Annotated in this window: 36 protein-coding genes and 1 other RNA gene (1 of these 37 only partly in view); 7 read left to right on the top strand and 30 right to left on the bottom strand. The window is 69.5% G+C overall.

Annotated elements, in window-relative coordinates; genetic code table 11:
• Both ABZS64_RS24130 and ABZS64_RS24125 read left to right on the top strand, forming a co-directional pair.
• The coding region (locus tag ABZS64_RS24130; protein WP_355833227.1) for a PQQ-binding-like beta-propeller repeat protein at window positions 1–1,419 on the top strand (1,419 nt) is incomplete at its 5' end.
• A 27-nt stretch (window positions 1,420–1,446) separates the two neighbouring features.
• Window positions 1,447–3,483 (top strand): serine/threonine-protein kinase, encoded by a 2,037-nt coding sequence (locus ABZS64_RS24125; protein WP_355833224.1) that lies wholly within the window; start codon window positions 1,447–1,449, stop codon window positions 3,481–3,483.
• A 30-nt stretch (window positions 3,484–3,513) separates the two neighbouring features.
• Here ABZS64_RS24125 and ABZS64_RS24120 read toward each other — a convergent pair whose 3' ends face one another.
• From ABZS64_RS24120 to ABZS64_RS24080, 9 genes are all read right to left on the bottom strand, one after another.
• On the bottom strand, window positions 3,514–5,829 hold the full coding sequence (locus ABZS64_RS24120; RefSeq protein ID WP_355833221.1) for a xanthine dehydrogenase family protein molybdopterin-binding subunit: 2,316 nt from the start codon (window positions 5,827–5,829) through the stop codon (window positions 3,514–3,516).
• Window positions 5,826–7,136 (bottom strand): (2Fe-2S)-binding protein, encoded by a 1,311-nt coding sequence (locus tag ABZS64_RS24115; protein ID WP_355833244.1) that lies wholly within the window; start codon window positions 7,134–7,136, stop codon window positions 5,826–5,828. The genes ABZS64_RS24120 and ABZS64_RS24115 overlap by 4 nt, the downstream gene beginning before the upstream one ends.
• A gap of 23 nt (window positions 7,137–7,159) precedes the next feature.
• Window positions 7,160–8,056: an FAD binding domain-containing protein gene (locus tag ABZS64_RS24110; protein WP_355833218.1), complete on the bottom strand. Its 897-nt coding sequence runs from the start codon at window positions 8,054–8,056 to the stop codon at window positions 7,160–7,162.
• Between the two features lie 285 nt (window positions 8,057–8,341).
• The gene (locus ABZS64_RS24105) at window positions 8,342–9,979 is read right to left on the bottom strand and encodes a beta-N-acetylhexosaminidase (RefSeq protein ID WP_355833213.1); all 1,638 of its coding nucleotides are present in this window, start codon (window positions 9,977–9,979) and stop codon (window positions 8,342–8,344) included.
• Window positions 9,980–9,982: 3 nt separating this feature from the next.
• The gene (locus tag ABZS64_RS24100) at window positions 9,983–10,858 is read right to left on the bottom strand and encodes a carbohydrate ABC transporter permease (RefSeq protein WP_355833241.1); all 876 of its coding nucleotides are present in this window, start codon (window positions 10,856–10,858) and stop codon (window positions 9,983–9,985) included.
• A complete protein-coding gene (locus tag ABZS64_RS24095; RefSeq protein ID WP_355833238.1) occupies window positions 10,819–11,733 on the bottom strand; it encodes a sugar ABC transporter permease in 915 nt (304 codons plus the stop codon). The genes ABZS64_RS24100 and ABZS64_RS24095 overlap by 40 nt, the downstream gene beginning before the upstream one ends.
• A gap of 323 nt (window positions 11,734–12,056) precedes the next feature.
• On the bottom strand, window positions 12,057–13,361 hold the full coding sequence (locus tag ABZS64_RS24090) for an extracellular solute-binding protein (protein ID WP_355833210.1): 1,305 nt from the start codon (window positions 13,359–13,361) through the stop codon (window positions 12,057–12,059).
• Window positions 13,362–13,595: 234 nt separating this feature from the next.
• The gene (locus ABZS64_RS24085) at window positions 13,596–13,883 is read right to left on the bottom strand and encodes a DUF3039 domain-containing protein (protein WP_355833207.1); all 288 of its coding nucleotides are present in this window, start codon (window positions 13,881–13,883) and stop codon (window positions 13,596–13,598) included.
• A 30-nt stretch (window positions 13,884–13,913) separates the two neighbouring features.
• The gene (locus ABZS64_RS24080; protein WP_355833204.1) at window positions 13,914–14,474 is read right to left on the bottom strand and encodes a YqgE/AlgH family protein; all 561 of its coding nucleotides are present in this window, start codon (window positions 14,472–14,474) and stop codon (window positions 13,914–13,916) included.
• Window positions 14,475–14,727: 253 nt separating this feature from the next.
• Here ABZS64_RS24080 and murA point away from each other — a divergent pair, with 253 nt between their 5' ends.
• Entirely contained in the window at window positions 14,728–16,068 is a 1,341-nt protein-coding gene (murA, locus tag ABZS64_RS24075; RefSeq protein WP_355833201.1) for a UDP-N-acetylglucosamine 1-carboxyvinyltransferase, read from the top strand.
• A gap of 137 nt (window positions 16,069–16,205) precedes the next feature.
• Here murA and ABZS64_RS24070 read toward each other — a convergent pair whose 3' ends face one another.
• The 7 genes from ABZS64_RS24070 to ABZS64_RS24040 form a co-directional block, all read right to left on the bottom strand.
• Window positions 16,206–16,487, bottom strand: a complete 282-nt coding sequence (locus ABZS64_RS24070; protein ID WP_004571953.1) for an HU family DNA-binding protein — start codon at window positions 16,485–16,487, stop codon at window positions 16,206–16,208.
• Window positions 16,488–16,799: 312 nt separating this feature from the next.
• The gene (locus ABZS64_RS24065; RefSeq protein ID WP_355833198.1) at window positions 16,800–18,233 is read right to left on the bottom strand and encodes an NAD-dependent malic enzyme; all 1,434 of its coding nucleotides are present in this window, start codon (window positions 18,231–18,233) and stop codon (window positions 16,800–16,802) included.
• A 414-nt stretch (window positions 18,234–18,647) separates the two neighbouring features.
• Window positions 18,648–20,984 (bottom strand): UvrD-helicase domain-containing protein, encoded by a 2,337-nt coding sequence (locus ABZS64_RS24060; protein WP_355833235.1) that lies wholly within the window; start codon window positions 20,982–20,984, stop codon window positions 18,648–18,650.
• 91 nt (window positions 20,985–21,075) lie between these two features.
• Complete coding sequence (locus tag ABZS64_RS24055; RefSeq protein WP_355833195.1) at window positions 21,076–21,909, bottom strand: zf-HC2 domain-containing protein; 834 nt, start codon at window positions 21,907–21,909, stop codon at window positions 21,076–21,078.
• On the bottom strand, window positions 21,906–22,493 hold the full coding sequence (locus tag ABZS64_RS24050; RefSeq protein ID WP_142217417.1) for a sigma-70 family RNA polymerase sigma factor: 588 nt from the start codon (window positions 22,491–22,493) through the stop codon (window positions 21,906–21,908). Before ABZS64_RS24050 ends, ABZS64_RS24055 begins: the two co-directional genes overlap by 4 nt.
• A 176-nt stretch (window positions 22,494–22,669) precedes the next feature.
• On the bottom strand, window positions 22,670–23,272 hold the full coding sequence (locus tag ABZS64_RS24045; RefSeq protein WP_355833192.1) for a CGNR zinc finger domain-containing protein: 603 nt from the start codon (window positions 23,270–23,272) through the stop codon (window positions 22,670–22,672).
• 107 nt (window positions 23,273–23,379) lie between these two features.
• Window positions 23,380–24,627: a serine hydrolase domain-containing protein gene (locus tag ABZS64_RS24040; RefSeq protein ID WP_355833189.1), complete on the bottom strand. Its 1,248-nt coding sequence runs from the start codon at window positions 24,625–24,627 to the stop codon at window positions 23,380–23,382.
• Between the two features lie 188 nt (window positions 24,628–24,815).
• Here ABZS64_RS24040 and ABZS64_RS24035 point away from each other — a divergent pair, with 188 nt between their 5' ends.
• Window positions 24,816–25,361: an anthrone oxygenase family protein gene (locus ABZS64_RS24035; RefSeq protein WP_355833186.1), complete on the top strand. Its 546-nt coding sequence runs from the start codon at window positions 24,816–24,818 to the stop codon at window positions 25,359–25,361.
• On the opposite strand, the gene ABZS64_RS24030 is transcribed toward ABZS64_RS24035, so the two are convergent.
• The 6 genes from ABZS64_RS24030 to ABZS64_RS24005 form a co-directional block, all read right to left on the bottom strand.
• Window positions 25,310–26,449: a uroporphyrinogen-III synthase gene (locus ABZS64_RS24030; RefSeq protein ID WP_355833183.1), complete on the bottom strand. Its 1,140-nt coding sequence runs from the start codon at window positions 26,447–26,449 to the stop codon at window positions 25,310–25,312. The two genes, ABZS64_RS24035 and ABZS64_RS24030, sit on opposite strands and share 52 nt — an antisense overlap.
• Window positions 26,450–26,544: 95 nt before the next feature.
• On the bottom strand, window positions 26,545–27,885 hold the full coding sequence (locus ABZS64_RS24025; protein WP_355833181.1) for a nitrate/nitrite transporter: 1,341 nt from the start codon (window positions 27,883–27,885) through the stop codon (window positions 26,545–26,547).
• Between the two features lie 106 nt (window positions 27,886–27,991).
• A complete protein-coding gene (locus ABZS64_RS24020; protein ID WP_355833178.1) occupies window positions 27,992–29,194 on the bottom strand; it encodes an acyltransferase in 1,203 nt (400 codons plus the stop codon).
• Window positions 29,191–31,314 carry a bifunctional polysaccharide deacetylase/glycosyltransferase family 2 protein gene (locus ABZS64_RS24015; protein WP_355833232.1) on the bottom strand — a complete coding sequence of 708 codons (2,124 nt, stop codon included), beginning with the start codon at window positions 31,312–31,314 and terminating at the stop codon, window positions 29,191–29,193. The genes ABZS64_RS24020 and ABZS64_RS24015 overlap by 4 nt, the downstream gene beginning before the upstream one ends.
• An 84-nt stretch (window positions 31,315–31,398) precedes the next feature.
• Complete coding sequence (locus ABZS64_RS24010; RefSeq protein WP_355833176.1) at window positions 31,399–31,932, bottom strand: hypothetical protein; 534 nt, start codon at window positions 31,930–31,932, stop codon at window positions 31,399–31,401.
• 289 nt (window positions 31,933–32,221) lie between these two features.
• Window positions 32,222–33,187: a LysR family transcriptional regulator gene (locus ABZS64_RS24005; protein ID WP_355833173.1), complete on the bottom strand. Its 966-nt coding sequence runs from the start codon at window positions 33,185–33,187 to the stop codon at window positions 32,222–32,224.
• An 83-nt stretch (window positions 33,188–33,270) separates the two neighbouring features.
• Between ABZS64_RS24005 and ABZS64_RS24000 the strand changes: the two genes are divergently transcribed.
• Window positions 33,271–34,551: an MFS transporter gene (locus tag ABZS64_RS24000; RefSeq protein ID WP_355833170.1), complete on the top strand. Its 1,281-nt coding sequence runs from the start codon at window positions 33,271–33,273 to the stop codon at window positions 34,549–34,551.
• 88 nt (window positions 34,552–34,639) lie between these two features.
• Entirely contained in the window at window positions 34,640–35,065 is a 426-nt protein-coding gene (locus ABZS64_RS23995; RefSeq protein ID WP_355833167.1) for a hypothetical protein, read from the top strand.
• A gap of 62 nt (window positions 35,066–35,127) precedes the next feature.
• On the opposite strand, the gene ssrA is transcribed toward ABZS64_RS23995, so the two are convergent.
• The 5 genes from ssrA to ftsE form a co-directional block, all read right to left on the bottom strand.
• Window positions 35,128–35,512: a transfer-messenger RNA gene (gene ssrA, locus ABZS64_RS23990) on the bottom strand.
• Window positions 35,513–35,603: 91 nt separating this feature from the next.
• Entirely contained in the window at window positions 35,604–36,083 is a 480-nt protein-coding gene (gene smpB, locus ABZS64_RS23985; RefSeq protein ID WP_355833166.1) for an SsrA-binding protein SmpB, read from the bottom strand.
• An 18-nt stretch (window positions 36,084–36,101) separates the two neighbouring features.
• On the bottom strand, window positions 36,102–37,250 hold the full coding sequence (locus ABZS64_RS23980) for a S41 family peptidase (protein WP_355833163.1): 1,149 nt from the start codon (window positions 37,248–37,250) through the stop codon (window positions 36,102–36,104).
• Between the two features lie 67 nt (window positions 37,251–37,317).
• Window positions 37,318–38,235, bottom strand: coding sequence for a permease-like cell division protein FtsX (gene ftsX, locus ABZS64_RS23975; protein ID WP_355833160.1), 918 nt, complete (start codon window positions 38,233–38,235; stop codon window positions 37,318–37,320).
• 9 nt (window positions 38,236–38,244) lie between these two features.
• Window positions 38,245–38,934: a cell division ATP-binding protein FtsE gene (gene ftsE, locus ABZS64_RS23970; RefSeq protein WP_215092120.1), complete on the bottom strand. Its 690-nt coding sequence runs from the start codon at window positions 38,932–38,934 to the stop codon at window positions 38,245–38,247.
• 248 nt (window positions 38,935–39,182) lie between these two features.
• Between ftsE and ABZS64_RS23965 the strand changes: the two genes are divergently transcribed.
• The gene (locus tag ABZS64_RS23965) at window positions 39,183–39,386 is read left to right on the top strand and encodes a hypothetical protein (RefSeq protein ID WP_355833156.1); all 204 of its coding nucleotides are present in this window, start codon (window positions 39,183–39,185) and stop codon (window positions 39,384–39,386) included.
• Between the two features lie 85 nt (window positions 39,387–39,471).
• On the opposite strand, the gene ABZS64_RS23960 is transcribed toward ABZS64_RS23965, so the two are convergent.
• From ABZS64_RS23960 to ABZS64_RS23950, 3 genes are all read right to left on the bottom strand, one after another.
• Window positions 39,472–40,092: a hypothetical protein gene (locus ABZS64_RS23960; RefSeq protein WP_355833153.1), complete on the bottom strand. Its 621-nt coding sequence runs from the start codon at window positions 40,090–40,092 to the stop codon at window positions 39,472–39,474.
• A gap of 394 nt (window positions 40,093–40,486) precedes the next feature.
• On the bottom strand, window positions 40,487–40,807 hold the full coding sequence (locus ABZS64_RS23955) for a hypothetical protein (protein ID WP_355833150.1): 321 nt from the start codon (window positions 40,805–40,807) through the stop codon (window positions 40,487–40,489).
• A 423-nt stretch (window positions 40,808–41,230) separates the two neighbouring features.
• Window positions 41,231–41,588, bottom strand: the end of a protein-coding gene (locus ABZS64_RS23950) for a helix-turn-helix transcriptional regulator (protein ID WP_355833148.1). Its footprint extends 893 nt past the window's final position; the window shows 358 of its 1,251 coding nt (coding positions 894–1,251); its start codon lies beyond the right edge, outside the window; its stop codon occupies window positions 41,231–41,233.

The raw sequence follows: 41,588 nt of genomic DNA, 5'->3' as shown, positions 1-41,588 counted from the left end.
GCCGACCACCTCCCGGACACCCTCCTGGGGGAAATCACCCGCCGGGCCACCGAGGTGTGGCAGCACCAGCCGTACCGCCGGCCGGCACCCGCGGACCATGCCCTCGCCCTCGCCCCGACCGTCGCTTCCACCGCCCCGTCCGGCATGACTCGTCGCAAGATGCTGGCGATCTCGAGCGGCTCGGCACTCGCGGCAGCAGCGGCGGGCGCGGGCGCGTGGTCATGGCTCAAGAGCCCCCGTGGCGGCGCCGCCTCCACGGGTGCCCAGGCGGGCCCTGTGTCCACCGGGAACGCGACATCGGCAGCTCCTTCGCCGGCGGAACCCGCCGACAAGCGTCAGATCTGGCGCAAGAACATCAAGACAAGTCCGCTCCTGCTCGCACCGATGGCGGTCAATGAGATCGTCGCGATGATGACCGACGACGGGCTGATCGGTCTCACTGCCGTGAGCGGGGAGCGGCGCTGGCTCACGGACACCGTGAAGCACCCCCGGCATGTTCGGTTCGATGGGAAAAAGATCTACGCGCTGCTGCCCGGGGGGTCTCACGGGCACCAACTGGCGCTCCACACCGTCGACTCCGCCAGCGGCCGAACCACACCCGCCGCCTCGTTCGCCAAGTGGGACAAGCCTCTACAGGAGGCGGCACTGCTGCAGGTCTCCGGCACCGCGGTCTACCTGATCGCACGGAAGGGCACACCGGCTGATTCGGCCCAGGTGAAGTCCGGCAGCTGGTGTGTCATGGCCGTCGCCCTCGGAACGGGGAAGCAGCTGTGGAGCTTCCCCATTCCCTCGTACGACATGAACAGCCCGGCCGACTTCATGCTGTCCGCCCTGGTCGGGGGCCGCCTGGTCCTCTGCCGAACGGCCAAGGACGCCAAAGCCCTCCAGGTCAGCGCCAGGAACGCGACAACAGGTTCACCGGTGTGGGAGGCGACCGTGGCCAAGGCGGACGCCGACGGCACTCCACTCAGGCCCGGCGTACTCGCCGCGGACGACAGCCATGTGTACGTCGGCGGCGACCTGGTCCAGGCGCTCCGGCTCACCGACGGCAAGGTTGGCTGGACGTTCGGCGAGGGCCGCGCCGCAGGCTCGTACGGCACGCCGGTCCTGAAAAAGGGGATGGTGTACGCGGCCGAGAAGCGCATGGGTGTTGTTGTCCTGTCCGCAGCTGACGGACATTTCCGCTGGGGAACGAAGTCGATCGAGGATCCCGACATCCAGGTTCCACCTGCCGTCGGCAATGACTACATGTTCTTCGTGGGCGAGACCGGCGGACATGCCTCCGAGATCCGCAAGCAGACAGGAACCTGGTCCTTCAAGCCCGGCGCGCCGAGCCTCTGCCTCCACGAGGGCTCCAAACGCCTGATCCTGGCGGACGGCAAGCAGGTCCGGGCCATCCGCTTCGACATCACCTACTGACCGGCCAAGAAGCATAAGGACACGTGAATGAACCCGCTCGGTCCCGGCGATCCGCTCCGACTCGGCCCCTACCGCCTCGTAGGGGTGCTCGGCGCCGGTGGCATGGGCAAGGTCTACTTCGGGCACGACAACGAAGGCAGAGCCGCGGCCATCAAGGTTCTGCTTCCCCAACTCGCCCATGACCAGAACCTGGTGCAGCGTTTCCTTCGCGAGGCCGAAGCCGCGCGTGCCGTCACCGGCCGGGGAGTCGCTCGTGTCCTCGCCGCCCAGACCGAAGGCGGCCGCCCCTGGATCGCGTCGGAGTTCCTCGCCGGGCCCACTCTGGATCAGGCTGTCGCTTCGTACGGGCCGCTTTCCGACCAAGCAGTACGCGCGCTCGCCGCATCACTCGCCCAGGCGCTGCAGAGCATCCACGCCGCCGGCCTCATCCACCGCGACCTCAAGCCGGCGAACATCGTGCTGACCTCTCAAGGTCCTCGCGTCATCGACTTCGGCATCGCCCGGCCGGAGCACGGCCTCACGCTCACAACCACCGGCCAGGTGCCGGTGACCCCGGGCTACGGCGCTCCCGAGCAGGTACTGGGTCACCGCGTCGGGCCCGCGGCGGATGTCTTCTCCCTCGGCGCCGTACTGGCGTACGCAGCGAGCGGCCGACGGGCGTACGACGGTCCTCATGTGGCCGCCGTGCAGTACGAAGTGGTGCACGGGGAGCCGGACCTGAGCCAGGTGCCGGACCAGTTGCGCCCGCTCATCGGCCCCTGCATGACGAAGGACCCCGCCTTCCGGCCGGCCCCGGAGCAGATCCGTACGGCCTTCGCACCGCCGCGGCGGGCCGAACGGATCTGGCAGCAGGGGCCTTTGGCCACTGACATCCAGCAACGGGAAACCGGGGCACGCCAGTTGGCCACCCTCCCGGGCACGGCGGTGACACCATCCCCGGATCGCCGCCGGTTCCTGACCGGGCTCGCCACCGGAGCAGCGGTGCTGGTGGCAGGAGGAGGCACCGCCGCCTGGCTGCTGAGCGGCGACGAATCGGACGGCAAACCGGGACGGACCTCATCCTCGTCGAAGGGTGGCACGGGCAGACCCGCCGGAACTCGGATGTGGGGTCCCCTTCCGGCCGCGGACCCCTGGAGCCCACCCGCACGGACCGTCGGTGACGTTCTGGTCTTCGGAGCGAAGGACGGCGGTCTCGTCGCATACGGCGCGACCGACGGCAAGAAGAAGTGGGAGGCTGTGAACATCACCCCGTCGTCCGAATTCCCCGTACTCCCCAATGGCCTGCTCCTGGCCGCGGACGCCGGCGGGAAGGTGTACGCCCTCAGTCCGTCCACCGGCAAGGAGCAGTGGACCGCGGACGTCGGCGCCGCCGTACTCCTCGCGGTGAACGAGTCGGCCTTCTTCTTCGTGACCCGGGACAAGAAGATCCGGGCGGTGGATACGACCACCCGAAGGGTTCTGTGGACCGTCGCCTCGTCATTCGAATCCGGCTATGCCACAGCTTCGAAGAGCCGCGTGGTCCTCTACTCGGACAGCGGCAAGGTCACCGCACTCGATGCCGGTTCGGGCAACAAGGTCTGGGACCGAAACGCCGTGGGTGACGTTTCCGCGGTACCGGCGATCCATGGCGACACGGTCGTGCTCGGCGGCAAGTCACTGAAGATGGTCGGGCTCAAGGACGGCAAGGACGTGTGGTCCGTCCCTTCCACGTCAGCATCAGGTCTGTTCTGGTGGGGCTCGGCCACGATCGACGGCAAGCACCTCTACGCGATCGACGGCTCGATACTCCACTGCCGTCGCCTGAGCGACGGCGCGAAGGTCTGGGCAAAGGAACTGAAGGCTCCCAACATCTCCTACTACGCCCCTCAGATCCTGGGCGACTATGTCTGCGAGGTGACGGGCAAGGACCCCAAGTCGTTCGACGCCGTGGCACTCCACAAGGCGACGGGCAAGCCCGCCTGGAGCCACGCTCAGCGCACCGTCAAGTCGCTGAAACTGACGTCGAACGGCAAGCAGCTCTTCCTGCTTCAGGCGGAGAGCGTCACGGCCGTGTCGGGAGGCTGAGGGGGCGCTGCCCGAGCAGCGCCCACGCGGTTACGCGTGGGGAGCAGCCACCGCCGCCTGAGGCCTGATCGGCAGTCTGTTGATCGGTCGTCCCGTTGCCGCCCGCACCGCCGAAGCCACCGCCGCAGGCGATGTGACCACCGGGATCGCGCTTGCCGGCTTTGCGCCGAAGGGGGCCACCACATCGCGCTCCTCGACGAGTTTCACGATGCGAATGTCCGGGGCGTCCAAGGATGTCGGGAGTGCATAGCCCGTCAGGTCCGGGTGGCGGACCAGGCCGCGGGGCGTGCGGAGGTTTTCCGTCAGGGCCGCGCCGACGCCCTGAGTGATGCCCGCTTCGATGCGGGTTGCCAGTTGGGCCGGGTTGAGGATGCGGCCCACGTCCTGGGCGACCGCCATTTCCACCACGCGGATCGAGCCGAGTTCGATGTCGACGTCGACCACCGCGCGGACGGCGCAGAAGGCCATGCCCACGAAGGCGTCGCCCTGGCCCGAGTCGTCGAGGGGCTCGGTCGGGTGGGGGCGGCACTGGGCCGTTGCCCAGAGTTCCTTGCCGTCCATCGCCTCGGTGACCGTCGTCGACAGGACACCGTCGTACGACGTGATCTTGCCGTCGGTGATCTGGAGCAGCTCCGTGGACATGCCGAACTTGTGGGCCAGGGGCTGCAGGAGCTGGGTGCGGACCATCTTCGCTGCGCGCTCCACCGCGCCGCCCGAGACCCAGGTGTGGCGGCCGTGGGCCGCCGGGCCCGCCGGGGGCTGGTCCGTGTCGACCGAGGCGACGTGGACCTCTTCGAGGCCGAGCGTCTCCTGGACGATCTGGCGGGCCAGGGTGGAGAAGCCCTGGCCGGTCTCGACGGCAGCGCAGATCACCGTGGCGACACCGTCGTGGACCTTGACCGTCGCCGTGGAGACCTCGTCGGTGCCCTCCGCACCGAGCATGTGGACCATGCCCAGCGCGTAGCCGACGCCGCGGCGGATCGCGCCCGGCTCGCCCGCGCCCTCCGGGCCGCCGGGAAGGAGCCAGGCCTCTTCCGGGGTGTCCTTGGGGAGGGTGGGGAGGGGGAAGTCCCGTACGGCCTGCAGGAGTTCGGCGACGGGCGCGGGGCAGGTGACCGTCTGGCCCGTGGGGAGGATGTCCCCCGTCGCCAGCGCGTTGCGCAGGCGCAGGTCCACGGGGTCGATGCCGAGCTTGCCCGCAAGCTTGTCCATCTGGGCCTCGTACGCCGCGCACACCTGCATCGCTCCCTCGCCGCGCACATGGCCGGAGGGAGGGTTGTTCGTACGGACCGCCCAGCCCTCGATGAAGGCGTGCGGGACGACGTACGGGCCGCAGGCGAAGGCGACCGCGGCGGCGAGGGACTCGGACGAGGCGTCGGCGTACGCGCCCGCGTCGAGGAGGAGTTGGGCCTCGACCTTGACCAGGTGGCCCTCGGCGTCCGCGTGGTGGCGGTAGCGCAGCAGGGTCGGGTGGCGGTGGGCGTGGCCGAGGAAGGACTCCTCGCGGGTCGCCGTCAGTTTGACCGGGCAGCCGGTCTTCAACGCCAGCAGGCCCAGCGGAAGTTGGAAGCCGGGGTCCTCGCGGTCGCCCGTCGCTCCAGGGACTCCGGTGACCACGACCTTCACCCGGTCCGGCTCCAGGCCGAAGCACGCGGCCGCAAGGTCGCGGTCCGTGTGGGGGTCGGTCGACGCGGCGTACAGCTCGACGCCGCCGTCGGGGCGCGGGACGGCCAGCCCGGCCTCGGCTCCGATGGGAGCCGGGTCCTGGCGGCCGATGCGGTAGAGGCCCTCGACGATCACTTCGCCCGTCGCGTCCGGGTCGCCGTAGCGCAGCGGGATGTGGCGGATGAGATTGCCGTCGGGGTGCAGGGGTTCGGCGGCGAAGGCCTTCTCGGGGTCGGTGACCGGGTCGAGTACTTCGTACTCGACTGCGATCGCCGCGGCCGCGAGGCGTGCCGTGTCGGGGTGGTCCGCAGCGACGGCCGCGATTGCCTCGCCGTGGTGGCGGACGATGTCGGAGGCGAAGACAGGACGGTCGGCGATACGCCTGCCATAGGACGAATCGCCCGGGATGTCCTTGTGTGTCACCACGGCTCGTACGCCGGGCATCTCCAGGGCCGCGGACGTGTCGATCGAGCCGATACGCGCGTGGGGGTGCGGGGAGCGCAGGATCGCCGCCCACAACAGGCCCTCGGCCCACAGGTCGGCGGCGTACGGGAACGTGCCCTCGGTCTTGGCGCGGGCGTCGGCCGGTGGGAGCGACGCGCCGAGTCCGTGGGCGGGCGGCTCGGGCTGGCCGGAGTCGACCGTCCGGGGCGTCGCAGTGGTGGCCGCGTCGTTGCTCACGCCATGCCTCCGTCGTGCGGGTGGGGCTGCACACTACCTGCACCGGGGGGCGCCTGGTGCGGGATGCGGGCTTCCTCACTCGCCTCGGCGGCGGCCGCGGCGCTCGCGGCGCGCTCGGCGACCACTTCGCGTACGGCGTCGAGGACGCCCCGGTAGCCGGAGCAGCGGCAGAGGTTGCCGCAGAGGGCCTGACGGGTCTCGAGCTCCGTGGGGGCATGGTTGCCCTCCAGGAGGTCGTGGACGGTCATGGCCATACCCGGGATACAGAAGCCACATTGGACCGCGCCGCAGCCCGCCAGGGCGCGCTGGACGTCGGAGGGCTCACCGTCGGCGGCGAGGCCCTCGACGGTGCGGACCTCGGAGCCCGCGGCGGTCGCGGCCGGGACCAGACAGGAGGCGACCAGACGGCCGTCGACCTGGACGTTGCAGGCACCGCACTCGCCTTGCGAGCAGCCGTCCTTGGCGCCTGCGAGGCCGAGGCGCTCGCGCAGCACGTAGAGCAGGGACTCGCCGATCCATGCGTCGGTGACGGGGCGGTCCGTGCCGTTGACGCGCAGCACGTAGGAGGTGGGCGGGTGTTCGTCACTGCCGGTGGAGGAACTGGGGGCCGCGGTCTCCTGCTCCGGCTCCGGCTCCGGGGCCTCCGGCGTCGCCCCTGCGGGCTTGTCGGGGGTCTGCGCGGGCCCGGGCCCCTCGTCCGCCGCGGCGGGCTCAGCGGCCGTCGCCCAGGGCGCGGTCGCACCGCCCGGCAGCGTCGCCGGGGCGTCGGGAGACGGCGCCCACGGGGCGGGGGCTCCGCCCGGCAGGGTGGCGGGCGCGGTGCCCCACTGGGACCGCAGCGCGGATGTCGTGAACTCGCCGGACTCCTCCGGCAGATCGCCGTCCGCCACCGGGATCGTCCACTGGCCGGTCAGCTCGGAGGCCGCCGGAACGGGCGCGGGTTCGGCCTCGGTGAAGGTCCACTGACCCGTGGCCTGCCGGTCGACATGCCCGGTGGGAGGGGAAGGGGACGGGGACTCGGGCTCCGGCCACTGCACCGTCGTCGGCTCGCCCGTCGGCTGGTGCACGGCCCAGCTGCCCGTCGCTCCCGGATCGGCCGCGGCGGCGGGCGGCAACGGCGTGATCAGCGGAGGTACGTAGCCGTGCCCCGGCGCTTCGAGCGGCGCGGCGTCCAGCAGGCCTTCGGGCGGCAGCTGCAGGAAGGCCGTGGCCTCGGCGTCGTACTCACCGCCGTGCGGAATCGGCTGCCAGCCGCCCTGCTCCGGCGGGAGCTCGCGAGGGAACTCGTGCGACTGTTCGTGTCGCAGTTCCTGCGGATTCTCCTCATTGCTCACGACAGCGCCCTCCCCAGTGCACGTCGGGCCAGCGCGGCGACCGTGCGCCGCAGATGCAGTACGGCGGGCGGCAGTACGGGCTGTTCCTCGCCCTGCGCGGCCGGCGCGGGATCCGGAATGCATGCAGCCGCGACGTACTCGCCGAAGGCCGCCAGGGCCTCGCTCGCGAGGCCCCTCTCGCCGTCCCAGTCGATGAGCGACGCGATCCACCGCTCGGCCTCCAGCGGCCGCAGCGGCATCGGCGCGATCGCGCCCACCGCGCAGCGCACCCCGCGCCGCGCCGGGTCGAGGACGACCGCGACGGACGCGCCTGCACGGCCCGGTCCGGTGCGGCCCGTGGCCTTGACGAAGACCTGCGGTGCATGCAGCAGCGGTACGCGTACGAAGCCGATCAGCTCGGCGGGGGCGAGCATCTCGCGGCCCGCCAGCAGGTGGGACACGGGAATCTCGCGGCGTGTGCCGCCGGGGCCCGCGATCACCAGGTCCGCCTCCAGGGCGGCCAGCACGGGCAGCGTGTCACCGGTCGGGGCCGAGGTGGCGATATTGCCGCCCAGCGTGCCCGCGTTACGGATCTGGGGCGGGCCCGCAGCGCGCGCGGACGCGGCCAGTGCGGGAATGAGGGCAGCGAAGTCGGGACGCCCCATCCGGGCGTGGGTCAGTCCGGCGCCGAGCAGCGCGTGTCCGTCCTGGTAGCGCCAGCCGCGGATCTCGCTGATGCGGCCGAGGCCGACGAGACCGGCCGGGCGGAGCTGCCCTTTGTTGACGGCGGCCATGAGGTCCGTGCCGCCCGCGACAGGCACGGCGGCGGGCATGGCGGTGAGCGCCGCCACGGCCTCGTCGAGCGAAGCCGGCAGCGTCACCGACTGCCCCGCCTGCGGTGCGTGCGTGGTCACCCAGCTGCCCCTTCCCGGTGTCCCGGCTGTCCCGCCTGTGTTGCCGTACCGTACGTGCTCACAGCCCGGACGTGGCAACTCTGGCACATCTTCCGAGCCGACCGACGAGAGGGTCCGCGAAGGGCACATCCGTCCTGGATGTACCGGCTCGCGACGTTGGTCCGAATTAGAACACCGTCGGCGCCACATGCGGATTGCCACTCGGCGACCGATGTGCGACTTATTCCTTACACGGTTCAACCGTCCCAGGGCAGTGGGCGCGGGGGATGCGACTTCCGGCCGGGCTCACACGTTTGGGGGCGCACCCTCGATCGGGCGTCCGATGCTGCCTTTCATTCCTTTGGGGGCGGGCCGCTTCTGCCACGGCAACGGGCCCCCGGGCGGCCGGTAGTCGACGCCGAGCGCGTCAAGGCGCTTGTAGTGGGCGGTCATTCGCCGTTCGAAATCCGCGAAGTCACGTTCGGCGGGAGCGGGGAGGGTGGACCAGGCGACCTCGGCGAAGGCGGCGAGCCTCGGGAAGACCTGGTAGTCGACACGGGAACGGTCCTGCATCACCTCGGTCCAGACATTGGCCTGCGTACCGAGGATGTGCGCGGCTGCCTCCGGCGACAGGACAGGGGGCACGGGCTCGAAACGGTAGACGTCCTCAAGGGTGCGTACGTATCCGATGGGCATCGGCTCGTCCGGGCCGCCGTGCTGGCGGTGGTCCAAGTACACCTGCTGCTCGGGGCACATGACGACGTCGTGTCCTGCCTCGGCGGCGGCGATACCGCCGGCGTATCCACGCCAGGAGGAGACGGCGGCGCCGGGGGCGAGGCCGCCCTCCAGGATCTCGTCCCAGCCGATGAGGCGGCGGCCGCGCTCGGCGAGCCAGGTGTCGAAGTGCCGGATGAACCAGGACTGGAGCTCGTCCTCGTCCTTCAGCCCGAGCTCCTTGATGCGTGCCTGGGCGGCCGGGGACGCCTTCCACTGGTCCTTGGGGCACTCGTCGCCGCCGATGTGGACGAAGGCCGAGGGGAAGAGGCCGAGCAGCTCCTCGAAGACGCCCTCGTAGAAGCGCAGGGTGTTGTCAGTGGGGGCGAGTACGTTCGGATTGACGCCCCAGGTGTCCCACACGGAGAGGGAGGTCGTATCGATGACGTCGGTGTTGCCGAGTTCCGGGTACGCGGCGATGGCGGCCTGCGAGTGGCCGGGGATGTCGATCTCGGGGACGACGGTGATATGCCGCTCGGCGGCGTACGCCACGATCTCGCGGATGTCGTCCTGGGTGTAGTAACCGCCGTGCGGCCGCTCGTCCCAGAGCTCCGATGCGCGATGGCCGTATTTGGTGCGTGCGCGCCAGGCTCCGACCTCGGTGAGCTTCGGGTGGCGCTTGATCTCGATGCGCCAGCCCTGGTCGTCGGTGAGGTGGACGTGGAAGACGTTGAGCTTGTGGGCGGCGAGGAGATCGAGATAGCGCAGGACGTCGTCCTTGGGCATGAAGTGCCGTGAGACGTCGAGCATGAGGCCGCGCCAGGCGAAGCGGGGGCTGTCCTCGATGGTCTGGTGGGCGATGCCGTACGCCGTCTCCGGGGCGACCGGTGCGCTGCGGAAGGCTGCCGGGCCGAGCAGCTGACGCAGCGTCTGGGCGCCCCAGAAGACGCCCGCGCCGCTGCCGCCGCGGATCTCGACGCCCCAGCTCTGGACGACGTCCAGCCGGTACGCCTCGGGCTCCAGGCTGTCGTCGACGACGAGGGTGACCGAGTTCTGGGCACGCTCCTCGCCCGGCGCCAGCGGCAGGCCGAGCGCCGCGCCGAGCGTGGAGCGCAGCCAGCGCTCGGTGGTCTCGGTGCCGGGACCCGCGTACAGCGTGGTGCCGCGGTCCGGCAGGAACCCGCAGCGGGACGGGCCATCGATGCTCGAAGGGGCCGGAATGAGATCCATCGGTCAGTCCTTCACCGCGCCGCCCAGGCCGGAGACCAGGCGTCGCTGTACGAGTACGAAGAAGACGAGCACCGGCACGGTCATCACGGTAGACGCCGCCATGATTCCGCCCCAGTCGTTCTCGTCCGGTTTGAAGAAGACCAGCAGCGCCATCGGCAGCGTCGACTGCGAGGTGTCGCTGATGATGAAGGACTTGGCGAACAGGAAGTCGTTCCATGTCGAGATGAACGAGAACACGCTCGTCGCCACAAGCCCGGGGAAGACCAACGGAAAGAGGATCTGCCACATAAACCGGGTCCGGCTCGCGCCGTCGATGTACGCCGCCTCCTCGAGCGCCTCCGGGACGGCCTTGACGAAGCCCCGCAGCATCCAGATCGCGAACGGCAACGAGAAGGCGATGTGCGGCAGGATCAGCGAGCCGAGGGTGTTCAGCTGACCGAAGTCCCGCATCAGGAAGAACAGCGGGATCGTCAGCGCCTCGATCGGCACCATCTGCGCGACGAGAAACATGATCAGCAGGGTCGTGCGGAACCGGAAACGGAACCGGGTGACCGCCGTCGCCGCCAGGAAGGCGATCAGTGCGGAGGCGACGACGACCACGCCTGCGACAAACAAACTGTTGAGGAAATACCGGCCGAATTCCTGCTGTTCGAAGACGCGGTGGAAGGAGTCGAGCGAGGGGGAAAGCGTCCAGGGGCGCGCCTCGGTCGACTGGATCTCGCCCGCCGGTTTGAGCGCGGAGAGCACCATCCAGTACAGCGGGAAGGCGACGACGACAGCGATGACGAGCGCCGATGCCTCGGCGGCCAGGCGCCAGGGGCGGTAGATGCGGGGCAGGCTCACAGCTCTTCTCCCTGGCGTCGCAGCAGTCGCAGATATACGAGGGTGACGGCAAGCAGAATCAGCAGCATCACGACGCCGATGGCAGAGCCCAGGCTGTACTGGGACGAGGCGAAGGCCTTCTGATAGGCGTACACATTGAGCACGAGATTCTGTCCTGCGATGCCTCCGCCGTTCGTCATCACGTAAATCTGCGTGAAGACCTTGAAGTCCCAGATGATCGACTGGATGGTGACCACCACGAGAATGGGGCGCAGCATCGGGGCCGTGACAGAGCGCCAGATCCGCCACTGCGAGGCGCCGTCGAGAGAGGCGGCCTCCAGGACTTCGGAGGGAATTGCCTTGATGCCCGCGTAGACGGTGACCATCACGAAGGGGAACGAGCACCAGACGACTTCGAGGAGGACGAGCGCGAAGGCGCTGTATCGCCCGTACGTCCAGGAGAAGTCGCCGAGGCCGAGTAGCCGGTTGACCGGTCCGTAATCCGGGTCGAAGAGGAACACCCAGACCGTGGAGCCGGTGATGGCGGGGGTGGCCCAGGCGCCGAGGGCGGCGAGCATCAGGGCGAGGCGGGGGACGGCCCGTACGCGCGTGAGCAGAACGGCGAGGGCGCAGCCGACGGTCAGGGTGGCGAGGACGCAGGCCGCGGCGAAGGCGAGGGTGGCGAGCAGGACCTGCCAGAACTGACTGTCGGCGAAGAGGGTCCGGTAGTTGCCGAGCCCCTGGAAGGTGGTTGGCTCGCCGCCGCTGACCTGGGCCTGGGTGTACTCCAGGAAGGAGATCAGGCCGAGCTGGTAGATGGGATAGACGAGCAGCCCGCCGAGCACGACGAGCGCGGGCGCGAGGTAGACCCACGGAGCCCAGCCCCCGCGCCGCCCCCGTGAACGCCGGGTGGCCTTCGGCCTGTTGGCCACCCCCGCCGGCGGGTGGGCCGTGGCAGCCCCGGCCTGCGTGGGGACAGCCCCGCGGGGGGCACCGGGGCCGTCGGAGGCCGCCCCGTCAGGCGCGCCCGGGCCGCCGGCCGACACCTCGGCCCCGCCGGCATGGGCAGCCGCCCCGCAGCGCGGGCCCCGGCCGTCCGACGCACCCAACTCGCCCGCAGGCGCCGGGAACCCTGCCGACGCGCCCGGGCCGTCCGGTCCGCCGACTGGTGCAGCCGAGCCGCCACGCAGGCCCGGGCCGCTGCCCGAACCGTCCGGGGCGTTCCGCCCCGTGTTCGTACCGTTCGTCATCGCGTTCAGCCCGCGGCAGCGAACGCCGCGTCCATCTTCTTGGCCGCGTCGTCCGATGCCGCCGCCACGTCCTTCTTGCCGCTCACGATCTCCTGGAACATCGTCGGCAGCACCAGCGACGCGTCGATCTGGCCCCAGCCCGGTGACGCCGGGACGAACTTCGTACCCGCGCCCAGCGTCTTGACGAAGGGACCGACGAACGGCTCCTTCTTCGCAACCTCCGACCGGACATCCGTGTACGTCGGCAGGAAGCCCATCGCGTCGAAGAGCTTGCGCTGCGTCTCCTTGCCCGCGAACTGCTTCATCAGGTCCACCGCCAGCGTGCGGTGCGAACTGCTCTTCAGTACGCCGATGTTGTTGCCGCCCGCGAAGGCCGGAGCGATCGAGCCCGCATCCCGGCCCGGCAGCGGCACGACCGCGTACTTGCCCTTCACCGAGCCCGCCTCCACCGCCTGGTGGCTGAAGTCGCCGCCGATCGCCATCGCCGCCTTGCCGGAGGCGAACGCGGTCACGGTCGCGTTGCCGCCCATCGAGGCGCACTTCGCGGCCGGGCAGTTGTCGTCGCCGAAGAGCGAGGTGTACGCCGTGATGCCCTTCTGCGCGGCCGGGCTGTTGATGGCCGCCTTGTACGAACCGCCGCTCTCCCCTGCCAGTTCGCCGCCACTGGCCCAGATGAAGGGCATCGCGCCATAGGTGTACGCGCCGCCGACCGCGAGTCCGTAGAGCTCCGGCTTCGCCTTGTGGATCTTCTTGGCGGTGGCGATCAGCTCGTCCTGGGTATTGGGGGCCGCGATCCCCAGTTCCTTGAAGACGTCAGTGCGGTAGTACAGCGCGCGGACGCCGACGAAGAGCGGCGCCCCGTAGATCTTGCCGCCGACTGTGACCGAGGTGCGCGCGGTCGGGTCGGTGTCCTTGGCCTCGGCCCAGCCGGCGAACTCCGCGCTGACGTCGGCGAGTCCGCCGTCCTTCACATACCCGGCCGTGTCGGTGTTGCCGTACTCGATCAGATCCGGTGCGCTCTTGGGGTCGTTGAACGCGGCCTTGATGCGCTGGGCGCGTGTCTCGACGGGTATGTACTCGACCTCGACCTTCGCGTCCTTGTGCGCCGCGCGGAATGCGGCGACAGCACCGTCGACGACCTGCTCCTTGGGCTTGTTGTTGACCTCCTGGAACAGCCAGACGCGCAGGGTGCCGCTCTTGTCGTCCTTCGTGGCGCTGTTGTCGGAGGTCTGGGGGGCGCAGGCGGTGGCGGTGAGGCCCGCCAGCACAAGTGCCGCGGCCGGGGCGGCAATTCGGGCGATCAGCTTCATGCGTGGTCCCCTACGAGTAGGCATTGCAACATATGCAACGCTCGTTTCGTTCTGCACAACACGCTGGAGGCTAAAGCCGCGCAAACAACCGGACAAGAGGTCTCAACCACTTTGTGACCGGCGGACGCACCCCGTGCAACGGCAAGAGGGAAGGGCAGCGGGAACGCGAACGACCCCCGGGGTGCGCATACACGCGCATCCCGGGGGCCGTCCCCAGCGGTCGGAACCGGAGGGTTACTTCTTGTCCTTGCCGCCCTTGTCCTTGTCGCCACCAGGGCCCATGGACTCGTAGATCTCCTTGCACATCGGACAGACCGGGTACTTCTTGGGGTCACGCCCCGGCACCCAGACCTTCCCGCACAGTGCCACCACCGGAGTGCCGTCGACGGCACTCGCCATGATCTTGTCCTTCTGGACGTAATGGGCGAAGCGCTCGTGGTCGCCGTCGCCGTGCGACACCTGCGGCGTCGGCTCTACGAGGGTCCCCGTGCCTGTCCCGCGCTCGGGCTCAAGAGTGCTCATAACTGCCAAGGGTACTGAACGCCACGCCGCTCAGTTCAGCGAAGGGTCGTCCGGATAGGTGGCGAACATCGCGAGTTCGTTGCGCTGCCTGCGCAGCACCGCCCGCCACAGGCTCTCCGGCCTCGGCGAGGACACATCACCCGGCTCCGACTCGACGACGTACCAGGCGCCGTCGTTCAGTTCGTCCTCCAGCTGGCCCGGGCCCCATCCGGCGTACCCCGCGAAGATCCGCAGGGATCCGAGCGCCCCGCCGAGCAGCTCCGGCGGCGCCTCCAGATCGACCAGGCCGATCGCGCCGTACACCCGCCGCCAGCCGAGCGGACCCTCGTCGCCCGGGATCACGGCGACACCGAGCGCCGAGTCGAGAGAGACCGGGCCGCCCTGGAAGACCACACCCGGATCGCCCGCGAGCGCGGCCCACGCCTCCAGGATGTCGCCGACCACCACCGGGGTCGGCCGGTTGAGCACCACACCCAGCGAGCCCTCGTCGTCATGGTCGAGCAGCAGGACCACCGCCCGGTCGAAGTTAGGATCGGCGAGGGCGGGACTGGCGACGAGCAGCCGCCCTGTGAGCGAGGACACCTCGGTCATGCGAGACATGATCCCGCATCTTCGCCCTCCGCGGGGGGCGAGCGGCACAGTGTGAGCCAGCGCAGCTCAGGGCGCGACAGGAGCTCCCGTCGCGCCAACCCGGAGCGGTGACGCTCAGCAAGCTTGCATGGACCGAGAGTGTTGTGCCGAATTCATTACGCTCGCGGAGCGTCCTTGGCCTTACGGGACAGGGGTGGAAGCCCCTTACCCTTTTCACTTGCCCCCCGTCCGACGACTCCGGAACGCGAGATTCATGACCGGCACAGACGATGTACTGCTTGTCCACGGCGGAACCCCGCTGGAGGGCGAGATCCGCGTCCGCGGCGCGAAGAACCTCGTGCCCAAGGCGATGGTCGCCGCCCTGCTCGGCAGCGAGCCGAGCCGGCTGCGCAATGTGCCCGACATCCGTGACGTGCGCGTCGTACGCGGACTGCTGCAGCTGCACGGAGTAACGGTGCGGCCCGGCGACGAGCCGGGTGAGCTGGTGCTCGACCCCTCGCACGTCGAGAGCGCCAACGTCGCTGACATCGATGCCCACGCGGGCTCCTCGCGCATCCCGATCCTCTTCTGCGGCCCGCTGCTGCACCGGCTCGGCCATGCCTTCATTCCGGGCCTGGGCGGCTGTGACATCGGCGGCCGGCCCATCGACTTCCACTTCGAGGTGCTGCGCCAGTTCGGCGCGACGATCGAGAAGCGGGCGGACGGCCAGTACCTGGAGGCCCCGCAGCGGCTGCGCGGCTGCAAGATCCGTCTGCCGTACCCCTCGGTCGGCTCGACCGAGCAGGTGCTGCTGACGGCCGTGCTGGCGGAGGGCGTCACCGAGCTGTCGAACGCGGCCGTCGAGCCGGAGATCGAGGACCTCATCTGCGTACTGCAGAAGATGGGCGCGATCATCTCGATGGACACGGACCGGACGATCCGGATCACCGGTGTCGACAAGCTGGGCGGCTACACCCACCGGGCGCTCCCGGACCGTCTGGAGGCCGCCTCCTGGGCGTCGGCGGCGCTGGCGACCGAGGGCAACATCTACGTGCGCGGCGCGCAGCAGCGCTCGATGATGACGTTCCTCAACACCTACCGGAAGGTGGGTGGCGCGTTCGAGATCGACGACGAGGGCATCCGCTTCTGGCACCCGGGTGGTGCGCTGAAGGCGATCGCGCTGGAGACGGACGTGCACCCCGGCTTCCAGACCGACTGGCAGCAGCCGCTGGTGGTGGCGCTGACGCAGGCGGCGGGCCTGTCCATCATCCACGAGACGGTGTACGAGTCGCGGCTCGGCTTCACGTCCGCGCTCAACCAGATGGGTGCGCACATCCAGCTGTACCGCGAGTGCCTGGGCGGCTCGGACTGCCGCTTCGGCCAGCGCAACTTCCTGCACTCGGCGGTCGTCTCGGGCCCGACGAAGCTCCAGGGCGCGGACCTGGTCATCCCCGACCTGCGCGGCGGCTTCTCGTACCTGATCGCGGCGCTGGCGGCGCAGGGGACGTCGAGGGTGCACGGGATCGACCTGATCAACCGTGGCTACGAGAACTTCATGGAGAAGCTCGAGAAGCTGGGTGCGAAGGTGGAGCTGCCGGGCCGCAAACTCGTCTGACGGCACTCCTGAAGGGCTTACGGGTCTGGGGGCGCAGCCCCCGGCCCAACGGCCCGTACAGGCCCTGCAAGGCCCGTACACAGCAAAAGGCGGCCACCCCTGCCGGGGTGGCCGCCCTTACTTCTGTGCCTCGGGGCTTACTTGCCCTTGGCGGCTTCCTTGAGCTTGGAGCCCGCGGAGACCTTCACGCTGTAACCGGCCGGGATCTGGATCGGGTCGCCGGTCTGCGGGTTACGAGCGGTCCGAGCGGCACGGTGGGTGCGCTCGAAGGTCAGGAAGCCGGGGATGGTGACCTTCTCATCGCCCTTGGCGACGACCTCGCCGACCGTCTCGGCGAGAGCGGCCAGCACAGCGTCGGCGTCCTTGCGGGTCACCTCGGCGCGGTCGGCCAGCGCGGCCACCAGCTCACTGCGGTTCATGTTGTTACTCCCGTGTTCTTCTTGCCTGTGAGGCGTGAGATCGAAGCCGATGCTGCCAGGGCCCTCGGACAGTCCCCGGACCCGGGTCTGCTGTCAGACCCTCGCGCCCGATTACGCATCCTGCCCCCACCAGCGGCGGGAAAGCCAATCCGGCACCCTCCGGAGTCACACGAAAAGCGCCACTGCCTCGTCGTGGTGACGTTCCGTCGACTCGGTGGAGACTCGTTGTGGAGACTCCTTGGAGCCTCGGGGCTCATGGTCCGCCACCCTAAAGCGGCAATCACGGCCCCGCGACTCGCGACGCGCCGGGTGTCAGCCCGACGTGGGGCCTGTCACAGCCGCGCCGCCCGCCTTCGCGGCGTTGCGGACGGCGCCCGCGACCGCTCCGGCGACCTTCTCATTGAACACCGACGGAATGATGTAGTTGGGGTTGAGCTCCTCCTCGGTGACGGTCTCCGCGAGGGCGGTCGCCGCCGCGAGCATCATCTCCGTGTTGACTGTGCGGGACTGCGCGTCGAGCAGACCGCGGAAGACACCCGGGAAGACCAGCACATTATTGATCTGGTTCGGGAAGTCGGAACGGCCGGTGGCCACAACTGCCGCCGTCTGGCGGGCGATTGCGGGGTCCACCTCGGGGTCCGGGTTCGCGAGCGCGAACACGATCGCCCCGTCGGCCATGGCCGCGACGTCCTCCGCGCTCAGCACGTTCGGGGCGGAGACGCCGATGAACACGTCCGCGCCGACGACCGCTTCCCTGAGGGTGCCGGTGACACCTTCGGGGTTGGTGTTGTCGGCGATCCAGCGCAGCGGCGAATCGGGGGCCGCGTCCACCAGGTCCTCGCGGCCGGCGTGCACCACGCCCTGGATGTCGGCGACGACGGCGTGCTTGACACCCGCCGCGATCAGCAGTTTCAGGATGGCCGTACCGGCCGCGCCGGCGCCGGACATGACGACTCGTACGTCTCCGACGGCCTTGCCGACCACGCGCAGCGCGTTGGTCAGCGCGGCGAGGACGACGATCGCGGTGCCGTGCTGGTCGTCGTGGAAGACGGGGATGTCGAGGGCCTCACGCAGCCGCGCCTCGATCTCGAAGCAGCGGGGCGCGGAGATGTCCTCCAGGTTGATGCCCGCGAAGCCGGGGGCGATCGCCTTGACGATCGCGACGATCTCGTCGGTGTCCTGGGTGTCCAGGCACAGCGGCCAGGCGTCGATGCCCGCGAAGCGCTTGAACAGGGCCGCCTTGCCCTCCATGACCGGCAGCGCGGCCATGGGGCCGATGTTGCCCAGGCCGAGGACGGCGGAGCCGTCGGTGACCACGGCGACGGAGTTGCGCTTGATGGTGAGGCGGCGGGCGTCCTCGGGGTTCTCGGCGATCGCCATGCAGACCCGCGCGACACCCGGGGTGTAGATCATCGAGAGATCGTCACGGTTGCGGATGGGATGCTTGGACTGCATCTCGATCTTGCCGCCGAGGTGCATCAGGAACGTACGGTCGGAGACCTTGCCGAGGATGACGCCCTCGATCTTGCGCAGCTCTTCGACGATCTCGTCGGCGTGCGCGGTGGAGGTCGCCGCGATCGTGACGTCGATCCGCAGCTTCTCGTGGCCGGAGGCGGTCACGTCCAGGCCGGTCACGGAGCCGCCGGAGGACTCCACGGCCGTGGTCAGCTGGGAGACCGCGGTTCCGCTCGCGGGCACCTCCAGCCGGACCGTCATCGAGTACGAGACGCTGGGCGCCGTTGCCATGGCCGGGTTCCTCTGCTTTCGCTAGCTTCATTGCCGACGCGGCCGTGGCTGTTGCCCGGCGACGCTTTCGAATGGTCGCACCTACCTGCGGGTAGCAGGTAATAGTGGTCATTTAGTTTTCGGAAACTGGTTTCCACCATACGAGATACGACTGGCAGGGCGGAAGCCCGGGTCTGCGGAAGCCCCAAAGAGACAGGTCCGCGTCACCTTGCGGTGACGCGGACCTGTCTCTCGTACGAGTAAATGACACCGACCCGCCATGCTCGCCTCGCGGCAAGTGGTCGCTCGTAGCGACGAAGGTTGGGCCCGGGGGCTTGGATCGGGCCGGTGCCGTACCCAGGCTAACAAACCACCCCGGTACGTGATTCCCGCATCGCAGGTTGACTCTCCATCAGGCCCCTGATGGAGCTCCGGTCAGTCCCGCAGCAGGTCCGGAACACCGTCCGCGTCCGGCTCGTCGCGCCGGCCGGAGACCACCGTCAGCTGCTGGGTCGCCCTGGTCAGCGCCACGTACAGCACACGCAGCCCGGCCGGGGACTCGTCCGCGATCTCCGCCGGAGAGACGACGACCGTCGCGTCGTACTCCAGACCCTTGGCCTCGAGAGAGCCGAGCGCGACCACCCGTTCGCCGAGCCCGGCGAGCCAACGCGCCACCTGCTCGCGCCGGTTCATCGCGACCACCACGCCGACCGTGCCGTCGACCTGGCCGAGCAGGCGCTGGGCCTCCGCCCGCACCGAAGCGGCCAGGTCCCCCCGTACGACCGCGAAGCGCGGCCGCACGCCCGTCGAGCGGACAGCGGACGGGGACTGCATGCCGGGCATCGCCAGGGCCAGCACCTTGGCCGCCAGCTCGGCGATCTCGGCCGGGTTGCGGTAGTTGACGGTGAGCTGGAAGCGGCGGCGCGGGCGGCTGCCGAGCGCCTCGTCGCGTGCCTCGGCCGCCTCGTCCGGGGACGACCAGGAGGACTGCGCCGGGTCGCCCACGACCGTCCAGGTGGCGTGCCGGCCGCGGCGGCCGACCATGCGCCACTGCATGGGGGTCAGGTCCTGTGCCTCGTCGACGATCACATGCGCGTACTCGGTGCGCTCCTGCGCGAGGCGCTCGGCGCGCTCACGCTGCGTCTCCTCGCGCTGCGGCATCAGCTCCTCCAGACCGGTGAGCTGGTCCAGCGGATCGAGTTCACGCTTGCGCCTGGGGCGGGCCGGTGTGCCGAGCAGCGTCTGGAGCTCATCGAGGAGCGCCACGTCGTGCACGGACAGGGCATCGCGGCGCAGGGAGCGGGCGAGGCGGCGCACCTCGCCCGGGTTGAGGATCCGGCGCGCCCAGCGGCCGAGACGTCTCTCGTCGGCCATCGCGGTGAGCACTCCGCGCGGGGTGAGCTCGGGCCACCAGGCGTCCAGGAAGCCGATGAAGGAGTCCTCGGACGCGACGTCCTCGTCGAAGGAGGAGCGCAGCTCGGCGGCGAGCTCCGGGTCGGTGTGCCGCGTCCCGTTGCCGGACTTGGCGTACAGGGCGTCAAGGAGCAGCCTGCGGGCGCGCGGTCGCAGCAGATTCACGGGCGCGGTGCCGCCCAGGACGTTGTGGCGGATGCGCTGGAGCTCGTCGGCCTCCAGCTCCAGCCGCCGCCCGAACGCGACCACACGCAGCCGCGTAGGCGTCCCGGCGGGGCCCTGCCGGCCCCGCTCCGGCTCGTCCCCGAAGGCGAGCTGGCCCGAGGACGCGGGTGGCGTCGTCTCCAGCGCACCTCTCGCGGCCTTGCGCAGCACCTTCAGCATCCGCGAGGAGCCCTTGATGCGCGCCACGGCCGGATCGTCGTACGCCGTGGCCTCCACGCCGTCGACCAGATTGCCGACCGCGCGGATCGCGACCTGCCCCTCCTCGCCCAGCGACGGCAGCACGCCCTCGGTGTACGCGACGAGCAGCGGCGTCGGCGAGACGATCAGGATGCCGCCCGCGTACCGCCTGCGGTCCTGGTAGAGCAGATATGCCGCCCGGTGCAGCGCCACCGCGGTCTTGCCGGTGCCCGGCCCGCCCTCCACATACGTGACGGACGCGGCGGGGGCCCGGATCACCAGGTCCTGCTCCGCCTGGATGGAGGCGACGATGTCCCGCATGGTGTGGCTGCGGGCCTGCCCCAGCGCCGCCATCAGCGCGCCGTCCCCGATGACCGGGAGCCCGGCCCCGTCCAGCGTGGCGCTGAGCTCCGGGCGCATCAGGTCGTCCTCGACACCGAGGACCCTGCGGCCCTTGGAGCGGATGACCCGGCGGCGTACCACCCGGCCCGGATCGACCGGGGTGGAGCGGTAGAAGGGGGCGGCCGCCGGGGCGCGCCAGTCGATGACCAGCGGCGCGTAGTCGGAGTCGAGGACCCCGATACGGCCGATGTGCAGGGTCTCCCCGATGTCGGCCGTGTTGTCCGCGCGTACGGCGTCGTCGGCGGGCTCGATCGAGGTGTACGCCCCGTCCGGGCCCTTCTTGCCGTCCTTGCCGCGCAGCAGATCGATGCGCCCGAAGAGGAAGTCCTCGAACTCGTTGTTCAGCCGGTTCAGGTGGATACCGGCCCGGAAGACCTGGGCGTCCCGCTCGGCGAGCGCTCCCGGCGTGCCGACCTGGCCGCGCTTGGCGGCGTCGTGCATGAGGAACTCCGCCTCGTGGATCTTCTCCTCGAGGCGGTGGTACACCCGATCCAGATGTTCCTGCTCGACACCGATCTCACGGTCTCGCACCGTGTCGACGGCGGGGTCGACCATGGAATCAACAGCGGCATCCTGCGCGGCCACCGAGGCCCCCTTCTGACGTGCACTGGGCAGCCGTCAACCGTACGCGAAGGGGGCGAATCTGTCAGGCTCCGACCTCCACGAGCCGCTTGCCGTCGAAGGTGCGGACCTCGAAGTGATCGATCTCGTTGCGGTCCATCGCCGCTCCGCCGTGGACGTAGAGCGGGTTCTTGGCCGTCTTGTCCGGGCTGTCCGGAATGCCGTAACCCCACTTCGGAACGGCCCAGGAGGTCACGACCTCCTCCTCGCCGGTCTTGGAGACGGCGATCAGGCTGCACTTGAGGGGACCCTTGACGTTCTTCAGTTCGAGAACGGCGTGGGTGCCCCAGTTCTTCTTCTCCATGCCGACGGTCGCGCTGACCTTGGTCGTCGCGTCCGTGTGCCCCACCTTCTCGTCCATGTGGTTGAAGAAGGCGTCCTCGGCGGGACTGGTGGGGTGCGGATGGCCGGCCTGATTGGTGGTGCCGGTGTCGTTCGATGTGACCACGACCGCGACGGTCGGGCCGCCGATGATCAGGGCCGCGGCGGCCGCAACCATGTACATGCCGCGCCTGCGCTTCGCCGCCCGCTTGGCGGCGACCTCGTCGAGCAGTCCGCCGAGCAACTGCGGGCTGGGAGCGGTGGGCACCACGGGAACGGGCCGCGGCTGCGGGAAGTCCGACCAGCCGGACGTGGACTGCCTGGGCATGTTCAGCACGTTCGACTGCTGGGGCGGTGCCGGGGCCTCGGCCAGCATGGCCAGCATCGGCTCCATGCCGGAGAACTCCTCGAGGTGGGCGGCGCAGATGTCGCAGCCCGCCAGATGCGCCTCGAAGGCGGAGGCGTCCGCGTCGTCAAGGATGCCGAGCACATACGCACCGACGGCGTCGTGTACGGATTCCTGCTCGTACATAGTCATGCCGTGACCCCCCTCTCCTCCAGAGCGAGCTTCATGGAACGCAGTGCGTAGAACACCCGCGACCGCACCGTCCCACTGGGTATGCCGAGCGTCTCGGCCGCCTCATTGACCGTACGCCCCTTGAAATACGTCTCGACAAGAACTTCCCTGTGGGCGGGCGTCAAATCATCGAGCGCATCTGAGAGCGTCATCAGCCACAACGCCTTGTCGATCTCGTCCTCCGCGGGCATGACCTCCAGCGGCGACGGATCGACCTCCTGCGGCCGGGCCTGCCGGCTGCGGTGACCGTCGATGACGATGCGGCGTGCGACCGTCACCAGCCAGGGTCGGACAGAGCCGGTCGCTCGGTTGAGCTGACCGGCGTTCTTCCAGGCACGGATGAGCGTCTCCTGCACCACGTCCTCGGCTCGCTGGCGATCGCCGGCGACGAGACGGAGTACATAGGCGAGCAAAGGTCCCGCATGTTCGCGATACAGCGCACGCATCAGCTCCTCGTCAGGTGCTGAGGAGTCGTTGCGTGGCTTTTCGCTGCGATGGCGGGCCCTTTGCGGACGGTCATCGGCCACGGCGGCATCCTTGCGCACCTGAACCTCCCGGTCGAGACCCTGTTTTCGGCTGACTGCTTCTCCCCCTTCACTACGGGGACCACAGGCGCATCACTCAACGTCCGCCGAAAAACTTTCAAGATCTTTTACGGAGGTCCCGAGGCGGCCTCTACCCAGGTCCCCGCGCAGGCTCCACGAAGGTCCCGGGCGGGTTCTCAGGCCCGCGCCACGGCCGCCCTGCGCCGATGTCTTGCGACCCGTTCGCGGTTTCCGCACACCTCGCTGGAGCACCAGCGGCGCCGACGCCCACGGGACGTGTCCAGGTACACGCGGCGGCAGTTGTCGCCCTCGCACTGCCGCAGCCGGGCCCTGGCCACCGGGTCGGTCAGCAGATCCACGGCATCGCGGGCGATCGCGGCCAGCAGCGCCCCGCACTCGGGCGCTGCGCTCAGTGCCCGTACCAATGAGCCCTCCGCGTCGCGTACTGCTCTGATGCCGGGCGGCGGTCCCGCCGCGAGGGCGTTGACCCGCTCCAGCGCCGATTCGGCGCACCGGCCGTCGATCTGCGCTCGTACCAACTGGCCCACGCAGTCCCGCAGTTCGACGAAGCGTGCCACCCACTGGACATCGCCGACCGGGAGCGCCGTTTCGGCGGGCACCAGGCCCGTACCCACCAGCCAGCGGCCGAGCCGTCCTGTCCCGGCCAGCGCCTCGCGTCCGCCGGCGGCCGGCTCCGCGGTCGCCACCAGATCCAGGCAGATCCGCCCGGAGTCGAACCTCCAGTCGTAGGAGGCCGCACCCGTCGCGCCTGCCGTCATGCGCCTGTCACCGCCTCGGGGTCACCGCCGGGTATCCCCTCCAGAGTGCCCGTCCGAACGTGCGGCCGGAACCCCTCCTGCGACGGGTCCGGCCGCACCCCGTGGCATCAGTCGCGCGCGACGTCCGGCGCGACGTCCTCGTACTGCTCGGCGGGCGCGGAGCTGCGGGCGCTCGGCGCGGCCGCGGGCTTGCCGCAGAAGGCGGCGTCCAGGGTCTTGGCCATCACGCCGAGCACATCGCCGTTGTTGGAGGTGTTGGCGAGCGCGGTGATGCTGCGCTTTCCGTCCTTGGAGGTGAAGGAGTACGTGTAGTAGCCCTGGACGGTGCCCGTGTGCCCGTACACGGAGACTCCGCAGGACAGATCGCGGCGGCGCAGGCCGAGACCGTAGCCCTGGGTGCTGTTGACCGGCACCCACTGCTGCATCTGCGTCAGCAGCCCGGCCGGAAGCAGCCGGCCCTGCAGCAGCGCCGAGAAGAAGGTGTCCAGATCGCGGGTGCTGGAGATCATCGCGCCCGCGCTCTGGGCCCAGGAGACGGTCTGCCGCGTGGAGTCGACGAGCGGCGCCCCGGCCTCGTCGGGACGGAGATAGCCCTTGGTGTGGCGGCCCGGGAGGGCGGTCCCGGGGTGGACGTAGAAGGTGTCGCGCAGCTTCAGCGGCTCGATGACGCGATGGCGGTACTCGGTGGCGAGGGAGTGTCCGGTGAGCTTCTCGATGAGCATTCCGACGACGACGAAGTTGGTGTTGGAGTAGTCGTAGGCGGTGCCCGGCTGGACCGTCAGGGGCTTGGCGAGCGAGAGATTCACCAGCTCCTGGAGGGTGAAGACCTTGTTGCGTACGGACTCGAAGCCCGGGACGGTCTTGTCGAACATGTCGTTGGTGTAGTCGTACAGACCGCTGCGGTGGCTCAGTAGATGACGCACCGTGATCCGGTTGTCGGGCAGCAGGTCCGGCAGATAGGTGTTGACCGAGGTGTCGAGGTCGAGCCGTCCCTCACCGACGAGTTGGAGCAGGACCACCGAGGAGAAACTCTTGGTGACACTGCCGACGCGGAAGCGGTCCTCGGTGCTGATGGCCCGTCCGGTGGCCCGGTCCGCGATCCCCTCGCTCGCCCGGTACACCGTGCCGTGGTCGTCGATCCTGGCCATCGCGCCGGGAGCGCCCTTGGCCAGCGCCTCGCGCAACACCGCCCGCAGGCCCGCGAGATCGGGAGCCGGTTCTGTGGTCGCCGCAGAGGGCGCCTGGGTGGCCGCGGCCTGCGCGTTGCCGTCGGCCGTCACCGCGGACGCGGCCTGCGCGGGGACTGCCAGCAGAGACAGCAGGACCGCGCCCAGCGCCGTGCCTCTGCCCACCATGCCTGAGACCATCTGATTGTTCTCCATTCCGGTGCGAGCCCACGCCGCGGATGCGGACGTCGGCAACATCTCTACGCGCCGGACCCCCCGGCAGGTTGCATGCCGCGGGCGTGAACCGTAGACGCCTGGACATGGGCTTGCGACGCTCGCCCATGGAGAGGCTCAACTTCCCCCGCTTGACTGGTCGCATGACACAGAACAGGGCAGACAGCAGGGGTGCCAAGGCCGTTCTCGGGGCGGCGACGGTGGCCAACGGACTGGTCGCGGGCGTCTGGTACGCCTACGCGACCTCGGTGATGCCGGCGCTCGCCAGGAGCAACGACCGGACCTACATCGAGGTCATGCAGAACATCAACGAGGTGATCCGGAACCCCGTGTTCTTCGCCGGCTTCTTCGGGGCGCTGGTCCTGGCCGCGATCGCGGCCTGGCAGCAGCGCAGATCCCCACTGCGCCGCTGGGTGCTCGCGGGGCTCGTGCTGTACGCGGCGGTGCTGGTGGTGACCACCGCGGTGAACATTCCGCTCAACAACGAGCTGGAAGCGGCAGGGAATCCGGCCCGTATCGCCGATCCGGCGGCCGTGCGCGAGACGTTCGAGGACCCGTGGGTCGCCTGGAACGCGGTGCGCCTGGTGCTGTCGACGGCGGCTCTGGTGTGCCTGTGGCGGGCGACGTCCCTGCTGCGTCAGGCGTCGGCGTACTTGGTGTCGGCGGCCGGGTCCAGGGCCAGCCGGTAACCCCGCTTGACGACGGTCTGGATGAGCTTGGGCGCGCCGAGCGCCGTACGCAGCCGGGCCATCGCCGTCTCGACGGCGTGCTCGTCGCGGCCCGCGCCCGGCAGCACGCTCAGCAGGTCGGAGCGGGAGACGACCCAGCCCGGGCGCCGGGACAGGGCGCGCAGCAGGGCCATCCCGGCAGGGGGTACGGGCCGCAGGTCGTCGTCGACCAGGACGGCATGGCCGCGGATCTCGACGCGGCGGCCGGCGACCGGGAGCGTACGGGCCCGGCCGGGCAGCTCCTGGCCCAGCACCTGCACCAGCGGGCCGAGCCGGAAGCGTTCCGGCTGCACGGTGGAGATGCCGCGGGCCTGCAGCGGCAGCGCGGTGACCGGCCCCACGCAGGCGGCCAGCACATCGTGGTCCATGGCGTGCAGCAGCTCGGGCAGCAGTCCACGGGTCTCGGCGCGGGAGAGCAGCGAGGCCGCGGCGGGTGCGCTGGTGAAGGTGAGGGCGTCCAGGGCGCGTGTGACGGTCGCGTCCAGGAGCCGGTCGAGGGGCGCGAGGTCTTCGGGCGCCATCCAGCGGTAGACGGGCACGACGACGACATCGGCGCCTGCGGCCCGTAGCGACTCGACGAATCCGGGCAGCGGCTCGCCGTGCAGCTGGAGCGCGATCCGGCGGCCCGCGACCCCCTCGGTGAGCAGCCGGTCGAGGACCTCGGCCATGGACTCGGAGGCCGGGGACCACTCCTCGGTGAGCCCGGCGGCGCGGATCGCGCCTTTCACCTTGGGCCCGCGGGCCAGGAGCTCGACCCCGCGCAGCCGTTCGAGGAGCTTCTCGCCGTGTCCCCAGCCGTCGGCGGCCTCCACCCAGCCGCGGAATCCGATGGCAGTGGTGGCGACGACGACGTCGGGCGCGTGGTCGATGAGTTCCTGGGTGGCGCCGAGGAGTTCGGCATCGTCGGCGAGCGGGACGATACGCAGGGCTGGGGCGTGGAGGACACTGGCGCCGCGACGGCGGAGCAGCGCACCGAGCTCGTCGGCGCGCCGCGCGGCGGTCACTCCGACGGTGAAACCGGCGAGCGGCCCGTGCTGATGGTCTTGCATATGATCGTCCCTACTCTGTCCCACCCTGTACGGATGTGGCGACCGAGCCTGCCAACGGTGCGTGACAGGCTCGGCTCGCCAGGATTTCGCGGGTGTTACACCTTTGCGTAGCTGAGCTGCGGCTTCGCCTCCGCGACCGGCTGCGCGGCGACGGCGGGCCGGCGAAGGTATACCGCCCAGGTCACCGTGAAACAGGCCGCGTAGAAGATGAGGAAGGCGACGAAGGCGGACGTGCCGGTGCCCGCGGTCAGGAAGGACTGGCGGAAGGCGAGGTTGATGCCGAGCCCGCCGAGCGCGCCCACCGCGCCGATCAGCCCCATGGATGCACCGGACAGCCGGCGCCCGTAGGCGGCAGCCGCCTCGCCTGACATGCCCTTGGCGATCGCCTTCGCCTGGAAGATGCCCGGGATCATCTTGTACGTGGAGCCGTTGCCGACCCCGGTCAGCACGAACAGCACGATGAAGGCAGTGGTGAACAGCGCCAGCGACTTCTCCACGGAGGCGAGTACGACGACTCCCGTGGCTGCCCCCATGGCGAGGAAGTTCCACACGGTGATGCGCGCGCCGCCGTGGCGGTCGGCGAGCCAGCCGCCGACCGGGCGGATCAGCGAGCCGAGGAGCGGGCCGATGAAGGTGATCGACGCGGCCTGCAGCGGCGTACGCCCGAACTGTGTCTGCAGTACCAGACCGAAGGCGAAGCTGTAGCCGATGAACGAGCCGAAGGTGCCGATGTAGAGGAAGGACATGATCCAGGTGTGCGGGTCCTTGACGGCTTCCTTCGAGGCCCCGGTGTCGTTCTTGACCGGGGCGAGGTTGTCCATGAAGAGCGCGGCGCAGATCGCGGAGAGGGCAATGAACGGGATGTAGATCCCGAGCAGCACGCGCGGTCCGCCGGACGCCCCGATGACCGCGAGTCCGGCCAGCTGTACGACGGGCACTCCGATGTTGCCGCCGCCCGCGTTCAGTCCGAGCGCCCAGCCCTTCTTCCGCAGCGGGAAGAAGGAGTTGATGTTGGTCATGGAGGAGGCGAAGTTACCGCCGCCGACGCCCGTGAGCATCGCGACCAGCATGAAGGTCGTGTACGAAGTCCCGGGCTTCATCACCAGGAAGGCGGCGACCGTCGGCAGGAGCAGCATCGACGCGGCGATGATGGTCCAGTTGCGGCCGCCGAAGCGGGCGACGGCGAAGGTGTAGGGGACCCGGATGAAGGCCCCCACCAGCGTGGCCATGGCCACCAGGAAGAACTTCCCGGCCGGGTCGATTCCGTACTCCGGTCCCATGAACAGGACCATGACGGACCACAGGGTCCAGATCGAGAACCCGATGTGTTCGGAGAGAATGGAAAAGGCCAGATTGCGCCGGGCGATCCGCTCTCCCTTCGCCTCCCAGAACGTCTCGTCCTCGGGGTCCCACTGTTCGATCCACCGGCCAGCCATCACGCGCCTCCACGGTCCTCGGGGTGTGAAAGGGACGCTATGGATGGCTCGTTTCGGCCCCGGTGGCGCGAGGTGACCAGAGCGAAACCTTGCTCTCACCCGGCCCTCAGCGCCGGTGTGAGCCGCTTTCCGTCTGCCGCGTCTTCCTGCGGCCATTGGGCCACAGCCGAGGGCTGCGCTTGGCCGCCAGGTCCTCGATCCAGCCCACGGCCACGATCATCAGCCCGATCAGCGGCCAGACCAGCAGGAACATCAGGACGTCGTACGTGGTCTCCAGCACGCCGCCCAGATGCGCGTCCACGAACGGGATGTCCCACAGCAGGTCGAGCAGCGGGACCGTCATCATGATCAGGGCGTTGTGCCAGAGGTAGATCGTCACCGCGCGGTTGTTGGACAGCGTGACCAGCGAGTCGAATCGCGCGAGTCTGCCCGGCAGCTGCTGCCAGGACGGGGAGTACTGCAGCAGGATCACCACGAAGCCGAGGGACCAGGTGGCCTGGGCCAGCGGGATGTCGTTCAGGTCCCAGCCGTCCACGGTCTGATGGCCCGAGGCCCACCACAGACCGAAGGCCATCACCACGGCGGAGCAGGACAGCAGGACATAGCGCGGCACCTGCTTCAGCAGGCCCTCGTGGTGGGCGAAGCCGAGGACCCAGCAGGAGCCGAAGGTCGCGAAGTCGACGAGGGCGTAGCCCGTCTCGCCGGGGATCGTGACCAGGCCTGTGCCCACGACGGCGCACAGGGCGAGCGGGGCGAGCAGCGTCACCCACGGCACCCTGCGGAAGGCCCAGAGCAGCAGCGGAGACGCGATCACGAACCAGAGGTAGGTGCGCAGATACCAGAGCGGCTCCCCGGCCTGCACCGCCCAGGTCTGCTCCACCAGTCCGGACTGGGAGCCCAGAGACCAGGGGAACGGCGGGGCACCGATCGGGAAGAGGTAGTTGAGCAGGTCCGCCCACCACCACAGGCCGTCCTGCTTGGCGGGCTTCCAGCCGCCCAGAAACATCAGCGGCACCAGGAACGCCGAGAACGCCCACAGCGGAGGCAGCAGCCTGCGGATACGCCCGCGGATCACCCCGAGCGCGGGCCGCGACAGCGAACGCGCCATCAGCGAGCCCGCGAGCGCGAACATCACGCCCATGGAGGGGAAGACGATCGTCAGCCAGGCCCAGCCGAATATGTGGTAGACGACGACCCGGACCAGGGCGACGGAGCGCAGCAGGTCGAGATAGCGGTCGCGGCCCGGCCGGGCGGCGGGCGCTGCGGGCTTGAGGTCCGGCGTGGCCGCGGCTGTGGAGCTGTGGCTCATGCGACGGGCCTCCGGTCCTCGGTGCTCCGCCGCGGGGTGGGTATGACGCCGGGCGCCTCCACCGTTCCCGTACGCCGCAGCTTCTGCCAGCGCAGCCGGCCGCCGGTCAGTGCGGTGATCCAGGACTGCAGCAGCACGACGTACATCAACTGCCGGTACAGAAGCTGCTGGAGCGGCAGTGAGATCAGATGGAGCATGCGCTCGCGGTCCAGCCGGAATGCGTACGCAGCGCACACGAGCTGCACGGCGAGGACGCCCAGCCAGGCGGCGATCGTCTTCTGGGTGGGGCCGAAGACCAGTCCGTACATCAGGAAGACGTCGATCAGCGGGGCAAGCAGCGGTGCGAGCACCATGAACAGGGACACCAGCGGCAGGCCCACGCGGCCGAAGCGGCCCGAGGGCCCGCGCTCCACGACGGCGCGGCGGTGCTTCCAGATGGCCTGCATCGTGCCGTACGACCAGCGGTAGCGCTGCGACCACAGCTGCTGGACGGTCTCGGGGGCCTCGGTCCAGGCGCGGGCCCGCTCGGCGTAGACGACGCGCCAGCCGTCGCGGTGCAGGGCCATGGTGATGTCGGTGTCCTCGGCGAGGGTGTCCTCGCTCATGCCGCCGACGCGCTCCAGTGCCTGGCGGCGGAAGGCACCGACCGCGCCGGGGATGGTGGGCATGCAGCCCAGCAGGTCGTACATCCGGCGGTCGAGGTTGAAGCCCATGACGTACTCGATGTGCTGCCAGGCCCCGATCAGGCTGTCGCGGTTGCCGACCTTGGCATTGCCCGCGACCGCGCCGACGCGCATGTCGCCGAAGGGCTGGACCAGCTCGCGCACGGTGGACGGCTCGAAGACGGTGTCGCCGTCCATCATCACGACGATGTCGTAGCGGGCGTTCCTGATGCCGTTGTTGAGGGCCGCAGGCTTTCCGGAGTTGGGCTGGCGTACGACGCGGACGCCCGGCAGCCGCATCGCCTCGACAATGTCCGCGGTGCCGTCCGTGGAACCGTCGTCGATGACGATGACCTCGATGGGGTGGTCGCTCGCGGTCAGCGAGCGGACCGTATTGGCTATGCACTCGCGTTCGTTGTACGCGGGGACCAGCACGGACACCGGGCGAGTGACCGCAGGGCCCCAGCTGAAGCCGCGCCTGCGCACCTTGCGGGCGTGCGCGAAGGAGAGCACCAGCATCAGCCCGAAGCGCGCGAAGACGAGCACGCCGATCACGGCCAGGCCGACGACCAGGACGTCGGTGGTGTTCTCGGAAAAGGCGACCGCGGAGACGAAGGCCTTGCCCTTCCACAGCTCGGGGCCGGTGACCTGGGTGTGGGCGGTGGGCGCGCCGAGCGCCTCGGTGAGGCTGGTGAAGCGGTAGCCCCGGTCCTTCATCTGCGGCAGGAAGCGGCCGAGCGCGGCGACGGTCTGCGAGCGGTCACCGCCGGAGTCGTGCATCAGCACGATCGAGCCGCTGGTGCCCTTGGGGGTGGCCTGCTTGATGATCGCGTCGACGCCGGGGCGCTTCCAGTCCTCGGAGTCGGTGTTGTTGAAGGCGGTGATGTAGCCGCGGCTGCCGATGTACTGGGTGACCGGCCAGGACTTGTTGTCCAGGGCGTCGGAGAAGGAGGAGTACGGCGGGCGGAAGAGCGACGTGTGGATGCCGGCCGCGCCCGCGAGCGCCAGCTGATTCTGCGAGAGCTCCCAGTCGATGCGCGCGGTGGACTGGTAGGAGAGGTCGGGGTGGTTGAAGGTGTGCAGTCCGACCTCGTGGCCCTCGCGCACCATCCGCTCCACCAGCTCGGGGTGGCGTGAGGTCATGGTGCCGGTGACGAAGAAGACGGCGTGCGCGTCGTACTTCTTCAGCGTGTCCAGGACCTTCGGCGTCCAGACGGGGTCCGGGCCGTCGTCGAAGGTCAGCACCAGTTTGCGGTCGGGGATGGTCAGCGCCTGGGGCGCGGCCTTGTCGCGCGCGTCGATGACCGGTCCGCCGCCCAGTATCTCCTCGGGAACCTGGTCGGTCGGGGCCGGCGGGCGTACGCGATGGTCCGCCAGGATCTCGCTGTGCACATAGCCGCGCAGCATCAGCATGGCGAGCAGGGCGACCAGGAAGAGGAAGGGCAGGAGATAGCGCATGGGCATTCTGCGCCGTGCGACAGGCCGGGCCCGGTGCCGCTGCCGCTGCCGCTGCCGCAGGGCCCTGCTCTCGGGGAGTGTCATCTACAGCGCGCCTTCTTGCACAGGTGGATCGGTGGGGTTCGCGGACGGTCCGGGATCGGACGGTGTGGGCACCGAGGGGCTGGCGTCCGGCGATGGGCCGGGGGCGCTTCCGCCGCCCCCAGGCGTGGAGGAGGCCGATGCCCCGCCCGGCGCGGGCACTCCCTTGCCGGAGGGCTGGGGCGCCGCGGAACCGGAGGGACCGGGTCCGGCCGGGAGTCCGCCTGCGGTGCCGCTCGACGCGGCGCCGGACGGCTGCGTGCCACCAGTGCCGGTGGAGTCCGTGGGGCTCGGGGCGCCGGGTATGCCGCCGGGCGTGACCTGCGCGGATGCGCTGTCGCTGGGAGCTGGCTGGATCTCGACCTTGTCGCTCTGCTCCTTCTCGCCCTGGCCGAGCCCTGGCAGCAGGGGCGCGGTGGAGTTGCCGCCGAGAAGGGCGACGACGAGGGTCACGGCGTAGCAGGCGCAGGCGATGGCCAGCACCCAGCCGAGTCGGCGGAACTTCTTGCTGCGGCGGCCGCTCTCATCGACGAACACCGGCCCGTCGGAGGCTTCTTGGACAGCAGGCCCCGCAGGAAGGTCCCCCAGTTTCCGGCCAAGACCGTCGAGCTGAACCGTCACCTCGTTCGGCTCATGGGTATGGCCGATACGGGAATCTTCTTGCCAATTTTCCACTGTTGTACGCACATCCCCCACTGGCTGGAATCGAGTGCGCGCACGACCTGCGGACATGGCCGGCTGGATCCCCACCCAACCTGCACACCCTCTACCACACTCACCCTGACCCAGAATGTAGCGCACGCCGGTGACACCTCGTGCCAATGTGTCAGTTGTTGTCACTCATCAGCGACATATCACCTTCGGGCAGCCAAGCTCCCGAGTCCCGTTCCAGCCAGCCCTCCTCGGCGGCGAGCGCGGCTGCGGCCGACCGCAGCGCGTCCACTCCCGGATGACGGATCCCTTTTCGCCACACCAAAGAGAGCGGCGACAGCGGTACGGGATCGACGATCGGGCGCAGCACGGTGTCGGGCATGGCCGGAAAGTCGACCACCGCCAGAACCAGGTTGCGGGTCTTCGCCATCATCCGCCGGAACTCCTCGAAGCCGATCGCCACGGGCGCGGGCGGCGCGATCGCGATCCCCCGCCCCGCGAAGAGCCGGCGCGCCAGATCCGTCCACTCCAGGGTCCGCGGATTGCCCGCACCGGCATATACGGTCTCGCCCGCGAGCGCGTTCAGCTCGATCCGCTCCCGCCCGGCGAGCGGATGGTCGTGCGGCAGCAGGACGGCCATCGGCTCGTACCGCACGGGCTGATGGGACAGCAGCGCCCGTACGGCGGGTTCCAGTCCGGCGAAGCGCCCGAAGGAGACATCGAGCCGCCCGGCGAGGATCTCGGCGGCGGCGCCGGTGAGCCCGCTCTCGAACCGGGCCATCAGCTCGCATTCCGGAGCGAGTTCCCGCGCCCGCGCCAGCACCCGGCCCGATGCCATGCCCTCGCTGTTGAGATCGACGAGCAGCGGCCGGGATGCTCCCGAGGCGGCGGCGAGCAGATCGTCCTGGGCCTCCAGCACCAGGCGCGCATACGGCAGCAGCCGCTCGCCGTCGCCGGTGAGAATCACCTGCCGGGTGGTCCGTACGAACAGCTCGGCGCCCAACTCCCGCTCCAGCCGCCGTATGTCACGGCTGAGGGCCTGCTGCGCGACATACAGACGGGCGGCGGCGCGGGTGAAGTGCAGCTCGTCGGCGACGGCGACGAAGGCGCGGAGGAGGCGGGGGTCGAGGTCTCGGGGCACGCGCCGAATTTACAACGGGAGTGCGTCAATGGGGCCTGAGCAGGTGTTGGACGGCGCGAGGGCTGCGCGGCGAGGGTTGATCCATGCCGCAATCACCCGACGCCCCGCAGACGACGGCCGCCGGCGCCGCACATCCAGCCCCGCCGGAGTTTGAGGCGCGGGGTCCCGGGCGGAGCCCCGGCGTTGGCCTCGGGCCCTACCGCCGGCTCTTCGCGCCGTCCGGCGCACTCGCCTTCACCGCCGGCAACCTCCTCGCCCGCCTCCCCATGGGCATGTTCAGCGTCAGCGCCGTGATCATGATCGCCGGAGCCCGCGGCTCGTACGCCCTCGCCGGAGCCGTCACCGCGACCGGGCTGGCCGCCACCGCGCTGGTCGCGCCGTGGATCGCGCGGCTCGTGGACCGGCACGGGCAGGCCCGGATCGCCGTGCCCGCCACCGCGCTCGCCGCACTCGGCTCGATCGCACTGCTGCTGTGCGTACGCCTCGGCGCACCCGACTGGACACTGTTCGCCGCGTACGCGGCCACCGCCACCACTCCCAACACCGGCGGCATGTCCCGCGCCCGCTGGGCCCACCTCCACCAGGGCGACCCGGCCGCGCTGCACACCGCGAACTCCTTCGAGCAGGCCGCCGACGAGCTGTGCTTCATGCTCGGCCCGGTGCTCGCCGCGTTCCTGTGCTCCGCACTGTTCCCGGAGGCGGGCACCCTGACCGGAGCGGTCCTGCTGCTCACCGGCGTACTGGTCTTCGCGGCCCAGCGCGTCACCGAACCGCCGGTCGCCGCCCGCGCGGCGCGGACCCGCTCCCCGCTGCGTACGCCGGGCATGGCACCGCTGCTCGCGGTCTTTCTCGCCACAGGCGCGGTCTTCGGCTCGATGGAGGTCGTCACGATCGCCTTCGCGGACGACCTTGGGCATGCGAGCGCGGCGGGCGCGGTGCTCGCGCTCCAGGCCGCGGGCTCGTGCGCGGCGGGCCTCGCGTACGGCAGGTTCCGCCCCGACCGGGGCCTCTCCCGCCGCCTGCTGATCTGCCTCACCGCGATGACCGTACTGATGTCGCTGCCGCTGCTGGCCGCCGCGACGGGATCGCTTCCCGCGGTGGCCCTCGCCCTTCTCGCCGCGGGCATGGCCACGGCCCCGACCATGGTCACGGGCATGACCGTGGTCCAACGCCTCACGCCTGACGGCCAGTTGAACGAGGGCATGACCCTCGCGGTCACCGCGCTGCTGGGCGGCATAGCGGCCGGTTCGGCCACGGGCGGCTGGACGGTGGAGCACACGAGCGCGGCGTACGGATATCTGGTGCCCGTCGCGGCGGCCGCGACGGCCCTGCTGCTGTCTGCCGCGGCCCGGACCCGCTACTGAACCCCCGGACGGTTACCCATGAGGGCCGGGCGATACGCTGCACCGCCCCCGAAGCGGGGGCGCATGTTCCGCTCAGGGGAGGGGCCCCATGGCCATCAAGAAGGCAACCATCCAGCAGCAGGTGGCGGCCGCCATCGCGCAGGCCAACCCGGCCGACCGGCCGATCGTCACGATCCAGGCGATCGCCGGGCCGAGTGTCTGGCTGATGAGCATGCTCGGCCTGATAGGCCAGGCGTTTCTGACGTACTACTTCATCACCGTGACCGAGCAGGCCGTGGTCGTTCACAAGGCGGCCCGGATGAGCAACCGTCCACAGGAGATCGCCTTCGCCATGACTCCGGCCGAGGTCACGGGAATGGTCGGTGACATCAAGCGCAACGCCATCTGGAGCTCGTTCCGCTTCCAGCTGCCCGGCCAGCCGCAGCCGACCCGGATGAATGTGCACCGCATCTGGCGCACCGAGATGGACCAGCTGCTCGGCATGCTGGCCCCCGGACACCAGCCGGCGGCCTGACCTGCGGCACGCACGACGAAGGCCCGGTCTGCCGTAGCAGCCGGGCCTTTATCGCATGGGATGAGTGGAGATGGCGGGAATCGAACCCGCGTCCAACGGTGCAGAATCAGGGCTTCTCCGAGCGCAGTCCGCTTCGATTTTCTCGGCCCCGGAGATCTCGCGGACAAGTCTCCGACGGGCTCAGTCACTGTTTGATTTCCCTCTATGCCCCGTGACCGGGCTTAGAGGTTTAGTCCCCTAGCTGATGCCAGGATCCGGGTCGGGAACAGCCCCGGGCTGACACCCGAAGGCCTTCGCTAGCTGCTAATTAGGCAGCGAGCGCGAAGGCGCGGGAATCGCTCTTGGAAGTGGCGATTATTGGTTGCGACATATGGTTAACGAGATCATTGCCGCTTCCTCGGCTCGCTTCCCCTGCTTCGACATCCGCTGTCGAAACCGATCATCCCCATGTTGATTTTTCAAGGTGGTGCACACCCCTTGAGGTGCAGGTGCCATCGTACGTGACCAACGCACGACGATGCCAGCCTATTCCTGCCGATCAGGCCCGCTGGCGCTTCTTGGCAGCCGAGACCGCGCGGTCCGTCTCACGCCGGTCCTGCTTCTCGCGCAGCGTCTGCCGCTTGTCGTACTCCTTCTTGCCCTTCGCCAGCGCGATCTCGACCTTGGCCCGGCCGTCCTTGAAGTACAGCGCCAGCGGCACGATCGTGTGGCCGGACTCCTGCGCCTTCGACTCGAGCTTGTCGATCTCGGCACGGTGCATCAGCAGCTTCCGCTTGCGCCGCGCGCTGTGATTGGTCCACGTCCCCTGGGTGTACTCGGGGACATGCACGTTGTGCAGCCACGCCTCGTGGTCGTCGATCTGTACGAAGCCGTCCACGAGCGAGGCCCGCCCCTGACGCAGCGACTTCACCTCGGTACCTGTCAGCACGAGACCGCACTCGTACGTGTCGAGGATGGTGTAGTCGTGCCGCGCCTTCTTGTTCTGCGCGATCAGTTTGCGCCCTGTTTCCTTAGCCATAGTGCGGTCATTTTCGCACTAAGACGTGCCCCCGAGGCCACTCAATACTGTCTGGGCCCGATCCTCGGCCCCCTCGCTCGCGGCGAGGTCCGGGGTGATGCCCCGCCCGTCGACGCTGTGACCCGACGGCGTGCGGTAGTGGCCGACGGTCAGCTCGGCGACCGAGCCGTCGGGAAGACGGCTGGGCATCTGGACCGAACCCTTGCCGAAGGTGCGCGAGCCGACCGTGATCGCCCGGCCGCGGTCCTGCAGCGCCCCGGTGACCAGCTCGGCCGCACTCATCGTGCCGCTGTCGACCAGGGCGACGACGGGTCTGGTGGTGTCCCCGCCGGGTGTCGCGTACAGGGCACGCTGCTCGCCCCTTATGTCGTACGTCGCCACCAGACCGCCGTCCAGGAAGGCGGAGGCGGCGCTGACGGCCTCGGCGACCAGACCGCCGGCGTTGCCGCGCAGATCCAGCAGGACGCCGACGCCCACGGGGGCATTCCGTACTGCTTCTCGCACCCGCGCCCCCGAGCCCTTGGTGAAGGAGGCGACCTTGATCACCACGGCCCCGCCCTTGAGGTTCCGGACGGTGACCGCCTCGGTGCTCAGCGTGGCGCGCACGAGCTTCTCGGTCCACACCCGGCCGTCCCGTTCCAGACCGAGGACGACGGTGGTGCGGTCGCCGCCGCGCAGCAGCGCCACGACTTCGGTGACGGGTCGCTCGGCGACCGGGAGGCCGTCGATCGTACGCAGCCGGTCCCCGGCCCTCATGTCCGCCTTGGCGGCAGGGCCGCCGGACTGGACCTCGGCGACCTCGATCTGCCCGTCTGCGGCGCGCCTGGCCGTGAGGCCGACGCCGGTGTACTCGCCGTCGAGGGCCTGCTCGAACTCCTTGTACTCGCTCTTGTCGTACACAGCGCCCCAGCGGTCACCACTGCGGCTGACGACGTCCTCGGCGGCTTTCGTGCCGGACTTGCCGTCGGCCACCGCCTCGGCGGCGGCGCGCGTGACATCGTCGACGGTCGCGGCGGCCGATTTCGCGGAGAGGCGCGGCGTGTTCCCGTCGTCGTGCGGAAGGGAGTTGGTGGCGGCCGCGGTGGCCAGAACGCTTGCGAAGACCAACGTCAGGGCCGCCCCGCGGCGGATGCGGCGGGGCCGAGGGCAGAACTCCGGGCCCGGCATGGCGACCACTCTAGGACAAGCGAAGGGCGCCGTACGGCCGTTGACCGTACGACGCCCGGGGTGCTTGTCACACCTTGAGGTACTTGCGCAATGCGATGAAAGCCGCCATGGCGGGCATCAGCAGCCCGATCGCGATCACCAGCGGCAGCTTGGTGATCACGGCGTCCCAGCCGATGAAGTTGACCAGTTGCATCTTCTCGGAGAGCGCCAGACCGTGGTCGATCAGGAAATACCTGCCCACCAGCAGCATTGCGGAGGCGACGGCGCCGCCCAGCAGACCGGCGAACGCGGCCTCCATGATGAACGGCATCTGGATGTAGAAGCTGGACGCTCCCACCAGCCGCATGATGCCGGTCTCACGCCTGCGGCTGAACGCCGACACCCGCACGGTGTTGACGATCAGCATCAGCGCAATCACCAGCATCAGCGCCATCACGAACAGCGCGGCGATATTCATGCCGTTCATCAGGGAGAAGAGGTTCTCCAGGATGTTGCGCTGGTCCTGGACGGACTGCACACCGTCACGGCCCGCGAAGGCGGTCGCCACGACCTTGTACTTCTCGGGGTCGTCCAGCTTGACGCGGAACGACTCCTGCATCTGGTCCGGCGTGATGGTGGACGCGATGGGGGTGTCGCCGTACTGGTCCCGGTAGTGCTTGTACGCCTCTTCGGCCGACTCGTGGTGGACGCTGTCGACGGCGTCCATCTTCTTGAGATCCGCCTCGATCTGCGTCTTCTGCTGGGCGGTGACCGCTCCCTTGGCGCACTTGGGAGACGTCGCCGCGTCGTTCTTGTTGCAGAGGAAGATCGAGACGTTGACCTTGTCGTACCAGAAGTCCTTCATCGTGCTGACCTGCTCACGCATGAGCAGCGCACCGCCGAACAGGGCGAGTGAAAGGGCTACGGAGACGATGACGGCGAAGGTCATCGTGAGATTGCGCCGGAGACCGACGCCGATCTCCGACAGGACGAACTGGGCGCGCATGGCGTCCTTTCAGTGCTGGTAGCCGTAGACGCCGCGTGCCTGGTCGCGTACGAGACGGCCCTTTTCGAGCTCGATGACGCGCTTGCGCATCTGGTCGACGATGTTCTGGTCGTGAGTCGCCATGATCACGGTGGTACCGGTCCTGTTGATCCGGTCCAGCAGCTTCATGATGCCCACGGAGGTCTGCGGGTCGAGGTTGCCGGTCGGCTCGTCCGCGATCAGCAGCATGGGGCGGTTGACGAAGGCCCGTGCGATCGCGACGCGCTGCTGCTCACCGCCGGAGAGCTCACCGGGCATCCGGTCCTCCTTGCCGCCGAGGCCGACGAGGTCGAGGACCTGGGGCACGGCCTTGCGGATCTCGCCGCGCGGCTTGCCGATGACCTCCTGCGCGAAGGCCACGTTCTCCGCGACGGTCTTGTTGGGCAGCAGCCGGAAGTCCTGGAAGACAGTGCCGAGCTGGCGGCGCATCTGCGGCACCTTCCAGTTGGACAGTCGGGCAAGGTCCTTTCCGAGGACGTGAACCAGGCCCTGGCTGGCGCGCTCCTCGCGCAGCACGAGCCGCAGGAAGGTCGACTTGCCGGAACCGGACGAGCCGACGAGGAAGACGAACTCCCCCTTGGCGATGTCGAGAGAGACGTCGCGCAGGGCGGGGCGGCTCTGCTTGGGGTAGGTCTTGGAGACGTTGTCGAATCGGATCACGGGTGCACCACGGTCGGCCGGGGGTAGGTGGGCGTGACACTACGCGACGCGGACTGGCGCTCGCAGTCGGCGTCGTGGGTTGCGTAGTTTGTCCGGTCACGGAACGGGCGTAATCCGGCGGGCCGCGCCGAAAAGGGCGGGAGCTGGCACAGTGGTAGGGGAACAGTCGCGTTTCCCTGAGCGTTGTCCGAGTGAACTGTGCTTACGGTCCGCGCCTGCGGCTCCGGCGCGCGGGAGGAGGAGAGCGCATGACCTACGACCGATTGGTGTGCGCCAACTGCGCGGCCCCGGTCACTGAGGGTCGCTGCCCGGTCTGCCGGGCGAACCGCGAGCGGCTGCAGCAGGAAGGCCCCTTCGGCGGCCTGAGCCCGGTGGCGCTGGTGACGCTCCTGGTGCTGCTGGTGGCGGCTGTGGTGCTGCTGGTCACGAACCAGACCGCGTGGGCAGCGTAGGACGTACGGCATACGCAAAGGAGGGCCCGGGGTGCTGAAGCGCACCCCGGGCCCTCCTTCTGTGTGCTGATCCGCTTACGGCTGCTTACACAGCGGTACGGCCACCGCCGACGAGACGCGGCAGCATACGGAAGCCGATGCCACCGGCGATCATCGTCGCGGCACCGATGAGCAGGAAGGTGGTCTCGGCGGCGCCGGTCTCAGCCAGCTGCTCCTTGGCCTTGCCCTGCTCGACCGGCTTGGAGCCGGCGCTGTCGGTGTCGGTGTTGTCAGAACCACCGTTGGGGTTGTTGTCATTACCGGTGCCGGTGCCCGGGTCCTCGGACGGGTCCTCGGAGGGGTCGCCGGTCGGCTTGTCGGTCGGCTTGCCCGTGGGCTTGTCGGTCGGCTTGCCGGTGGGCTTGTCCGTGGGGACATCGGTCGGGACATCGGTGGGAACGTCCGTCGGAACATCGGTCGGGACATCGGTGGGGATGTCCGTCGGAATGTCCGTCGGGATCTCCGTCGGAGGGGCGGTGGGGTCACCGTCGACACCGATACCGGCGTCGACGCCGTTCGCGTCGGCGTTGGCGGACACCTCGAGGGGACCCACGTTGATGTCGACACCGACGGCTGAGGCGGCGCCCGCGGCGGTCAGCGACGCACCGGCGGCAATCACCGCGCCGGCGGCTATTCGCGCCACACGGATCCGCGTCTTCTTTGTCATCTGGCTGCTACCCCCAGTAGCTAATCGTCAATGGAGCAGCGTCCGGGGCAACTGCCTTTGGGGGCGGTTTCGCTCGGCCCCCGTTCACACGCGCCCCAGTAGATACGCATGCCGCGCGTCAGCTTTCCCAGTTTCCGCGGACGCGTCAAGGTCGTTGCGCGCGCGATGTCCGGTATAGGGGAGGTTGCCTGACCTGCGGGGATGCAACTGTGACATAAAAGGGAACTGCCGCCCCTCGGGCGGCAGTTCCCTTGTCGACAAAGCGTCCTGTTGCTTCTCCTGGTACTTGCGCTAGCGAATCCGAGAGACTCGACCGCAGCCGCGCCGCCTATTACCGCAGCCACCGATGGCCCAAAAGGCTCATCGAGCCTCGGCGACAAGCCCGCCGGGCGGGCTATGACCATGAGGGTCCGGACGACGGGTCAGTGTCAGGGTCAGGCAGTCGTGCCCCGCGGCTCTCGGCAACGCGCACGGCGTCCCGCAGCGCTTCGGTCAGCCGTGCCGACAGAAATCGGAGCTGGAAGGCGTCGGCTCGCGGGTCGTCGAGCAACGCCTCCGCATGGCCGAGCAGTTCGGCACCCATTCCGAGCTGAACAGACTCGACCTGGTCGGCGACCCGGGAGACGTAGCCCCCACCCTTGCCCGCGAGCAGGTAGCAAGGCTTGCCCTCAGGACCGGTCCAGGGCAGCAGCCGGGCGACTGGTTCCATGCCCATCAGGCGGCTCCCAGCCTGTGGATGTCCCGGGTATCGAGATCGATCCCGTACGACGCGAGCCACAGCACCCAGCGACGCTGCCTGCGCAGTCGTTGTTCGTGCGAGGGGAGATAGGGGCGTACCAACGCGGAGTCCTCACCCCGCAACAGCGAAGGCACACATACGCGAGCAGCAGTGTTTGGCACGGTCAGCGCGACGACGAAGGGCACCGACCAAGGAGCCCTTTGCCGGCCACGAGCGGGGAATAGCAGTCTCAGCAACTGCTCGAAGATACGGGCGATACAGTGCGGCACGTCGACCTGCCTTCTTCAGGTGGACCACGCCCCGGGCCGTGTCCGCGGCCGCGGGGGTCTTCGGTAGTCGTACGACCACCGACCGTAGCTCCCCTGCGCAGGGGGAAGGGGCAGAGTTTCTGCCCCTCCGTCAGGCAGCCAACATCCCGACCTTTACAGCCAGTTCGCTGGCCCGTCGCCGCTGGGACGGGTTCTTCGACTCCGCTTCCTCCAAGAGGATTCGGCGGGCGTAGCCGTTGTAGCGCATGGTCTCCGGGGCCGCCTCGTACGCCTTGTCCAGCGCCGCCAAGGCCACCTCGGGCTGCCCGTCCAACTGGTACCCACGGGCCTCTTCAATACGGTGCCGAGCGCGGCGCGGCCGGGACGGAATCGTCGCGGCATCGGCCACCGCGGCCTGCCTGACACTCTCCCCACCTGCATGCAGCTCAACAGCGACCGTCACCGCATGGGCTCCCATGACGGCCCGGGAGAACGACGTGACGGGATGG

It is taken from the genome of Streptomyces sp. NPDC005408 (genome assembly GCF_040606445.1).
Lineage (GTDB): Bacteria > Actinomycetota > Actinomycetes > Streptomycetales > Streptomycetaceae > Streptomyces.
The sequence above is the reverse complement of the archived record's forward strand: the minus strand, read 5'-3'. Positions and strand labels throughout refer to the sequence as shown.

Coding starts and splice junctions, on each gene's coding strand:
- ABZS64_RS24000 (WP_355833170.1), top strand. CDS start 33,271: ATGCCGCAATCACCCGACGCCCCGCAGACGACGGCCGCCGGCGCCGCA.
- ABZS64_RS24035 (WP_355833186.1), top strand. CDS start 24,816: ATGACACAGAACAGGGCAGACAGCAGGGGTGCCAAGGCCGTTCTCGGG.
- ABZS64_RS24020 (WP_355833178.1), bottom strand. CDS start 29,194: ATGAGCCACAGCTCCACAGCCGCGGCCACGCCGGACCTCAAGCCCGCA.
- ABZS64_RS24040 (WP_355833189.1), bottom strand. CDS start 24,627: ATGGTGGGCAGAGGCACGGCGCTGGGCGCGGTCCTGCTGTCTCTGCTG.
- ftsX (WP_355833160.1), bottom strand. CDS start 38,235: ATGCGCGCCCAGTTCGTCCTGTCGGAGATCGGCGTCGGTCTCCGGCGC.
- ABZS64_RS24055 (WP_355833195.1), bottom strand. CDS start 21,909: ATGACTATGTACGAGCAGGAATCCGTACACGACGCCGTCGGTGCGTAT.
- ABZS64_RS24025 (WP_355833181.1), bottom strand. CDS start 27,885: ATGGCTGGCCGGTGGATCGAACAGTGGGACCCCGAGGACGAGACGTTC.
- ABZS64_RS24060 (WP_355833235.1), bottom strand. CDS start 20,984: ATGGTCGACCCCGCCGTCGACACGGTGCGAGACCGTGAGATCGGTGTC.
- ABZS64_RS23960 (WP_355833153.1), bottom strand. CDS start 40,092: ATGACAAAGAAGACGCGGATCCGTGTGGCGCGAATAGCCGCCGGCGCG.
- ABZS64_RS24015 (WP_355833232.1), bottom strand. CDS start 31,314: ATGCGCTATCTCCTGCCCTTCCTCTTCCTGGTCGCCCTGCTCGCCATG.
- ABZS64_RS24090 (WP_355833210.1), bottom strand. CDS start 13,361: ATGAAGCTGATCGCCCGAATTGCCGCCCCGGCCGCGGCACTTGTGCTG.
- ABZS64_RS24085 (WP_355833207.1), bottom strand. CDS start 13,883: ATGAGCACTCTTGAGCCCGAGCGCGGGACAGGCACGGGGACCCTCGTA.
- ABZS64_RS24045 (WP_355833192.1), bottom strand. CDS start 23,272: ATGACGGCAGGCGCGACGGGTGCGGCCTCCTACGACTGGAGGTTCGAC.
- ABZS64_RS24065 (WP_355833198.1), bottom strand. CDS start 18,233: ATGGCAACGGCGCCCAGCGTCTCGTACTCGATGACGGTCCGGCTGGAG.
- ABZS64_RS23965 (WP_355833156.1), top strand. CDS start 39,183: ATGACCTACGACCGATTGGTGTGCGCCAACTGCGCGGCCCCGGTCACT.
- ABZS64_RS23995 (WP_355833167.1), top strand. CDS start 34,640: ATGGCCATCAAGAAGGCAACCATCCAGCAGCAGGTGGCGGCCGCCATC.
- ABZS64_RS24105 (WP_355833213.1), bottom strand. CDS start 9,979: ATGGATCTCATTCCGGCCCCTTCGAGCATCGATGGCCCGTCCCGCTGC.
- ABZS64_RS24125 (WP_355833224.1), top strand. CDS start 1,447: ATGAACCCGCTCGGTCCCGGCGATCCGCTCCGACTCGGCCCCTACCGC.
- ABZS64_RS24030 (WP_355833183.1), bottom strand. CDS start 26,449: ATGCAAGACCATCAGCACGGGCCGCTCGCCGGTTTCACCGTCGGAGTG.
- smpB (WP_355833166.1), bottom strand. CDS start 36,083: ATGGCTAAGGAAACAGGGCGCAAACTGATCGCGCAGAACAAGAAGGCG.
- murA (WP_355833201.1), top strand. CDS start 14,728: ATGACCGGCACAGACGATGTACTGCTTGTCCACGGCGGAACCCCGCTG.
- ABZS64_RS23955 (WP_355833150.1), bottom strand. CDS start 40,807: ATGGGCATGGAACCAGTCGCCCGGCTGCTGCCCTGGACCGGTCCTGAG.
- ABZS64_RS23980 (WP_355833163.1), bottom strand. CDS start 37,250: ATGCCGGGCCCGGAGTTCTGCCCTCGGCCCCGCCGCATCCGCCGCGGG.
- ABZS64_RS24070 (WP_004571953.1), bottom strand. CDS start 16,487: ATGAACCGCAGTGAGCTGGTGGCCGCGCTGGCCGACCGCGCCGAGGTG.
- ABZS64_RS24080 (WP_355833204.1), bottom strand. CDS start 14,474: ATGACCGAGGTGTCCTCGCTCACAGGGCGGCTGCTCGTCGCCAGTCCC.